Here is a 57,671-nt window from a genome sequence, read left to right on the forward strand (position 1 = left end):
GATCTCCCGGCACGCGGGCGGCGACGTCGGCTTCGACCTGCCGCCCGAGCTCACGCGGCGGGTGCGCGAGCTGGCGGCCGCCCGCGGCGCGACGCCGTTCGCCGTGCTGCTGGCCGCCCTGCAGGCGCTGGTCGGGCGGCTGACCGGCCGTGAGGACGTGCTCGTGGGCACGCCCGTCTCCGGACGGGACCGGCCCGAGACCGCCGGGCTGATCGGCATCATGGTCAACACCGTGGTGGTGCGCGGTGACTGCCGCCGCGAGGTGCCGTTCACCGAACTGCTCGCCCAGGTGCGGGCGAACCTGCTCGACGCGCTGGACAACCAGGAGGTGCCCTACGAGCGCCTGGTCGAGGAGGTACGCACCGAGGGCGCCGACGGCGAGCCGCTGCACCAGATCGTCTTCAACCTGCTGCCGCTGGCCGAGAACATCCAGCTGCGCAACGGCACCGCCAAGGTCGACCTGCTGATCGACCTCGTCGAGGAGGGCGACCGGATCAGCGGGCGGATGGAGTACGCCAAGGCCCTGTTCGACTTGGAGTGGGCCGAGAACTTCGCCGCCCGGTACCGGCTGCTGCTCGGCGGCGTGCTCGCCGATCCGGCCACTCCGGTGGGGCGGCTGCCGATCCTGCTGCCCGGGGAGGAGCCGCGGGGCCGTACCGGGGAGATGCCGGAGCGCAGGAGCGTCACGGAGGTGTTCGCCGCGCTCGTGCGCGAGCGGCCCGGCGCGGTGGCGGTCGCCGACGCGGACGGCGGCGCGCTGACCTACGGCGAGCTGGACCGGCGCTCGGGGCGGCTGGCCGCGCTCCTGGCCCCGCACGCGCGGCCGGACACGCCGATCGCGGTCCTGCTCGGCAACGAGGTGGAGCTGGCCGTCGCGGTGCTGGCCGTGCTGAAGGCGGGCGCGGCGTTCCTGCCGCTGGACGCGCGGCATCCGGTGGAGCGGGTGCGCTACCAGCTGGCCGACTCCGGGGCGACCGCGATCGTCACCGGCCGGGCGACCAGGCTGCCCGAGACGGGGCTGCCGATCCTCGACCCGGCCGACGCGCCCGGCGAGGCGGCGCCCGCGGTGGCGCGGCATCCCGGCCAGCTCGCGTACGTGATCTACACCTCCGGCTCGACCGGGCGGCCGAAGGGCGTGGGCGTCGCCGACGGCGAGCTGACCGCCTACGTCTCGGGCGTCACCGGCCTGCTCGGCCTCGCGCCCGGCCGCCGCCTGTCGATGCTGCAGCCGCTCACCTACGACTTCGCGATCACCGTCTTCTTCGGCGCGCTGCTGACCGGCGGCACGCTCCACCTGGTGCCGCGCGAGCTGGCCACCGACGCCTACTGGGTCGCCGAGCACCTGCGCCGCGAGGCCGTCGACATCTACAAGGTCACGCCGTCGCACCTGGCCGCGCTGCAGAGCGGGCTGCCCGACCCGGCCGCGCTCCTGCCCCGCCGCACGCTCGTGCTCGGCGGCGAGGCCTCACGCTGGGAGTGGGTACGCGAGCTGCGCGCCGCGGCCGGTCCCGAACGGTCGGTCGTCAACCACTACGGCCCCACCGAGACGACCGTCGGCGTGCTCGCCCTGGCCGGTGACCAGACGCCGCACGGCGCCGGAACCATCACCCCGGTCGGCCACGCGCTGCCCCACGCCACGGCCTACGTCCTGGACGCCGGCCTGCGGCCGGTGCCCGACGGGGTGCCCGGCGAGCTGTGCGTGGGCGGCGTGAGCGTGAGCCGCGGCTACCTCGGCCGCCCGGCCTCGACCGCGGCGGTCTTCGTGCCCGATCCGTTCTCCGGCGTGCCGGGCGCCCGGCTCTACCGGACCGGCGACCGGGCCAGGCGGCTGCCCGACGGCTCCGTGGAGTTCCTGGGCCGGGCCGACGACCAGGTCAAGATCCGCGGGTTCCGCGTGGAGCCCGGTGAGGTGCAGGCGGCGGTCGCCGCGTACCCGGCCGTGCGCGAGTGTGCCGTCGTGGCCCGCGACGGCGAGCTGACCGCCTACGTGGTCGGCGCGGTCGAGGCCGCCGCGCTGCGGGCGCACCTGGCCGAGCGGCTGCCCGACTACATGGTGCCCGCGCACGTCGTCTCCATGGACGGGCTGCCGCTGGCCGCGCACGGCAAGCTCGACCGCTCCCGACTGCCCGCGCCGGCCGCCGCCGCCGCGAGCGCGGGCGCGCCGCCGTCCGGCGCGAGCGAGGAACTGGTCGCCGCGTTGTTCCGGCAGTTGCTCGACTGCGGCCCGGTCGGCAGGGACGACAGCTTCCTGGAGCTCGGCGGCCACTCCCTGCTCGCGATCAAGCTGATGAGCCGGGTCAGAACCGCCTTCGGGGCCGCGCCGCCACTGCGCGCCCTGTTCGAGAACCCGACCGTCGCCGGGCTCGCCGCGAAGATCGACGCGGCCCTGAGCAGGCGGGGCGAGCGGCTGCCGCCGGTCGTGCCGGTCCCGCGCGGCACCGGCCTGCCCGCCTCCTACGGCCAGCGACGCCTGTGGTTCCTCGACCAGCTCGAACCGGCCGCCGCCGTCTACAACACGCACGTCTGCCTGCGCGTGCGCGGCGACCTCGATCCGGTACGGCTGGCGCGCGCCCTGCTCGGCGTCGCCGACCGCCACGAGGTGCTGCGAACACGGCTGGAAGAACGCGACGACGACCTGATCGTGCGGGTCGAGGACGAGCCCGAGGTGCCCTTCGCCGTCACCGAGCTGCCCGGCGGCGGACCGGCACGGGCCCTGCGGCTGCTGGAGGAGGAGGGTTCGCGGCGCTTCGACCTGACCACCGAGCCGCCGCTGCGCGCCCACCTGGTCCGTATGGCGGCCGACGACCACGTCCTGCTCGTCACGCTGCACCACGTGGTCAACGACGCCTGGTCGGCGGTGCTGTTCCAGCGCGAGCTGGCCGAGATCTACGCGGCCCTGGGCGAGGACCGGCGGCCCGGCCTGCCGGAGCTCCCGGTGCAGTACGCCGACTACGCCGCCTGGCAGCGGGCCCGGGTCGAAGGGCCGTTGCGGGAGACGCAGCTGGCGTACTGGCGTGAACGGCTGGCCGGGCGGCCCGAGCGACTGGAACTGCCCGCCGACCGGCCCCGACCGGCCCGGCGGAGCTACGCGGGGGCGAACGTGCCGATCAGCGTTCCGGCGCCGCTGGCCGAGCGGCTGCGCGGGCTGGGCGCCGAGGAGAACGCCTCGCTGTTCATGACACTGCTCGCGGCCTTCTCGGTCCTGCTGGCCCGGCACTCCGGCCAGGACGACATCCTGGTCGGCACGCCCGCGGCGAACCGGCCCAGGCCCGAGGTGGAGCCGCTGCTCGGCTTCTTCCTGAACACGCTGGCCGTCCGGGCGGACCTGTCGGCGGACCCGACCTTCCGCGAGCTGCTCAAGCAGGTCAGGACGACGTCGCTGGAGGCCTTCGCCAACGACGAGGTGCCGTTCGAGGTGCTCATCGAGGACCTGCAGCCGCGCCGTGACCTGGGCGGCACACCGCTGGTGCAGGTGATGCTCAGCCTGGAGGACGCCGAGCGGCCGCCGGTGTCGGCAGGCGGGCTGCGGTTCGAGTGGCTGCCGTCGGGGACCGCGCACGCCAAGTTCGACCTCACGCTCTATCTGCGGCGGGAGTCGGACGGGCTGCACGGCATCCTGGAGTACCGCACCGACCTGTTCGACGCGGGCACGGTCGAACGGCTGGCCGCCCGCTTCCTCGCGCTGCTGACCGCCGCGGTGGCCGATCCGGACCGGCCGGTCTCCTCGCTGCCGCTGCTCACCCCTGCCGAGAACGCGCTGATCGAGGAGTGGAACGACACCGGCTCGTTCGCGTCGTCGCCGTCGTTGCCCGAGCTGCTGGCCCGGCAGGTGGCGGCGACGCCGGAGGCGGTGGCGGTGGTGGGGCCTTCCGGTGACGCCCTGACTTACGCCGATTTTTCGGGACGGGTCCGGGGGTTGGCCGGTGCGCTTCGAGCGGCCGGGGCCGGGGCCGGGTCCGTGGTGGGGGTGTGCCTGCCGCGGAGCGTGGATCTGGTGGTGGCGGTGCACGCGGTGGTGACCGCCGGGGGCGCGTACCTGCCGCTGGAGCCCTCCCATCCCGACGAACGGCTGACCTTCCTGACCGGCGACGCGGGCGCCCACGTGATCATCACCGACGCGGCCGACCGCTTCCCCGGCCACACGACCGTGCCCCCCACCGCCTCTCTGCCGGCCACCGCCCGCCAGTCACCCACCGCATCTCGGTTGCCCACCGCATCTCTGTTGCCGAGCGCGGCGGGCGGGGACGCGGGGGGTGGTCTGCCGGAAATTTCGCCACATGCTCCGGCCTATGTGATCTACACCTCGGGTTCCACGGGCACGCCCAAGGGGGTCGTGATCTCGCATGCGGCCATCTCCAACCGGCTGCGATGGATGTCCGAGGCCTTCCCCCTCACCCCCGGCGACCGGATCCTGCACAAGACGCCGTTCACCTTCGACGTCTCGGTCTGGGAACTGTTCTGGCCGCTCATCACCGGCGCGAGCATGGTCGTGGCCGGACCCGGGGCGCACCGGGACACCGCCGAGCTGGTCCGGCTGATCGGCGAGCACCGGGTGACCACGGTCCACTTCGTGCCCTCGCTGCTGGACGCCCTGCTGGAGGAACGGCCCGCGCTGCCCTCGCTCCGGCGGGTGATCTGCTCGGGCGAGGCCCTGCCCACCTCACTGGCCGGGCGCTTCCACGCCGCCCTGCCGGACGTCGAACTCCACAATCTCTACGGCCCGACCGAAGCGGCCGTCGACGTCACCTGGCACGCCTGCGAACCGGGCGAGAGCCGTACCCCCATCGGAAGACCGATCACCGGCATCCGCGTCGAGATCCTCGACCGGAACGGCGAGCGGGTCCCGATCGGCGCGCCCGGCGAGCTGTGCATCGGCGGCGTCGGCCTGGCCCACGGGTATCTGGGGCGGCCGGGGCTGACGGCGCGGCAGTTCACGCCGTCGCCGCACGGCCGCCTCTACCGCACCGGCGACCTGGCCCGCTGGCTGCCCGACGGCGAGATCGAGTACCTGGGCCGCATCGACCACCAGGTCAAGATCCGCGGCATCCGGGTCGAACCAGGGGAGACCGAGGCGGCGCTCACCGCGCACCCCTCGGTCAGGTCCGCGGTGGTCCTCGCCCGGCGCGGCTCGCTGGTCGGCTACCTGGTCGCCGAGCCGGAGATCGACCTGCCCGCGCTCACCGCCCACCTGCGCGCCCGGCTGCCCGAGCATCTGGTCCCGGCCCAGTACGCGGTGCTGGAGGAGCTGCCGCTCACCCCGAACGGCAAGCTCGACCGCAGCGCGCTGCCCGAACCCCGTCCGGCCGCCGCGCCCGTCCACGAGCCGCCCGCCGGGCCGGAGGAGGAGGCGGTCGCACAGGTGTGGGCACAGGTGCTCGGCGTCGGGGACGTCGGCGCGCACGACAACTTCTTCGCCCTGGGCGGCGACTCCATCCAGTCGCTCAAGGTCGTGGCCAGGCTGCGGGGCCGCGGCTACCGGCTGGCCCTGGAGCGGCTGTTCACGCACCAGACCGTGCGCGAACTGGCCACCACGCTGGAGCACGGCCCCGCCGCCGAGAGCGCTACCCGCGCCGCGTTCGGCCTGCTCGGGGCCGGTGACCTGGACCGCATCAAGCGACGCTTCCAAGGAGGGCGACCATGACGGCGCTGCAGGACGCCTACCCGCTCACCGCGCTGCAGGCGGGCATGTTGTTCCACAGCTCCTACCAGGAGGGGTCGCCGACGTACCACGACGTGTTCACGCTCGTGCTGCACGGACGCTACGACGCCGCGGCGCTGCGTGCGGCGCTGCGGGAGGTCATGGCGCGGCACCCGGTGCTGCGCACGTCGTTCGACCTCACCGGCTTCGAGGAACCGCTCCAGCTCGTGTGGGACGAGGTCGAGCCGCCGCTGACCGAGGTCGCCGAGCCGATCGGGGCCTGGGGCGAGGCGGAGCGTGGCCGGGCGTTCGACTACGGGGACGCGCCGCTGTTCCGGGTGGCGGTGGAGGTCAGGGGCGCGGCGGAGTTCGGGCTCGGGCTCAGCTTCCACCACGCGATCCTGGACGGCTGGAGCGTCTCCACGCTCACCGGCGACCTGCTGCGCCGCTACTCCGCGCACCTGGCGGGGACCCCGCTGCCGGTGGAGCCGCTGGAGCCGAGCTTCCGCGACTTCGTGGCCACGGAGAAGGCGGCGATCGCCGACGAGAAGACCGCCGGGTTCTGGCGGGACCTGCTCGACGAGGCCCCCGACGGCGTCCTTCCCCGGCTGCCCGGCTACCGGGCCGGTGACACCGAGCAGGCCGTGTCCCGCCCGGTCGCCATGGACGAGCCCGTGGTCGCGGGCCTGGCGGAGGCGGCCACGCGGTTGCGGGTGCCGCTGCGCACGGTGCTGCTCGCCTGCCACCTGCGGGTCCTCGCCCTGCTCACCGGCGAGGGCGAGGCCGTAACCGGCGTGGTCACACACGGGCGGCCCGAGCACGAGGCGGCGGGCGAGGTGCTCGGGCTGTTCCTCAACACCGTTCCGTTGCGGGTACGCACCGACGTGCCCACCTGGGAGGCGCTGATCAGGGGCGTCTTCGAGACCGAGGTCGCGCTCCATCCCCACCGCCACTACCCGCTCTTCGAGATCCAGCGGCTCACCGGGCGGGCCCCGGCCTTCGACGCGCTCTTCGACTACCGGGACTTCAAGGCCTACCGCGAGCTGGGCGGGGATGGCCTGGCCGTGTCGGAGACCGAGTTCTTCGAGCAGACGAACCTCGCCTACGCCGCCAACTTCACCTGGTCGCCGCGGACGCGGCGGCTCGGGCTGACGCTGAAGTACGACCGCACGCAGTTCGCCGCCGGCCAGATCGAGCGGGCTGCCGCGTACTACCGGCGGGCCTTCGCCGACGTCGCCGCCGACCTGGCCATCGATCCGCGGGAGAGCGGCGGGTACGTGGCGGCGGACGCGGCGATGATCGCCGGGTGGAACGCCACCGGGCCGGGCGTCCCCGGCACCCTGCCCGCGCTGCTGGCGGCGCAGGCGGAACGGACGCCTGAGGCCGTGGCCGTGGTGGGACCCTCCGGCGACACCCTGACTTACGCCGATTTTTCGGGACGGGTCCGGGAGTTGGCCGGTGCGCTTCGAGCGACCGGGGCCGGGGCCGGGTCGGTGGTGGGGGTGTGCCTGCCACGGAGCGTGGACCTGCTGGTGGCGGTACACGCGGTGGTGACCGCCGGAGCCGCCTATCTACCGCTGGAGCCTGCCTATCCCGATGAACGGCTCGCCTTCCTGACCGGCGACGCCGACGTCCAAGTGATCATCACGGAGGAGGCGGGCCGCTTCCCCGGCCGCACGACCCTCTCCCCCGTGGCCGCGCAGGAGGGCGGCCCGATGCCGGAAATCTCGCCACACGCTCCGGCCTATGTGATCTACACCTCGGGCTCCACCGGCAACCCCAAGGGCGTGGTCGTCTCCCACGCGGCCATCTCCAACCGCCTCCTCTGGATGTCGGACGCCTTCCCCCTCACCCCCGGCGACCGCATCCTGCACAAGACGCCGTTCACCTTCGACGTCTCGGTCTGGGAACTGTTCTGGCCGCTCATCACCGGCGCGGGAACGATCGTGGCGGGCCCCGACGACCACCGCGACACGGCGGCCCTGACCCGCCTCATCCGCGAACACGCCGTGACCACCCTGCACTTCGTCCCGTCGATGCTGGAGGCCCTGGTCGAGGAGACCCCGGTCCTGCCGTCGCTCCGGCGGGTGATCTGCTCGGGCGAAGCCCTGCCCACCTCACTGGCCGAACGCTTCCACACCGCCTTCCCCGGCGTCGAACTCCACAACCTGTACGGCCCGACCGAAGCGGCCGTCGACGTCACCTGGCACGCCTGCGAACCGGGCGAGAGCCGTACCCCCATCGGAAGACCCATCACCGGCGTCCGCGTCGAGATCCTCGACCGGAACAACGAGCGGATCCCGATCGGCACCCCGGGCGAGCTGTGCATCGCCGGAGCCGGGCTGGCCGACGGGTACCGGGGGCGGCCGGGGCTGACCGCCGCCCAGTTCACCCCGCACCCGGACGGCGGGCGCATGTACCGGACCGGCGACCTGGCCCGCTGGCTGCCCGACGGCGAGATCGAGTACCTGGGCCGCATAGACCACCAGGTCAAGATCCGCGGCATGCGGGTCGAACCGGGCGAGGTCGAGGCCGCGATCAGCCTGCACCCGCACATCAGGAGCGCCGTCGTGGTGCCGTACAAGGGCGGGCTGGCCTGCTACGTCGTGCTCGAACCCGGCACCGTGGCCGAACTGTCCGACGTCACCGCGTTCCTGCGGGCGCGGCTGCCCGAGCACATGGTGCCGGGCGCGTTCCTGTCGCTGGAGCGGCTGCCGACCACGGCCAACGGCAAGCTCGACCGCAAAGCGCTGCCCGATCCGGCTCCGGCGCCGCGCCCGCCGTACGAGGCGCCGCGGGACGAGCTGGAGGAGCACCTCGCCACGTTGTTCGCCGACGTGCTCGGCGTGGAAGAGGTCGGGATCCGCGACGACTTCTTCGCCCTTGGCGGCCACTCCCTGCTCGCGCTGCGCCTGGCCATGCGGCTGCGCCAGGACCTCGGCCGGGAGGTGCCCGTCGCCACGATCCTGCCCGCGCCCACGGTCGCCCAGCTCGCCTCCGCGCTGCGGCACGACGCGGACACGCCGATCGGCAAGGGGTGGATCGTCCCGCTGCGCGAAGGCGGGGACCGTACCCCCGTCTTCCTCGTCCACGCGCTCGGCGGCGAGGTCTTCCGCTACCAGCCGCTCGCCACGGCGCTCGGCGAGGACCAGCCCGTCTACGCGATCCCCGCGCACGGCCTGGCCGAAGGCGAGACGCCGCACGCGACGATCGCCGAGATGGCCGAGGCCTACGCCGCCTATGTCCGTTCGGTGCGGCCGCACGGCCCGTACGTGCTCGGCGGGTTCTGCATCGGCGGCAACATCGCGCTGGAGGTGGCCAGGCGGCTGCGCTCGGACGGCGAGGAGGTTCCGGCCGTCTTCCTGGCCTGGTCCTCGGCCGACGAACCGGTCGTACGCAGGTCGCTGGAGGACGACCTGGAGCTCATGGGGCACGCGCTGGCCGGCGGGCTGACCACGGTGGACATCCAGGAGTTCAGGCACCTGGAACCGGCCGAGCAACTGCTGTCGGTCATCAACGCCGCCTCCAGCGAGGGCACACTCCGGCAGCGACCCGACGACCTCGCCTACATCCGGCGCTACCTGGACGTCTTCCGCGCCAACGCCCACGCCGTCGGCCACTACACCCACGAGCCCTACGACGGCCGCGCCGTCCTGCTCATCCCCGAGGGTGACGGCGTCTCCCTCGACGAGGACTACGGCTGGCGCGCGGTCTGCGACCGGCTCGACGCCGGTTACCTGCCCGGCGCCCGCTTCAGCTCGTTCTTCCCGCCCTACGTCGCCCGCACCGCAACCGAATGGAGGAGGTGGATGGATCATGGCACAGGAGACGACGGCCAGTGATGCGCCGCCCGAGACGCCCAGCCTGTGGAAGCACAGGGACTTCCTGAAGTTGTGGAGCGGGTTCACCGCCTCCGCCTTCGGCAACGCCGTCACCGAGGTGGCCTTCCCGCTCGTCGCGATCGTCCTGCTCAGCGCCTCGGAGGAGCAGCTCGGCTTCCTCGGCGCGATCGGGCGGGTGCCGATGCTGCTGTTCCTGTTCGCCGGGTTCTGGGCGGACCGGTTCCGCAAGCGGCCCACGATGATCGTCACGGACGTGGTGCGCGGGTTCGCGCTCATGCTCATCCCCGTGCTCTGGCTGACCGGCTCGCTCAACCTGGTCTGGCTGGGTTTGGTGTCGTTCGTACTGGTCACCATGTACGTGTTCTTCGAGGTGGCCAACATGTCGCACCTGCCGTTCCTGGTGGGGCGCGAGCAGCTCGGCGACGGCAACGCCAAGCTGCAGCTCAGCACCTCGGTCGGCAAGATCGCCGGGAACACGCTCGGATCCGCGCTGGTCACCACCGTCAGCGCCGCCGTGATCCTGGTCATCGACGTGGTCTCGTTCTTCGCCTCCGCGGTCCTGTGCGCGCTGATCAAGAAGGAGGAGCCGCGGCAGGATCCCTCCGAGGACAGGCCGGGCGTGATCTCCTCGATCAAGGAGGGGCTGGTCTGGGTCTGGCGGCAGCCTCTGGTACGGCCCGGCGTCATCGCCAGCGGCTTCTACATGTTCTTCTTCACCGGCATCCAGGTGCTGCTGCCGTTCTGGATCACCAAGAGCCTGGGCATGGAGCCGTACTGGGTGGGTGTGATGTTCGCGGTCGGCGCTCCGGGGGCGATTCTCGGGTCGCTGCTGGCCGTACCGGTGATGAAGCGGATCGGCATGGGGCCCGGCTTCTTCTGGGCGACCGTGGTCGGCAACGGCTCGCTCATCCTCATCGCGCTGGCCACCGGGCCGTTCTGGCTCGCGCTGACCATGATCGGCATCTCGCAGTTCCTGCTCGGCGTGACCGGCCCGATCGCGGGCGTCAACCACACCGTGCTCAGGCAGGGCGCCACACCCGACCGGCTTCAGGGCCGCGTGATGGCCTCGCAGCGCGCCGTCGCGCTGGCCTTCGCGCCCGTCGGCGCCGCCCTGGCCGGACTGCTGGCCGCCGGGATCGGCGTCCGGCCCACGCTGATCATCTGCGCGCTCGGGGCGCTCGTCCCCGTGGTCATCCTGGCCCTGTCCCCCGTGCCCCGTACCCGCGCGATGCCCACCCCTCAGGAGTGACCATGCCTGCCACCACCGTCGCCACGCTCGACCACGCCGACCCGGTGAAGACGGCCGAACTCCTGCTCGAGCACGGCGCCGTGCTCCTGCGCGGGCTCGGCGTCTCATCCGCCGAGGAGTTCCACACGGTGGTACGCGCGTTCGGCGAGCCGTTCACCACCTACCGGCACGGCAACTCGCCGCGCGAAGCCGTACACGAAGGCGTCTGGACCTCCACCGAGTACCCGGCCGAATACCGCATCTCCCTGCACAACGAACTCTCGCAGGCGGCGCTGTGGCCCGAGCGCCTGTTCTTCTGCTGCCTCGACGCCGCCGACACCGGCGGCGCCACCCCGATCTCGGACGGCCGCGCCCTGCTGGCCGCGCTCGACCCCGAGGTGCGCGAACGCTTCACCACCCGCGGCGTCACCTACCTCCAGAACCTCCACGGCGGTTTCGGCCTGGGCAAGTCCTGGCAGGACACCTACGAGACCGCCGACCGCGCCGAGGTCGAGTCGGTCCTGAGCGCGGCGGGCGCGCGGTTCGCCTGGAGCGACGAGGGCGATCTCCGCGTACGGCAGACGCGCCCGGCCACCAGGAAACACCCGCTGACCGGCGAGGAGGTCTGGTTCAACCAGGCCGAGCAGTGGCACGTCTCCTCCCTGCCCGCCGACGAGGCCGAGGCGCTGCTCGGCCTGGTCGAGTCGGAGGAGGAACTCCCCCTGCACGCCCTCTACGGCGACGGCGCCCCCATCCCCGCCGCCGATCTCGACCACGTGCGCGAGGTCGCCCGCGCCGGCGAATGGGCCGAGCCGTGGCGGGAGGGCGACGTCCTGGTGATCGACAACATGCTGGTCCTGCACGGCCGGCACGCCTTCACCGGCACGCGCAAGGTCCTGGTGGCGATGACGTGAGCACGCTCGTCGTCCCGGAGCACCGGGAGTTCCGCGCCGAGTGGCTGGCGGAGTCGATCCCCGCCCGCTTCCTGGCCGCCGCCCGTACCCACCCCGACCGGCCCGCGCTCGACGGCCTCACCTACGCCGAACTCGCCCGCCGCGCCGGGCGGGTGGCGTCCGCGGTGCGCGGGGCGCGGCGGGTGGCGCTGCTGCTCGACCACGGCGCGCAGACGATCGCCGCGATCCTCGGCACGCTGGGCGCGGGCGCGGCCTACGTACCGCTCGATCCGCGCTATCCGCCGGTACGGCTGCGCCGCATGGCCGCCCTGGCCGACGCGGACGTGGTGCTGACCTCGCCCGGCCACCTGGCTTCGGCGGGTGAGCTGCTGGAGGGGTGCCGCGTGGTGGACGTGACCGCCCTGGCCGGGGAGTCGTCGTCCGGCTGGGTGCCGGTGGATCCGGACTCGGCGGCGTACATCCTGTTCACCTCCGGCTCGACCGGGGAGCCCAAGGGGGTCGTGCAGACGCATCGGGGGGTGTTGTTCCAGGTCGCCGCCCACACGAACAACCTGCGGATCGGGCCGTCCGACCGGGTCAGTGTTCTGTCGTCGTTCAGCTTCGACATGGCGGTGACCGACACGTTCTCCGCCCTCCTGAACGGGGCGTGCGTGGTGCCGGTGGACGTGCGGGCGGCGGGCCTGTCGGAGCTGGCCGTCGCCGCCCGACAGATCACCATTTATCACTCCACGCCGACGGTTTTCCGTTATCTGGTGGATGCGCTCGCGGACGGTGAACGGCTGTCGCGCATGCGCGCCATCGTGCTGGGCGGCGAGGCCGTGGTGGGCGCCGACCTGGAGCGCTTCCGCCGCCACTTCGGCGGCTCCTGCGTCTTCGTCAACGGCTATGGCGCCACCGAGATCTCCTTCGCCGTCCAGAACCACCTCACCCAGGCCGACGCCGCCCTCGTACCGGCCGGAGTCGTCCCCATCGGCCGCCCCCTCCCCGGCACCCGGGTCACCCTGGAGCCGGCCGGCCCGGAGGGGCAGATCGTGATCAGAAGCCCCTACCTGGCCGGCTACTGGTGCGCGCCGGCCGGGGACGCCGCCAGGTTCGGCACGGACGCCGACGGCACCCGCTTCTACCTGACCGGCGACCTGGGCCGCCTCCTGCCCGACGGCCAGATCTCCTACCTCGGCCGCCTGGACCGCCAGGTGAAGATCCGCGGCCACCGCGTGGAACCGGGCGAGGTGGAGGCTGCCCTGTCGGCGCTCCCCCGCGTGTCGAAGGCGACCGTCGTGGCCCGAGACGAACACCTCCACGCCTACGTCATCGCCGAATCCGCGGCCGGGCTCCGCGACGCCCTGTCCGAGGTGCTGCCCGAGTACATGCTGCCCACCTCGTTCACCGCCCTCAGCGCCTTCCCCCTGACCCCGACCGGCAAGGTCGACACCGCCGCGCTCCCCGCACACCGGCCGGTCGCCACGCCGTCCACCCTCACCGCCCTGGAAGAGGTGATCGCCGCCGCCTGGCGCACCGCCCTGGACCTCCCCGAGGTGCCCAGGGACCAGAACTTCTTCGACACCGGCGGCCACTCGCTCCTGATGGCCAAGGTCCAGCTCCACCTCGAAACCGCTTTGGGCCGCCGCCTCCCCCTGACCACCCTCTACACCCACCCCACCATCGCCACCCTGGCCCACCACCTCACCCAGCGGCCGACCCCCGAACCCACCCCGTCCCCCACGGACCCAACGGACCGCATGACCCGCCGCCGCCAGTCCCGCCGCGACCGCCCCACCCCACCCTGACTCCGCGCCCACAGCCCCGCCCGCACACCCCGTGCCCAGACCCCCGAGCCCACCGCCCGGCCCGCACACCCCCAGCCGACCCACGCCCCGGTCCCCTTGAGTTACGACCGCTCACCCCACGGGCTCCTGTCCCCTCCGAACGCCGGGCGACCGCCCTGCGGTCCCGGCGGACATCCCGGCGTTCCGGCAGCGACGCCGGATCCCGGCTGGTCGAGCCGGAGATCCGGCGGGTGCCCCTGAGCACGGATCGGGCCCCGACAACCGTCCCGGAGTTCTGACCGCAATCCGGAGCCCGGCTGGTCGAGCCGGGGATCCGGCGGGCGTCCCAGATCACGGGTCGGGCCCCGGCAACCGTCCGGGGGATTCGGCGGAGTGCCGGGGGCCGGCTGGGTGTGTTGGGGATCCGGTGGTTAGCGGGGTTCAGCAGGTCGTGCCGAGGGTGGTGCCGGAATTTCGGGGGTGGGGGTTCAGGGGCGCGGGCGGGCCGGGTCAGGGGGTGAGGTGGAAGGCGGCGCTGGCTCTGACCACGCCGTTGACCATGATCTCCAGCGTGCGCGGCCCCGGAGGCTCCACGCGGGTGGTCACTGGCCGGAACGAGTGGGACCTGGTCAGGAGAAGGCCTCCCCCGCCACCCCGGCCACCCGCTCGCCCAGGTGGAACACCCGCCGCGACCCCTCACGGCACACCGCGTAGCGCAACACCACAGGTCCGGGCTCAGAGGCCGTGACCACCACGGTGAACGGCAGCTTCTCCCCCACCGCCACCTGCCCGGCCGCCAGCGTCAGCGACTCCACCGCGCCCCCGCCCGCCCGAGCCCCGACCAGCCCCAACGCCTCGGGATGCCCTTCACGCAACAACCCCCGTACGGCATGCCGCACCACCTTCTCCACATACGACCCGCCCGAAGCCCGCCACCCGGCCAGCAACGCGATCGCCGCCTCCGGATGCCCCTTCGTGAAGTCGTTGACATGGTTGGCCACGGACCGGCGCACGTACTCGCTCGGGTCGTCGCGCAGCCGGTTGAGGATCGGCAGCGTCGGCCCCGGCTCCATCAGCCAGCTCACCCGCGTGGCCCAGGGCAGTCGCGGCCGGGTGCCCTCGGAGGCCAGGCGGCGCAGGTGCTCGTCGGCCGAGTCCGCCCAGCCGTACATGATCTCCAGGGTGGCCCGCCCGTGACGTTCCAGGAAGGGGCGCACGGCGAACTCGGCGGTGGCGTGCGGCGTGATCGCGGCCAGCGTCTCCATCGCGACGTCGAGGTGGCCGAGCCCGTGGAGCGCGACGTAGTCGGTGGCGGGCCAGCCGCTCCACATGTCGAGCTTGGGCGCGCCGGCCCGCAGGGCGGCGGCCACGGAGGGGAACGGCAGGCCGGCGACCAGGCCGAGCGTGCTCGCGACGTGCCGCACGCGGTCCTTGAGCTCCAGCGGGCCGAGGCCGGAGACGGCCTCGTGGACGAAGCGCTCGCGCGCGAAGCCGGGCAGCGAGGCGGCGAGACCGTCGGCGAGGACCCCGACGGAGGCGGCGTTGACGAGCTCTTTCAGGGGTTGGGCCACAGTTCCACACCGTGCCACATGGCACCGACAGTTCTGGCTCGCTCCTGCAGGAACTCCTGCTCGGCGGCGTTGTCGCTGAGCTCCGGCGCGGCGGCCGGGCCCTCGACCGTGGCCAGGGCCACCGCCCGGTTGAGCGCGACCACGGGTGACGGCCAGATCCGCTGCAGCTCGCCGTACAGGATGAGGATCCGCGGCCAGACCGTCACGGTGCCGCCCGCCGCTGTGAGTCCTGTCTCACTGCCGCCCACACGCGGCTCGTAGTCGATCTTCCACAGCCGGCCGTCCGCGCGGACGGTGATGGCCTCCCGGACCTCTTCCGGCGAGCCCTCCAGCTCGCCCTGCCAGCGCACCTCATGGCTCTGGACATGATCGGTCTCCTTCGTCGTCCGGTGCTTTACCCATCCGACAAACGAGGCGAGCGGAAATCGACAGCTGGTCACAAAGGATTGACTTTAAGCAAGGGTAGCCTAACCTTATGCCCGTGACAGGGAAGATCTCGCTGGCCGGAGCCGATCTCCGCCTCAGCTACCACGGTACGTGCGTGGTCGAAGAGGGCCGTATCGACCTCCGCCCCGGCCAGGTGACCGCTCTGGTCGGTCCGAACGGCAGCGGCAAGTCCACGCTTCTGCGCGCGCTGGCCAGGCTGCACCGTCCCGAAGCGGGCACGGTGACGTTCGGCGACGGCGGGTCCGCACTGGACCTGTCGCCCCGCGACTTCGCCCGCCGCGTCACGCTGCTCGCGCAGAGCCGCCCCACCCCGAGCGGGGTGCAGGTCAGCGACGTGGTCGGCTACGGCCGCCACCCGTACCGGGGCCGCTGGAAGGCCGGCGACCCCGACGGCGCCGCCGCCGTCGCCCGCGCGATGACGCTCACCGGCGTCGCCGCGATGGCCGAACGCCCGGTGGACGAGCTGTCCGGCGGCGAGCTCCAGCGCGTGTGGCTGGCCACCTGCCTGGCGCAGGACACCGCCGTCCTGCTGCTGGACGAGCCCACCACGTTCCTCGACCTGCGCTACCAGGTCGAGTTGCTGGAGCTCGTCCGCGACCTGGCCGACGAGCACGACGTCGCCATCGGCATCGTGCTCCACGACCTCAACCAGGCGGCCGAGATCGCCGACCGCATCGTGCTGCTGCACGGCGGCAGGGTCCGGGCCGACGGCCCGCCCGCCGGGGTGCTCACCGAAGAGCTCCTCACCGACGCCTACGGCATCCGCATCGACGTCACGCAAGACCCCCAGACGGGCACGGTGCGCACCCGGCCGATCGGCCGGCACCTGCCCGTCGCGACCTGACAGGAAAGACATGCTCCCCCTGCGCACGGCCCTCGCGGCCCTGGCCGCGATCGCCGCTCTCAGCGCCTGCGGCACCACCGAGACCCCCGCCCCCGCCGCGTCCTCCACCTCCGGAGGTACGGCTCCCGCCACCGCCACCCCGGTCACCGTGACCGACGCGCGGGGCAAGCCGATCACCCTTGAGCGCGCGGCCAGCAGAGTCGTCAGCCTCGAATGGGGCGAGACCGAGATGCTGGCCAGCCTCGGCGTGATGCCGGTCGGCGCCGCCGACGTCAAGGGCTACGCCACCTGGGTGACCGCCGCCCCGCTCGACGCGTCGGTCAAGGACGTGGGCCTGCGTACCGAGCCGAGCGTCGACTCCATCGCCTCCCTCCAGCCCGACCTCGTCGTCATGGAGACCGACGACGAGGGCCTGGTGGCCCAGGTGGAGAAGATCGCACCGGTGCTGGTCTTCAAGGGCAGCGACGCGACGGGCAACTTCCAGCGCATGCGCGAGGAGTTCAAGACGCTCGCCACCGCGGTCGGCAAGACGGCGGAGGCGGACAAGGCGCTGTCGGACTTCGACGCCGCCCTGGCCGACGGCAAGCAGAAGCTGGCCGCCGCCGGCGTCGCGGGCAAGCCGTTCGCCATGGCCGACGGGTGGAAGGAAGGCAGCACGATCTCCGTCCGCCTGTTCGGCAAGGGCGCGCTGGTCTCCGACGTGGCCGAGGGGCTCGGGCTCAAGAACGCCTGGACCGGCAAGGTCGACAAGGTCTGGGGCCTCGGCAACACCGACGTCGAGGGCCTGACCGCGCTCAAGGACGCCGACACCCGCTTCTTCTACAGCGCCTCCGACGGCGTCGACGTCTTCGCCGACGGCCTGGCCTCGAACGCCATCTGGAAGTCGCTGCCGTTCGTGAAGAAGCAGGGCGTCACCAAGCTGCCCGACGGCATCTGGACCTTCGGTGGCCCGGCGTCGTGCAAGCAGTACGCGGAGGCGCTCGTCAAGGCCCTCACCGCTTGAGCACGCTCACGTCCGTCGAGGTCCCGATCACGCCGCTGAGGCGGGTCGGGACCGCGGGGGTCTTCCTCCTCGCGCTGGCGGCGCTCGTGCTGGTCTCGGCCGTGCACATCACCCAGGGCACCTCGTCGGTCGGCGCCATGGACGTGTTGTCCGGCGTCTTCGGCGGCAGCGACGAGGCGGTCAGGGTACTGCTGGCCTCCCGGCTGCCCCGGCTGCTCGCCGGGGTCGCGGTCGGCGTCGCGCTCGGCGCGGCGGGCTCACTGCTGCAGTCGGTCGCCCGCAACCCGATGGCCTCGCCGGACACGCTCGCCGTCAGCAACGGCGCCTACCTGACCGTCGCCACGGCGGCCGCGTTCGGCCTCTCGCTGCCGGTCGTGCTCTCCGGCGGCCTCGCCTTCTTCGGCGGGCTGGCCGCCGCCGCGCTGGTGCTGGCGTTGTCGGCGGGCGGGCGTACTGGCACCACCCGGCTCATCCTGGCCGGTTCCGCCACCGCGCTGGCGCTCGGTTCACTCACCAACCTCGTCATGATCCTCTTCCAGGAGGGCACGACCGGTCTGTACGCCTGGGGCAGCGGCTCGCTGGTCCAGAGCGACCTGGACGCGGTCACCCAGCTCGGCCCGGTCATCCTGGCCTGCCTGCTGGCCGCCATGGCCGCCGGTCCCAAGCTGGACATCCTCGGCCTGGGCGACGACACCGCCTCCGTGCTCGGCGTCAACGTGCGCAGGCTGCGCCTCGTCCTGACGTTGCTGGCCGTGGTGCTGGCGGCGGCGGCCGTGACGATCGCCGGTCCCATCGGCTTCGTCGGCCTCTGCGCGCCGGTGATCGTTCGGCTGCTGCCCAGGTCGATCCCCGGCCTGCACCGCAACCGCTCGTTGCTGCCGCTGTCCGCGCTGGCCGGGGCGCTCATCGTGCTCGGCTCCGACATCCTGCTGCGGGCCGTGCTCGGCGCGCAGGCCGGGGTGGACGTGCCGCCCGGCGTGGTCACGACGCTGCTGGGCGCGGTGGTCATGATCTGGCTGGCCCGCCGCTACCGCGACGCCGGTCCCACCCGGCAGCCGCCCGCCGTACGCACGGTCGTCGGCCGTTCCCGCGTCGCCTTCCTCGTCGTCGTCGCGATCTGCCTCGCGCTCCTGACCGGGGCCGCGGTGCTCGGCATGCTGGGCGGCGACACGTGGCTGCTCACCGGGGACGTGGCCAACTGGCTGCAGGGCCGTACCGGACGGGCCCTCACCTACGTGCTCGACCAGCGCTACCCGCGCGTGCTCGCCGCGTTGCTGGCCGGAGCGGCGCTCGCCGTGGCCGGCACCGCCGTGCAGGCGGTCTGCCGCAACCCGCTCGCCGAGCCCGGCGTGCTCGGCGTGACCACGGGCGCGGGAGTGGGCGCGATCGCCCTGCTGACGACGGTTCCGATGGCGGGCATCTGGGCGATGACGGGGGCGGCGGGCGCGGGCGCGCTGGTCGCGTTCGGCCTGGTCTACCTGCTGTCGTGGCGCGGCGGCCTGAACTCCGACCGGCTCGTCCTCATCGGCGTCGCCGTCCAGGCGGCCTGCACGGCGATGACCGTCCTGATCATCGTCAAGTCGGACCCCTGGAACACCGCGAAGGCCCTGACCTGGCTGTCCGGCTCCACCTACGGCAGGATGCCGATCCAGCTGATCCCGGTCGCGCTGGCGCTGGTGGTGTCCGTCCCGCTGATCGCCTGGCTCCGCCGCGACCTGGACCTGCTCGCGCTCAACGAGGACACGCCGCGCGTGCTCGGCGTCCCCCTTGAGCCGGTACGGCTGGCCGCCCTGGCCGCCTCCGTCGTGCTGACCGCGACGGCGGTGTCGGCCGTCGGCGTGGTCGGATTCGTCGGCCTGGTCGCCCCGCACGCCGCGCGGGCCCTGGTCGGCGCCAAGCACGCGCGTGTGCTCCCGGTCGCCGCGCTGCTGGGCGCGCTCCTGGTCAGCCTGGCCGACACCCTGGGCCGCACGGTCATCGCCCCCGCCCAGGTTCCGGCCGGGCTGGTGACGGCGCTGATCGGCACGCCGTACTTCGTCTGGCTCCTGTGGCGCTCACGCGCCCGCTAGAGCCACTCCAGGAACTGGCCGTGCGGGCCCGTGCGCGCCACGGGCTCGCCGTCCAGCGCCAGCGTGAATCCCTCCCGCCCCGGCTCCGCCTCGTTGGAGATCCAGCGCACCGGCAGCCGCCGCATCGTGCGCGCGAACCGCTCACGGTCCTCCCGCGCGAGGTACCAGAGCACGGCGCTGTGGAAGACCACCGTGGTCGCCCCTGACGGCGCCCGCGCGACGAGCTCCTCGATGTGCTCGTTGAGGTCGCCGCGCACGATCAGGGGCCGCGGCTCGGCCCGCGCCAGGTCGAGCGCGGCGCGCAGCCGCGCGAGCCGCTCGTGCTGCTCGGGCCAGACGAGCGCCTCCAGCCAGCGGGTCTGCTCTGGGTCCGTGATGTCGATCGGGTTGAGGTCGATCCCGGCCCGCCAGGCCACGTCCGGCATCCGTTGCGGAAGCGGTCCTCCGGTACGGCAGGCCAGCGTCACCGGGCTCGCGGGCCCGAAGGGCGGATGACCGGAATACTCGTATCGGTATTTATCCGGAAAAAGGCAGAGCCCTGCCGACGCCCCGACCTCGATCAGCGCCAGCGGCTGCGGCAGCCGGGCCAGCAACGGCAGCAGGCTCGCGCACCGGCCCGGCTCGTTGGTCTGGGTGCTGTGGGCCAGCATGACGGCCGCCACCTCGCCCCAGCGGGCGGCGGCCCATTCCCTCAGCCCGCCGTCGACCGGGCCGCCGAGGAAACGGATCGCGGCGAACAGCAGGTTGGGCTGCCGTTTCGGCTCGGGCAGCGCGTCCAGCAGGGCCAGGAAGGCGGTGTCCCCGGCGATCTCCTCACAGCGTGCGGCGTAGGCGGGCGAGTTCCCCTTCGCCTCCGACCGGCCGAAGCTCAGGTAGCGCTCGGCGGTCGTGGACTCCGACATTCCGATCATCCGTCATTGGTACCACTTGGCCGGTTATGGGGGCCGTTGCGGTGGTGCGTGTGTCCGACGTGAGAAGCGACCCCCACGATCGGCCCCCGCCCGCGTCGGCGGGTGGGGGTGGGGCGGCTGGGCCGTGACGTAGGGGGGATTATCGCCCGAAGCAGATCGTACGGCCGGACAGCACCGCCTCGGGTTTGTAGGAGACCTGGTCGACCAGCGCGCCCGCGCCGTCGGTGAGGACCAGCGCGTCGCCCGCGTTGCCGAGCTGGAGCGCGCCGCTCAGCGTCACCTGGTGGACGTCGCCGCCGCCCAGCGTGCCGGACAGGGCGTGGCGGCCGCCCGCGGCGTCGAGCAGCGCCCAGTCCTGCAGGTTGACCGGGCTCGGCGTCGTGTTGATCAGCGTGACGCGCTCGCGGCCTCCGTCGGGGCCCACCGGGTCGGGGAGCGCGGCCACGATGAGGACGTCGCCGATCGCCGCGGGCCTCGGGTGGACGGGCGCGCCGGGCGGGGCCGGGTCGGGGCTGATGATGAAGTCCTCGGGCCAGGCGGTGAGCTGGATCTCGTTCCCGGCCGCGCGTACGACGTCGTGCATATTGCCGTACTCGCCCTTCTGCAGCAGGAAGAGCTGGTCGTCGCGGTTGACCGGGTCTTCACGCAGCCACGCGTCGAAGCCGTCGAACGTCGTGCGGCCCGAGGCCAGATAGGGGACGAGCCGGCGAAACAGCTTGGGCCAGATCACCGCCTGCTGCAAGGCCTGGAGGTCGGCGATCTTGGCGGTGCCGTCGGGGTCGCCGGTGGCTCTGGGCCAGATGCCCGCGTTGCCGTCGCGGGCGGTACGCGAGGCCGTGGCCAGGTGCTCGCGCAGGCTCGCGGCCAGGGTGGCGTAGAAGGCCGGGTAGGCCAGGCCGTTCTTGAGCAGGGCGGCGTTGACGGAACGGTCCACACCGGCCTCGTCCAGGAACACCGCCGAGCCGTCCGCGCCCGGATGCTCGCCGGTGAAGGCGAAGGCGATCAGGCGGCCGTTGCCGTCGATGCCGTTCGACAGCACGTGGCCGCGGATCGTGTCCTGGTCGGCCGACTGGACCTTGTTCGGCAGGTCGGGGAAGTAGACGACGTTGGTGAAGCCGAGCAGGCGCAGCAGTTCGTCGCGGGCGGCGTTGGCTCCTAGCAGCTCCTGGTGGGTGTCGCCGAAGTGCGTCTCCAGGGCGTCGATCGCCTCCAGGCGGGTGGAGATGCCGCGGCCGTTGATCTTCGGGGGCGTTCCCGTGGGGCGGGGCAGGCCCTCGACCAGCGCGGGGGCGTCCGGCTTGAACTTGACCGTGTCGCCGTCCGGTTCCGGCCCCTGGCGGGGAAGATCGGGGTAGCGGATGACGAACTCGCCTTTGAGCAGGGTGTAGCTCATGGTGCCCCCTCGACGGGACTGGGTGTCTGACGGGAACGTAACCCAGCCCCGGGCCCATGTCTCGAATTATGCGAGGGTCTCGATGAATGCTGTCAGTTGTTGGACATTTCGACATTCATGCATGGGGATCACCGTGGCGTAGGAGGAGGCGATCGAGTCGCCGGTGTCCCATTGGGCCGTGGGCTCGGGATTGAGCCAGTACGCGTGGCGGGCCCTGGCGGTCAGCGCCTTCAGCGTGTCCAAGGCCGGGGGCTGGTAGTTGCTGCGGGCGTCGCCGAGGATGAGCAAGGACGTCCTGGGTCCTACGGCGTCGCCGTACCGCTCCGCGAAGCCCTCGAAGGCGTGGCCGTAGTTGGTGCGCCCGAACCTGATCATGTCGGACTCGTTGGCCAGCGTGGTCATCGCCTCGACCACGTCCGCGCCGGGGACGAAGAACCTGGTGATCTCGTCCACCCGGTCCACGAAGCCGAACGCGCGTACCTTCGTGAACTGCTCCCTCAGCGCGTAGGTGAGCAACAGCGTGAAATGTGCGAACGACGCCACCGAGTCGCTGGTGTCGCACAACACCACCAGCTCGGGGCGGTGCGGCCGGGGCGGCTTGAACACCGTGGTCAGCGGCACCCCGCCGCTCTGCAGCGAGGCCCGGACGGTCCGGCGGAAGTCCAGGCGCCCCCGGCGACCGCGCCGGTGCTTGATCGTGAGGCGCGCCGCCAGCCTGCGGGCCAGCGGATACACCTCCCTGCGCAGCCGTGCCAGGTCCGCCTTGGTGACGCGCAGGAAGTCGATCTGGTCGAGCGGCGGCTTCACGGTGGAGCGGGCGATGCGCTCGACGCCGGAGTCCTCGGCGATGCGGCGCCGGACGTCCGCCGCCACCGCGTCCTGAAATCGCGCGATATTGGCGTTCACCCGCTGCCGGGCCGTCTTCTCGGCGAGCCCGCCGCGTTCCTGACCGGCCAGGACCTCCCGGAGGATGCGCGCCATGAGCGTCTCCGGCGACAGGGCGCGCAGGACGCTGTAGCTGAACCAGTTCTGCCGCCCCGGTCCGGCGGCCTGGCGTCCGAACCGCTCGACCATGGCGCGGGCGAACTCCGCCATCTCCGCGTCGCCGGAGTCGACCAGCAGGCCGGCCAGCCGTTCGCGAGGATCGCCGTCCTGATCAGCCGGGACGTGCAGCCCGCTGATCACCGGCGGAAACCACAGGTCGAACAGCACGTCGAACCCGGCCCGATACCCCGGCTTCTTGATCAGCGTGGTCGCGTAGGCGGCCCGCAGCGCCTCCCGCTGCGACAGATCGATCACCCGCAACGCGCGCGCGGCATCCAGCCCCTCGGCCAGCGACACCGGCACCCCCGCCTCGCGCAACGCGTGCACGAACCCGACATGCCTGTCGACCAGCGACATCAGAGCCCGAGTTCCTTGACCGCCCGCACATGGTCGGAGTTGTGTTTGAGCACCACCCCGAGCGTGGCGGCGACGGTCTCCTCATCCAGTTCGTCCCGCCCGAGCGCCAGCAGCGTCCGCGCCCAGTCCACCGTCTCCGCCACCGACGGCGCCTTCTTCAGCTCCAACGCCCTCAGCGTGGCCACGGTCCGCGCCAGCTGCTCCGCCAGATCCGCCCGGATGGACGGAACCTGGCTGAGCACGATGTCCCGTTCCCGCTCCGGGGTCGGATAGGCGATGTGCAGATAGAGACACCGCCGCTTGAGCGCCTCGGACAGCTCACGCGTCGCGTTCGAGGTCAGCACCACGTACGGCCGGCGGACCGCCGCGATCGTCCCCAGCTCCGGAATCGTCACCTGAAAATCCGACAACAACTCCAGCAGCAGGCCCTCGACCTCGACATCCGCCTTGTCCATCTCATCGATGAGCAGCACCGTGGGCTCGCTCGCCCGGATCGCCCTGAGCAACGGCCGCTCCAGCAGGAACTCCTCGCCGAAGATGTCCTCATCGGTGCTGGTCGCCTGAATCCTGAGCAGCTGCTTCTTGTAGTTCCACTCGTACAGCGCCCGAGCCTCATCCAGCCCCTCGTAGCACTGCAACCTGATCAACGTCGCCCCGGTCGCCTCCGCCACGGCTTTGGCCAGCTGGGTCTTCCCCACCCCCGCCGGTCCTTCTGCGAGCAGCGGCTTGCCGAGAGCGGCGGCCAGGTAGACGGAGGTGGCTATGGAATCGTCGGAGAGGTAGCTGGCGGCGGCGAGCCGCACGGACACATCGGCGGGCGAGTCGAACATAGCGCTCCTGTCGAGGCGGGTAGGCCGAACTTTATTCTAATCGTTGAGGCCGCCCGGTATCGATTCGCGCTTGGTGGGGAGGACCGGTATATTCCTCTCTGCAAGCGCCGCTAGCTCAGTTGGTTAGAGCAGCTGACTCTTAATCAGCGGGTCCGGGGTTCGAGTCCCTGGCGGCGCACCTGCACAGAAACCCCAGCTCAGTACCCTGAGCTGGGGTTTCTCAGTTCTAGGAGAGCCTCGAACCGTCTCTGGTGAGACCGAGGCGCGGCATCGGTTGCTCGCGGGGACTCTCCGGCACGTGGCCCGGGGGCCCCGTCGTCCGGTTTGGCCCCGCACGTCAACTCAGACGCCCAGGACGGCCAAGGTATCGCCACGCCGAAAGACCTCTGCGGGCGCCCATGTCCAAGATTCGCTTGCTCGCATTCCAAGTGACGCTGAGATTGCCTGCTGAGCAGAAGCCGGTCGTTCATGGTGACTGCCGTCCTGGCCCGCATCCGGATGGCACCTGGGCTTCGCTGACGCGCACCTGCGTGCACGAGCGCGTGGTCTCTAAATGGAAACCGAAAGGTCAATATCAAGTGTGTGACGCGACCGATTGTTCTGGAAGGCTCTCAACCAGCGGCGCGGCTGCGCGCACATGTCACCGCTTGGTCATGTCGAAGCCTCTCATGTCCTCCTGCCCAAGAACCGCAGGCCTGTCATCACCCTGGAACTGCGACGAGCCTGTGGAGCGCAAATACTCGGCCTCGCATCGGGTGGCTAGGCGGAAGAACCACGAGCGGACATACTGGTCCAGGTCGCTGAAAGCACAAGGGATCAGCGCGGCGGCCTGCAATGACAGTAGAAGCTGGTTCAATCAGTCGTCGCAGAAATCTGCAGCGATCAGCGGCCACCGTCGAGGCACGCCACCGACTCGTGACTTCGGCCCTGGTCTTCACCTCCGGGAACACCGCTAATGCTTCGGGAAGTTTATGGCGGTCGTCTGGGTGGGGGGCGGGGGCTTGATGGTCAGCTTTGTGCCCCAGCCCGAGTATCGGATGTCTTCGGCGAAGCCAAACCATCCCTGCCCGTTAGTAGCGCCCTTGAGCGAGCTTTGGTCAGACTCTCGCCACGTGACCCAGGCGCGGCGTACGAGACCATCCTTGCCAATCCACAGGCGCCATTCGATCGGCCATGAGCTGCTTTCGTCTTCACGTTTCGGCCGCAGTTCCGGCCGGACTTCCCACAGCTGCCGAAACGTCATCACCCCCTGGTGGAGGGTCGTGGACACACTGTCATAGGTACCGGAGGGTCGCTCCGACGTCGCGGTGGACAGCACGGCGGCGAGCACGGCCGGCTTGTCCAGACGGAGATCGCCCGCCCCCAGACGCAGATCACACTTCCATGGATAGGTGACCCATTTCTTGCCCTTGGGGTCATTTCCCCATGGCTTGTACTGCCATATGCGTTTGCCGATGCAGATGTCGCGGACGCCTTGCATCTGATGGTCCACCAGGTCGGTCGCCATCACCTTGCCATCGCCGAACCCGACAACACCCTTGGTGGGCTTGAAACGGCGCCATCCATCGCCATTGTTGGATGTGTTGTATACGACTACCCGCACACCACGGCCTTTGACCAGCTGGTGCTGGATCGCAGCAACCGGATCGCCAACCGCAGCCACACTGGAAGCGGGTGCGCCTGGCAGGGCGAATCCGGCCAACGCGAGGGCCATGACCGGTGTCCATCGCCTCATCAGGGGACATTCTCCCTAAGGGTTGAGGGCGGCACTTCCGCCGCCTAAGCCGAAGCGACCAGCGTCGCACGGGTAGGTCACGCCGTGATCACAGCACCGCCTGGTCCTCCAGCAAGAAAAGGCAATCGCATTTGGCGTGCGCTTTCTACGGGACTACAGGCAAGGCGAGGAATTGATAGATGATAAAGATGCCCAAGACGCCTGTGAGAACATGCAGCCAAATCGACTTCGCCGAAGCCAGCACAGCACAGCACCCAGAGTTGGAACACAAGTAAGGAAGAGAACTACGTACCTTGCTGCCGTCAAACCGCGTCCGGGTCGATCGCGGCAGGATATCTGTCGATACCTGCAGGCGAGGTTGAGGCCACCAGAGCCGCGCAATCATGCCATTAGTGTGGTTACTCTTCGGCCGTCGGCACGCCGAAACCATTCGCGGCATTCTGAAAGCGACATTGATTGATGCAGCGATACAAAGGCAACATATTGAGCAACCCCAGCTCAGTACCCTGAGCTGGGGTTTCTTTGTTCATGCCGGTGGGAGCCATCGTCGCACCAGGTCACGGGGGATGGTGGCGTCGACGTGCCACAGCTTGCGGGCCGGGTCCCATTTGGCGCGTGCCCCGGCGTCTCGGGCCAGCTGTTTGAGTTCGTCCTTCTCCTGGCGGGAAACGTCGAGATAGAGGCGTCCGTCGGACACGATGCCCGGGGCGATTCGGTCGTCGTCGGGGGGCTTCGGGGTTGGTGGTGGCCAGGGGCGGGCCGGGCGCTCCATGCGGGCGCGTTCGACGATGTTCCGGACTCGCTGGCAGCAGGTCGGGTCGGTGATCCGCATCATCAGCTCCGTGGGGCCGATGTTGGCCAGGAGATTGAGGGAGCCGTGCCACAGCACGGTCTCGTCGAGGATGAGCACCTTCTCGTGCATACGCTCGCGCAGCGTCACCTGGCACCCGGCGGCGCGCAGTTCGCCGACGAGGTCGTCCCGGCGCGAATCCTGCGACTGGTCGCGGGTGTGGACGGTGACGCCGACACCGGCCTGTACGCGGGGGACGAGGTGACGCAGCCAGGTCCGGACCGGGGCCGGGTCGAGGAAGGCGCAGTAGATCTCGATGGATCGTTCGGCACGGGCGATGTCCCAGGCGACGGCGCGTGGCACCTCGTCGGCGGGGAAGAACGCGGGCCGGGCCAGCTCTTCAGCGGGTAGCCCCGCCAGGTCGGCCGCGCTGCGGAACGGCACGAGGTCGTCCACCGGCAGCCGTTGGGCGTGCCGTTCCAGGTGATCGAGCATGCGGGCGGCTTCGCCGGCCGGGTTGAGCTTGGCGTGGAGGAACCCTGTGTCGGCGACCACGACGAGGTGGTCCTGCGCCCGGCTGAGGGCGACGTTGAGCAGGCGGCAGGTGGAGGAGGAGAGGCCGAGTCCCTCGTAGAAGTAGCCGGCCTTGCTTCCCCCGCCGGCGACGGTGTCGATGATCACAAGCGGGCGCTGGCTGCCCTGGAAACGGTGGACGGTGTCGACCAGCCCGTCGTACTGCTGGCCGAAACGGTAGGTCAGGCTGGCTTGGAGCGCTTTCACCTGCGCCTTGTACGGGGCGATCACGGCCACCCGGCTCGTGGGCCGCTCGTCGGCGGACAGGTCCGTCCATTTGCGGGCCGGCAGGATCCGGTCGTACTGCAGGCCGCGGATGAGTTCGTGGATGACCGCCTCGTGCACGGAGTTGGTGGTGTGCGCGCCGGCGCGGTACTCGGGGTTGGGCAGGCGGCGGGTGGTGGTGTCGATGAGGATGAGCGGCCCGCCCAGGAGCGGGGAGTCGGGAAGGCGGCCGCGATCTGCCCGGCCGGTGCGGAGCGGTGAGTCCGGGTACGCCACGGTGTTCACGATCTCGCAGATCGGCCGGCGCATCCGGTATTGCGTGTCCAGGCAGACCATGCGGGGATCGGCGCGCTGGGCCGTACCGGAGAGGTCGACGAGCCCGGCCAGGCTGAACGGATCGCGGTCCATCCACAGCCGGGCATGCTCCTGATCGCCGGGCGCGGCGTCGCGGTCCGAGGAGGCCTTGGTGACCGCGGGCAGTTGCCGGAAGTCGCCGGCGAGGATGAGCCGGCGGGTGGCGAGCCCCGCCGCGCACCACGCCGAGGGGGTGTTGACCATCCCGGCCTCGTCGATGATGACGACGTCGATCGTGTCCATGAGTTTGCGCGACTGCACCGCCTTGGCCACGGTGGTGCCCATGATCCGGCAGTTCGCGCGGACCACGTCAGCGATCTTCCGGAGCTCCTTCTGGAGCCGCGACAGCTGCTGCTGCGCCTGGTCGACGGCGTGCTGGAGCGGGCCACGGGGCGGGATCGCGCGCAGGCGTGCGCGCAGGGCGAGCGTTTCGGTCTCGGCCCTGGCCGCCTCGGCCGCGTGGTGTTGCCGGGCGTCATGAGCGGCGCGGAGTTGCCGGTCGAGGGCGGTCAGCTCGTGCCGGGCCTCCCACAGCATCCGGCCCAGGTGGTCGAGCTTGTCCTGCTTCCGCTTGGCGAAGAGACCGGAGGGCGTGCCGAGGTTGTGGATCTCGCGGTCGATGTCGCCGATCGCGGCCTGCCGTAGCCGGATCTGCTGCTGCAGGGAGCCGGCGTGGCGATCGGCCTCGTCACGCCGGGCGCGGAGGTCCGCGAGCCGGGTCTCCGCCTCCGCCGCCTCGACGTGTACGGCGAGATCCCGGCGCGCCGCCTCAAGGCGCTCACGGATGCCGGTGATCTGCGCGGTGAGCGCGGTGGACAGCCGTTGCGTGACCCGGATCGGGTCGATCTTGTCGCCGAACGCGTCCGCCAGTGACGCCAGCTCGATCTCCCCCGCACGTTGCACGAGCCCCGCGTCGAAACCCTCCTCGCCCGACAGCAGGGCGCAGATCCGTTCCAGCGCCTGGTCGACGGCCACCTTCGTCGGCGCCACGAACAGCACCCGCAGCCCCTGCCGGTAGCAGCCTTCGGCGATACAGCCGACCACGTCGGTCTTTCCGGTGCCCGGCGGGCCCCAGATGAAGGTCAGGTCGCTGCCGAGCGCCTGCTCGACCGCTCGTCGCTGCTGGTCGTTGAGCGCGCGCTCCCGGTACCCGCGGACGAAGCGCTCAGGTGTCGCGCAGCGGTCGATCCGCGGGCGCCCCTGGCCGGTCAGCCAGCCCGTGGTGGTCAGGTTGACCGGGGAGTCGCTCCCGGCGGCCGACTCGAGCCTCTCGGCGACGGCTTCCCATCCGGCCGTCTCGTCCTCGCGTACCTGCACGTTGCCCGGCTGTTCACCGAGGTCGGCCACGGTACGGACCCTGACCCTGCCATCCGGCATACGCTGAACCTCGGCGGGCTCCCAGGCACCACGAGAACGGGACAGGCGGATCAGCTGCCGCTCCCCGGCGAATCTGTCCTTCCACGCCTTGCAGGAGAACAGGTACTCGTGCCGCTCTCCGTGCTTTCCGATCCTGCGGCCGGCCGACAGGGACAGCTTCTCCCCGTCGCCGTCTCCACGCAGCTCAGCGGCGACCTCCAGGCGTACGGCTCGCAAAAGCTCTTCCACGGGGAACGGCTTGCGCTGCGGACCTGTCATCGTGCTCCCGGGGTGAGGAGATCAAGATGGCCGTGCGGATCAGGACCTTACCCATGCCGGGCCCGGCACGCACTCGACCATATGTTCAGGGGCAGAGCGGGTCGGTGTGGGCGCCGTCCGGCACCAGCTTCTTGATCTCGTCGGACTCGGCGGCCAGCTCTCCGTACACCCGGCACAGGTGAGCCAGCTCCGCCTCGACGCCGGGCGAGGGGACCTCGACGGCCTGCGCCGCCATCGCGGCGAGCAGGTCGGCGGCGCTCCGCCCGCCCGAGGGAAGCAGGAGCCCGATCTGGTCCGCGGCGACCAGGGCGAAACCGTCGTCGCCGACCGGGAGCAGGGTCCGCCACGCCATGGGCAGGTGGAGCTGCCCGCCCCGCTGCCCGCCGGGAATCGACCAGCGCGTCACCCGCTGCGCGTCGCTCAACTGGGCGGCGAAGGCCTGCATGTCCTCCAGCGACAGGCTGCTCGGCTGGGCGACCGGGAAGTCGAGCCAGGTGTTGTGGAAGGTGGATCCGGTGGCGTCGAAGGCGGGCGAGCCGACCGACTCCGAGAGGCTCATGTCGTCCAGCCGGGCGATCTGCCGGCCCGTCCCGGTGTCCCAGATCAGGAAGGCCGGCTGCTTCTCACGCTCCTCGAACGCCGCCACCCGGCGTCCGTCCGCGCTCATCGTGACGATGGAGCTCGCCAGGCTCTCGTGCAGCACGGTGGTGGTGCCGTCGGAGGCCAGGCGGAGCAGCCGGTGGCCGGTCGCGTTCTGCTTCCCAGCCTTCGCGTCGGCGGAAAAGACCAGCTGTCCGAGTACGGCCCCGCCGGAGATGAGCCGGAAGAACGAGATCGAGTCGTTGGGGCCCACCTCCAGCGGCACCGCGGGCAGCGCCTTGCCGCCGGAGAGGTCCCAGCGCATCACGCTGCTCTTCCCCGCCCTGGCCGCGACCAGCCCGACGCTCTTTCCCCCCGGATCGACGGAGAGCGGTCCCGGCACGACGTCGCCGGGCAGGACGAGGGCGAAGGCGGTGGCCCTGCGGGCGAGGTCGGTGACCACCAGGCAGACGCGCACCACGGTGAAGGCTTCATGCGCGGTGGGCGAGTCGGGCACCTTGATCACGCATCTCCCGTCGGGCGCCCTGCCGTACGGCGTGACCGTGATTCTGGCGGTGTAGGTGGCGGCGGCGTAGCGGCCGTCGGCGCTGAGGGCGATGTGGTTCGCGCTGTCACCGCCCTCGTCGGGGAGCGTCACCGGGTACGCGGTGCCGTTGCCGAGCTGCCACAGGACGACTCTGCTGTCCGGAGAGCGGGTGAGCAGCGCCCGGCCGTCTGTACTGACTTTTCCGGACAAGCTGCCGCCGGGGCGGGCCTCCCCCTTGAAGGAGACGAGGCCGACCGAGGTGTCGGGGATGATCCGGGCCAGCGGCAGGGCGTCGCCGTACAGCTCGTGGATCTTCTTGCGGGTGTCGGGGGTGTCGCGTGTCCTGTGGGCGCGGATGGCCAGCTGGGCCGCGCCGTAGGGGTCCGTGGCGGCTCGCTGCGTGGCCCTTTCGAGCAGAGTCTGCGCGGCGTTGGCGGAGACCGCGCCGCTGAGCGGGATCCAGACGGCGAGCCCGGCCGCCACCACCACGGCCAGGCCGGCCGCGCGCCGCCGTCTGACGGATCGGCGCCGCCGTACGCTGAGGCCGATGAACTCCCGCTCCTCCTCGCTCAGATCGTCGGGCCGCTCCTTGAGGCGGCGCAACGCGTCGCCGAGGTCCGCGCCGGCGAGCAACCTGGCGGGGAGGCGGTCGTGCTGCCGCCAGAGCGCGACCCGCCGGCGCAGTGATTCCTGCCAGAGCCGGAATTCGCGGGCTTGACCGGCGAGTTCCCGCAGCCGGGTCCAGCGCGTGACCAGCGCCTCGTGGACGAGGTCCGCGCGGCGTCCCTCCTCCACGACGACCAGGCGGGAGACGGCCAGGCGTTGCGCGAGCGCCCACTGGGCCGCGTCGAGTTGCTCGCGCGGCGCGCTGCGCCGGGTGATCTCCTGGCCCTCCGGGTCCGGGCGGGTCAGCTGGATGAGCAGGCGCTCGGCGTCCCGCTGTTCGCCCGCGGTCAGTTCCCCCCAGACCTGCTCGGCGAAGCGGTTCAGGCCTTCGCGAACGCCGCCGATCTCTTCGTAGGCCTGGTGCGTCAGCTTCCCGCCCGACTGGCGTTCCCAGAGCTGGGCCAGGGTGAACTGCAGCAGCGGGAGCCGTCCCGGCCCCACCCCGAGGTCGTCCAGGAGCCGGACGGCGAGGCCCCGCTCATAGTCCACCAGCGGGATCCGCGTGATCGGTTCGAGCACCGCGTCACGCAGGCCGCTGGTGGAGAGCTCGCCCACGTTGATGGTGCGCTCCCCAGCCGCGAGCGGTGCGAGCTCCGCGTCGCGCAGGATGGGCGTCAGGTAGTCGGTCCGTAGCGCGGCCAGCACCCCGAGCGCGGAGTTCGGCCGCTCGGCGTGGAGCAGGGCTCGGGCGAAGGCCGTACGCTGCTCCTGCGGTGCGGAGAGCACCTCTTCGAGCTGGTCGACGACCAGGATGAGCCGGGACGCGCCGAGCTGGTCGAGAACCGCGCTGACCAGCTCCGGCATGGCGCCCTGCTCCAGGTGCCCGGCGAGCTCGTCGGCCCTGGTGAGGCGGTCGGCCGGGTCTCCACTGGTCAGCGCGAGGGCGAGCGCGTGCAGCGGGCTCCGTCCCTGTCCGGGCCGGAAGAGGGCGACCGCCAGGCCTTGGAGGCGCGGGATCACGCCCGCCTGGATGATCGAGGACTTGCCCACGCCGGACGGCCCGGTGACCGTCACGACCGGCCGTTCCGCGACGAGCCGGGAGATCCGGCCGACCTCGTCCGAGCGGCCGAAGAAGCTGGCGGTGTGCTCGGGCCCGAACGGCAGCAGTCCGCGGAAGGGCGTGAGCGGACGTACGGCGTCGCGTAACCCCGGCCAGGCCTCCAGCAGCCTGGCGGTGGGGATGAGGTAGCCGCTGCGCCGGCCGCCCGTCCACGCCGCGACCACCATGCCGACGACGTCGCCGCGATCGAGGTGCCAGGCGGGAGTGCCGGAGAACCCGCCTTCTATGGGGAACCGGCTGCCGTCCTCGACGTCGACCTGGAGCCAGCCTTGCGCCTGGGGGCCGCGGAGCACGCCCACGCTCCACACCCCCTGCTCCTTGCCGTCGGGAAAGCCGAGCATGGCGACCCGCTCGTCGAAGGAGGCGTGGTCGACGAGGGGCGCGGGCGCCACGTCCACGTTCCGGCCGAGGCGGAGGACGGCGACGTCGCGTTCCCCGTCCCAGAGCATGATCTCGGCATCGAGCCGGGCGCCACCGGGCAGGAAGGCCACCGGGACGCGGCCCTCCGGCGGGAGATCGACCTCGAACTCGAGACCGGCGGCGAGACTCACCACGTGGGCCGCGGTGATCAGATGCTCGCCGGTCACGGGGAAGGCCGCCCCCACCGGCCGCCCATCCCGATCCAGCACACCGGCCACGCTCGGGGCGCTCGTCCGCATGCGAACCACGCTAAGCCCAAACGGCTTGCCGTACGCTCCCTTCGTGACCTACGTGGAGATACCGCTGGACGGCGGCGGCAGACTGGTCGTCGAGGTCGAGCCCGGGGAAGCCGAGGAGATCCAGCGGGCGGGTCGCGCCGGTCGTGCCCTCCGCCAGGCCGGCAGCACCCTGCAGGCGGCGATCACCAGCGTGACCCCGGCCGTGGAGAGCATCGCGCGCAAGCTGCGCGACATCGAGAACCCGCCGGACCGGCTGGAGCTCACCTTCGGCATCAAGATCTCCGGCGAGGCCGACGTGGCCATCGCCAAGACCTCCTCAGAGGCGCAGTTCCAGGTCGTCCTCGAATGGGGACCGGCCGACTGACCCAGAAAAAACACATTGCCGCAGGTAGGCAATGAAAAGTATGGTCTTACGCTCGTGATCAGAGTAGTGGAACGGGTGCTGCCGGCCCGGCTGGGGACAGGGTTCCGATGGTTGCTCGCGTCGAGCTGGCTGACGAATCTCGGCGACGGCCTCGCCGCGGCCGCCGGTCCGCTGCTGATCGCGACGTTGACCCGCGATCCGCTGATGATCTCACTGTCGGCGCTGGTGGGCTGGGCCCCGCAACTGCTCTTCAGCCTCTACGCCGGAGTGCTGTCGGACCGGTATGACCGGCGCCGGATCGTGATCGTCGCCAACCTGGCCCGCGCGGTGGTGCTCGCGGTGCTCGTCGCGCTCCTGGCCACCGGCACGGTGACGGTGGTGACGGCGCTGATCATGCTGACGCTCAGGGCCGTCGCCGAGGTGTTCGCCGACAACGCGACCGCCACGCTGACCCCGACGATGGTCGACCGGGACGATCTCGTGGTCGCCAACGCCCGCCTGGGCACCGGGTTCATCACGCTCAACCAGCTCGCCGGGCCGCCGATCGGCGCGGCGCTGTTCGCCGTGGGCTACACCTGGCCGTTCGCCAGCCAGCTGCTGCTGGTGCTGGCGGGAGTCCTGCTGGTCAGCCGGATCAGCCTGCCGCCCCACGGCCGGCAGGCCGGAGACCCCAAGCCGGACACGATTCGGGAGCTCGTCGCCGGGTTCCGATGGACCATCGAGCACGCGGCGGTACGCACGCTGGCGCTCACCATCCTGATCTTCAACTTCACGTTCGGCGCCGCCTGGTCGGTGCTCGTCCTGTACGCCCAGGACCAGCTCGGCCTCGGCGACATCGGCTTCGGCCTGATGAGCACCATCAGCGGGATCGGCGGGCTCATCGGCACCGCGCTGTACGGCACCATCACCCGCAGGGTCAGCCTCGGCGCGCTGATGCGGATCGGGCTCATCATCGAGACCCTCACGCACCTGGGGCTGGCCCTGACCCATTCGCCGTGGGTGGCCGGGGGCATCTTCCTGGTCTTCGGCGCGCACGCCTTCATCTGGGGCACCACCTCGGTCACCATCCGCCAGCGGGCGGTCCCGCGTGAGCTGCAGGGCCGGGTGGGCGCCGTCAACACCATCTGCGTCTTCGGCGGCCTGGTGGTCGGTTCCCTGATCGGCGGCATCCTGGCCACCGGCTTCGGGGTGGCGGCGCCGTTCTGGTTCGCCTTCGCCGGCTCCGCGGTGTTCGTGGTGCTGCTGTGGCGCCAGCTCCTGCACATCGCCCACGACTAGGGCTGCCGGAGACGGGCGAGCAGATCGTCGAGGACCTCGCCGAGAGCCGCGGAGTTGGCTTCGGTGAACCAGGTGGTGCGGACGCGTTCGTTGCTCCCGTTCGGGGTCTCGTGGTCGGCCGCGAGCTGACGCAGGGAGCGGGCCTCGTCGCTCAGGCTGCGTCCGACGCCCTGGAAGAGACTGCGGACGTAGCGGTCAGCGACCTCGTCGGGCACGCCGTGGCCGACGGCCCACGACGTGAGCGTGGCGAGGTAGGAGTAGTGGGTGGTCAGCGTCCCCGTCAGGGCGGAGAAGACGTTGAAGGCCGCCTCGTCCTCGACCGGGAGCGCGCCGCCCAGTCGCTCGAACAGCGCGTCCACCTCCGGGTGCGACGGGCACGTCACCGTCACGGAGTCGCGGTCGCGTACGGGCGGCAGCGGGATGGCCCGCACCACGGGGACGTCGGTGCCGAGCATCCGGCGCAGCTCGTCGACGCCGACGCCGGCCATCAGGCTGACCACGATCGTGCCCGCGTCCACCCGCAGGCCGGCCAGCGCCTCCTGCCGGTCGTAGGGGCGTACGGCGATGACGACCAGCTCGGAGCGGTCCACCACGGCCTGGTTGTCATCGCACACGTGCACGTTGTCGTAGGCCGCCGACAGCTCCGCGGCCGTGTGTGCTCCCCGGGGAGAAAGGAACACGTCGGGAGCCCACTCGGACAGGCCCACCACGATGGCCCGGCCGATCTCGCCCACGCCGATGATCCCGATGCGCTTCATGGTGTCTTCCTTACCGGACAGGGTCGGTGAAGGACACTACCAGCGCCACGGCGGCACGTCGGTGCTGGACAGGGCCTCTCCTCCGGCGGCCACGGCGTAGAGCTGTTCCAGCACGGTGTTGGCGGCGAGCCCGGCGGCGCCGGTGATCGATCCGTTCTCCTTCAGAGTCGAGGGGACGATCGGCGGCGCCGGCCGTACCGTGCAGAGCTCGTCGACGTGGCGTCGCAGCGGCTCCAGAAAGGTGTCGCCTGCCCGTGCGTTGCCGCCGCCGACCACCACGACCTCGGGGTCGACGGCCAGCACGAGCGCGGCGATGCCGATCGCGATGACGGCGCTGAAGCGGTCGACCGCCCGCACGGCGTCCTGGTCGCCCTCGGCCGCGGCGGCGAAGACCTCTTCGCGGTTGATCCGGCGTCCGTCGGCGAGCCGTACTTCGTGCAGGTGCTCCTGGGCGTGCTCCCAGCCGAGCTGCGGGAGCGCGCCTATCTCGCCCGCGGCGCCGTTCGCGCCGCGGAAGACGGTCCCATTGAGGACGAGCCCGGCCCCGGTGCGATTGCCCGAGTGCACGTAGATCATCGAGCTCGCCTCGGTGGCACTGCCCTTCCAGGCTTCGGCGAACGCGGCCAGGTTGGAGTCGTTGTCCACCGCGATCGGGCATTCGAAGTGTGGCTCCAGGGCCGCGCGCACGCTGAAGCCGCCCCAGCCCTCGGCGCCCTTGGTGATGATGTCCCGGTACACCACAGCGGGTACGGCGACGCCGATCGCCCACACATCGGGCCGGGCCCGCCCCTGCTCGGCGAGAAGGCGGTCCACCACCCCGAGCGCGTCGGCCATCAGCGCGCCGGGCGGGTCAGCGGCGGAGGCCGCGACCGATCCGCTGGTCAGCACCTCGCCGTTGAGGTCGGCGAGTTCGGCCCTGGTGGTGTGCCGGCCGATGTCGATGCCGACCACGACCGCCGCCTCGGCTCGGAAGCGGTAGCGGGTGGCCGGGCGGCCGGCGCCGGTGGGCGCGAGCGGTTCCACCTGCCCGGCCCAGCCGAGCGTGACCAGGTTGGCCACCACGGAGTCGGCGGCGGTCTTCGACAGCCCGGTGACCTGGGCGATCGTCGGGATGGTGAGGGGCTCCTGCCGGATGGCCTCGATCACGGCCAGCGAGTTGAGCCGGCGCAGCCGGGCCAGTCCGCCGGCACGGCGCAGGGGGCTCTCCTCGCGTCCGATCAGCACACTCATACCTCTAAATCCTCCCGCACGACGTAGGCCACGGCGACCCCTTCCATTAATACACACACTGTCTTTATTATCTCACCTCATACCTGGTTCGCCGAGCCAGCACCTCCCCGAAGGGACCCAGCAATGCGCAAACGCATCCGCGTCGCGGTCGCCGCGACCGCCGCCGGCGCGCTTCTCGCCCTCACCGCATGTGGCACGAAGCTCCAGGACACCCCCGCCCCCACCTCCTCCCTGCTCTACTGGGGCAAGTGGGCCAAGGGCACCCCGCAGGCCACCCTCTTCGAGCAGGTCATCGCCGACTACGCCAAGGAGCGCGGCGTCAGGGTGGACGTGCAGTGGCTCGGCAACGGCCAGGAGGACCAGGTCGAGACGGCCATCGCGACCGGCCAGGGCCCCGATCTGTTCGACACCGCCATCGACCACACCGCCGGCTTCCGCGCCGCCGGCGCGCTCGGCGACCTGTCGGCGGTCTTCAGGACGAAGATCCCCGGGGAGAGCGCCACCATCGAGGAGGTCCTGCCCAAGAGCGTGCTGAAGGCGATCAGCGACGACAAGGGCTACGGGTTCGTGCCGCACAGCGTCTTCTCCATCGGCCTGTGGTACGACGCCGCCCGCCACCCCGGCTTCGCCACCGCACCGCCCAAGACGTTCGCCGACTTCATGGCCACCGCGCGCAAGGAGAAGGCCGCCGGCCGTCAGCCGATCGCGCTCGACGGCACGATCAACTCCTACAACGCCTTCTGGCTCTATCAGATCCTGCTCACCACCGCCGGGCCCGGCAGCCTGCGCCGGCTCGCCGAGGACCCGGCCGCCTGGGACGACCCCAAGGTGAAGAAGGCGGTGACCGAGGTGGAGTCGCTGGTCGAGGCGGGACTGTTCCAGCCCGACCACATGGCGACCAAGTTCCCGGAGGCGCAGAACGCGTGGGCGGCCGGCGAGCACACCTTCAACCTCAACGGCACCTGGCTCGGCAGCGAGACCGCCTCGCTCCGGGTCAAGGCGGTCCAGCCGCGGGTCATCTCGCTGCCGCCGGTGGATCCGGCCAAGGGCTCGATCGTCACCGTCGGCGCCCTCGGCTGGGGCGTCAACCCCGGCTCCAAGAACCAGCGGGCCGTCGCCGACTTCCTGGCCTTCGCGATGCAGCGCAAGTACATCGACCGGATCGCCACCGACGCCGCCAACATCCCCGCGCGCGCCGACTCCCCCGCGCCCGACGAGCTCACCGCCATCCAGCGCGCCATCCGCGAGGCCACCGAGATCAGCCTCGACTTCGACGGCGTGGCCACCGTGCGGCCGAAGTGGTACAACGACGTCTTCCTGCCGCTCGACGACAAACTCATCGGCGGTTCGATCGACGCCGCGACGTTCCTGTCGGAGGGCAAGTCCCGGACCGCCGCGCTGGCGAGCGACTAATGTCCGTCTCCGGCGCCCTGCACGCCGAGCGCCGCCGGCTCTACCTGCCGATGTTGCTCCCGGCACTCCTCACCTACCTGCTCTTCTTCGTACTGCCCTCGCTCTTCGGCGTGGTGCTCAGCTTCGCGGAATGGTCGGGCCTCGGCACCGCGTTCTCGTGGACCGGGCTGGGCAACTACACCGAACTGCTCACCAGCCGGATGTTCCTGACGTCGTTCCTGAACACCGTCCTGCTGACGTTGCTCGTGGGGGCGGCCCTCTTCCTCATCGCCGCCGCCGCGATGATCGTTCTGCGTACGGCACGCGCCGGGGCGTTCATCCGCTCGGCGGTCTTCCTGCCCTTCATGATCTCCCCGATCGCGGTCGGCCTCGCGGTCTCGTTCCTGTTCAACCCGAAAGGCATGGTCAACACCCTGCTCGGGCTGCTCGGCCTGTCCGCGCTGCGCCAGCCGTGGCTCGGTCCCGAGCTCATCTTCCAGGTGATCATGGCAGGGGTGGTGTGGAGCGCGGCCGGGTTCTACGTCGTGCTGGTGATGTCCGCGGTCGACGGCATACCGCCGAGTCTCTACGAGGTGGCCCGCATCGAAGGGGCGGGCCCGCTCCAGCAGTTCAGGCACGTCACTCTGCCGCTCACCCGCGACATGCTGGCCATCGCGGCGGCGCTGTGGGCGATCGCCGGCATCAAGACGTTCGAGATCGTCATCGCCTTCGTCGGTACGGCCGGCACCCCGCCGCCCGAGGCCCGCACCCTGGCCGTCGAGCAATGGCTGCGCGTCACCGGCGGCCGGGTGGGCGGCCTGGCCCAGCTCGGCGAGGCCGCCGCGATCGGCGTGGTCATGACCGCCGTCACCGCCTTGCTCATCGTGTTGTCGCGCCGCATCCAGCGGCGCGACCGGCTGGAGTGGTCGTGACCGGCTTCCCGCGCGCCGCCTTCGGGACCGCGGCGGTCGCGCTGATCAAGCTGGGCCTGTGGGTCTGGGTGCTGTTCAACGTCGGCATGGTCCTGTGGGTCATGCTGAACTCGGTCAAGTCCTCGCGGGAGATCTTCGCCAACCCGGTGGGCCTGCCAGGCACCTGGATGTGGGAGAACTTCGCGACCGCCTGGTCCGGCTCGGGCCTGGGAACCGCCACGGTCAACTCGGTCCTGCTGACGGCCGTCTCGGTCACGTTGATCATGGCGCTCAGCGTCCCGGCCGCCTACGCGGTGGCGCGGCTCGGCGCCCGGTCGAGCGGGCCGGTGGCGACGTTCTTCGCGGTCGGCATGAGCATCCCGTTCCAGGCGTTCGCGGTGCCCATGGTGCTCATCGGCATCGGCCTGTCGCGCTTCATGGTCGATTGGATCACCGGCGCCTGGGATCCGCGCGTCACCGTGGCGATCTTCTACGTCGTGCTGAGCCTGCCGTTCAGCGTCTTCGTGCTGATCGGCTACTTCCGCTCGTTGCCCGGCGAGCTGGAGGAGGCCGCCTCGCTCGACGGCGCGACGCCGTTCCGCACCTTCTGGAAGATCATGGTCCCGCTGGCGCGGCCGGGCATCACCACCGTGGCCGTGCTCAACGCGCTGAGCCTGTGGAACGAGACGGTGATCGTACTGATGCTGGTCCCGGACCAGCGCATGCAGACGCTGAACGTCGCGCTCCTCAACTTCTACTCCAACATGCAGTACACCTCGAACTGGGGTGGGCTCTTCGCCGGTGTCGTCATCGTGGTGCTCCCGATGATCGCGACCTACCTGTGGTTCGGCCGCCGCATCGTCAGCGGCATGACGCAGGGCATCGGCAAATGACGATCGACAGCGCGCGCCGCGCGCGGGAAACGGACGGTCACTCCATGCACAGAACGGTCGGACTCATCGGGGCCGGCGGCATCGCCAACGCCCACCTCCCGGCCTGGCTCGACCTCGGCTACGACGTCGTGGTCCATTCTCCCGCCGACGACGCGGAGCAGCTCGTACGCCGCCACGGCGGCGGCCGGGTGGCATCCGGGCTCGGCGAACTGCTGGCCACGGCCGCGGTCGTCGACATCTGCACCCCCACCGACACCCACTTCGACCTGGCCCTGGCCGCGTTGGAGCACCGCCTGCCGACGGTGTGCGAGAAGCCGCTGACCCGCACGCTCGGCGAGGCGGAGGAGCTCGTGGCCCGCTTCGCCGAGGCCGGGGTCCCGCTCTTCCCCGCGCACGTGGTGCGCTACTTCGCCGAGTACGCCGAGCTCAGGGCCGCGGTCGCCCGCGGCGACGTGGGCCGGGTCGCGGTGCAGCGCCACACCCGCCAGGGCCGCAGCCCGCACAGCGGCTGGTACCTCGACGCGGACCGGTCCGGCGGCGTGCTGCTCGACCTGATGATCCACGACATCGACGTCTCCCGCTGGATCGGCGGCGAGGTCGAACGGGTCTTCGCCCGCACCCACGCGGTGGACGGGAGCCAGAGCACGCAGGCGTTCCTGACCCACGCCTCAGGCGCGATCTCGGTGCTCACCGCGACCTGGACCACGGCCCCGATCGGCTTCCGCACCCACTTCGAGGTCGCGGGCTCCCACGGCGTCCTGCACGGCGACTCCGACGAGCGCCGCCCCTTCCGCTACCAGGGCGAAGCCGCCGCAGACGCGGGAATCCTGCCCGACTTCTCCCCCCTGACCAGCCCCTACCGGGCCGAGCTCGGCGACTTCCTCGACGCGATCGCGACCGGCGGCACGCCGCGCGTCACCGCGCTCGACGGCCTGCAGGCCATGCGCGTCGCCGACGCCGTGGCGCGCTCGGTCGCCGAGAGCCTGCCGATCGATCTCAAGCCCGCCACGGAAGAGGCCTCCGCCGCATGAGAATCGCCATCCTCTCCTTCGCCCACCCGCACGCCACCGAGTACGCCGCCGCGCTGCGCCGCAGCGACGGCGTCGAGGTCGCCGCCTGCGACCCCGGCCACGCCGAACGGCCGGCGGCGGAGTCGGGCGGCCGCGAACTCGCCGCATCGCTCGGCATCGCCTCCTTCGACACCGAGGACGAACTCTGGGCCTGGCGCCCCGACGGCGTGGTGATCTGCGCCGAGAACACCCGTCACCGCGACCTCGCGGCCCGAGCCGCCGCCCATGGCGCGCACGTGCTCTGCGAGAAGCCGCTGGCGACCTCGGCCGCCGACGCGGCCGCGATGATCGAGGCCGCCCGGGCCGCGGGCACCGTGCTCATGACCGCCTTCCCGGTCCGCTTCGCCCCCTCATACGCGGAACTCCGGGCGGTGGTACGGCGCGGCGACCTCGGCCGGATCGTCTCGATCGCCGCCACCAACTGCGGCGGCGTGCCCACCACGCGCTCATGGTTCGTCGACGCCGCGCTCAGCGGCGGCGGCGCACTCACCGACCATGTCGTGCATGTGGCCGACCTGCTCGCCGATCTGCTCGACGACGACCCCGTCGAGGTGTACGCCATCGCCAACACCATCCCGAACCCGGAGCTGAACCACGCCGGCAATCCGGTCGAGACCGCCGGACTGCTCTCGCTGCGCTACCGCGACGGCGTCATCGCCTCGATCGACTGCTCCTGGTCGCGCCCGCCGGGCCGGCCCAACAGCGGCGACCTGGTCACGCTCACCGTCATCGGCACCGAGGGCATGGCCGAGATCGCGCCCTTCGCCGACGTCCTGACCGGCTGGAACGACCGCGGCGTAGTCGCACGGGGATACGGCGCGCCGCTCGACGACCTGTTGATCCGCGCCTTCCTCGACGCGGTGCGCTCAGGTGAGGCCCGTCAGCCGGACGCCCATGCGGGCCACCGGACGGTCGCGCTCGTCGAGGCCGCCTACCGCTCGCTCGCAGAGTCCGCTTCCGTGCCCGTGGAGATCCGATGATCCGCCGCCTGCTCAGCGTGGCCGCCTGCGCCTTACTCGTGCTGCCCATCAGCCCGGCCGCCGCCGCGGCGGACGCCGGCCGTACCACCGTGACCTTCACCGACACCCACCAAGTCCTGCACGGCAACCCGTACACGGGCACCGCCTTCGACATCAACTCCCCCAAACCCGCGGGGCAGCGGGGCTGGGTCTTCACCGACGACCCGGCGATCACCGACTTCGTCCAGGGAACCAAGAAGATCCCGGACGACGCGGACATCGTGCGGCTGCAGATCGCCTGGGCCGACTTCGAGCCCAGGAACGACGAGTTCACCTGGGACCGGCTCGACGCCTTCATGCGGCGCATCGTCGAGCAAGGCAAGACCGTCGAGTTCCAGCTCCTGATGTCGGAGGCGCCCGACATCGAGAACGACCCGAGCGTCTTCGCCTACGAATACCCGCCTGCCTGGCTCTTCGACGAGGCGGGGGCGAGGTTCCGGCTCGCGCCGTACAACACGATCTACAAGTCGAAGCAGCCGATCTACCACGACCCGATCTACCTGGCTGAGCTCAAGGAGGCGGTCAGCGCCTTCGCCGCCCGCTACGACGCGAACCCGGGTATGGCGTGGGTGGACCTGCGGGCCTTCTCCCTGTTCGGCGAATGGTCGGGCTGGAACGACGCCATGAACTTCCCCTGGCCGGACAGCACGACCCGCACCACCACCCTGCGCAAGATCATCGATATCTACGCCGACGCCTTCACCCGCACGATGGTCATGATGCCCAACCCGGGCGCGGACGTGATCGCCAGTGACCCGGACGCCGGCTCCCAGGCCAAGCGGTACGCCGCCTTCGGCTACGAGCACGCCGCCCGCAACGAGAACTGGGGCCTGCGCTCCGACACGGTCAACAGCGCGTTCGCGTGGATGAACCACAGCACCACCAGCGAGAGCGTCTGGATCAACCGCAAGCTCCGCCGCGACATGATCCAGGTCTCGGAGGGCGCCGGCTGGGACAGCGGGATCATGCTGAACAACCCGCGGCTCGTGGTCAAGAACGCGCTGGAGGACTACCGCTCCAACCTGCAGGGCATCAACAACACCAGCTTCACGCACTGGGAAGCCATGAAGACGGCCTACGGCGAGTGGTTCACCACGCTCGCGCGCTACTCCGGCTACCGCTTCCTCATGCCGTCGGCGACGTACGACTCCCGTGTCGCGCCCGGCGGCACGTTCGCCCTCGACCACACGTGGACCAACAACGGCGTCGGCTTCAGCCCCCGGCGTTACCCGCTGGAGGTGCGTTTCACCAACCGGGCCACCGGCGAGGTGGTGTGGCGCGGCACCGACGGCTCGCTCGACCAGACCAGGTGGTTCAAGGGCGACGTTCGTGAGCTCCGCTCGACGTTCACCCTGCCGGCCGGGGTGCCCGCAGGGGCGTACGAGGTGGGCATCGCCCTGCTCGGCGAGGACGGCGAGCCGCGCGTCGAACTGGCCATGCCGGACGGGTCGGGCAAGGTCTACCCGGTCGGCACCGTCGAGGTCGCCGCCGGCGCCACCCGCCCGGCCGTCACCACGGCGCCGCTCACCCAGTTCAAGGTCGAGAACGAGGACTACACCGCCGCCCAGGGCGCCTACGGCGTCGAGGCGCCGCCCGAAGGCGGCTTCGGCGCGCTCTATCTGGACGCGGCGGGCGAGTGGGCCGAGTACGACAACGTGGTGGTGCCCGAGGGCGGGACCTACCGTGCCGAGTTCCGTGTCTCCTCCGAGGCGGGCAACCGCTTCCGCGTCGAGATCGACGGCAAGGACGCCCTGGGCCCGATCACCGTGCCCGACTCCGGCGGCTACAACGTCTACCGGACCGTCGAACGCGGCCTCACCCTGCCCGCCGGCCGCCACACCATCAAGATCATCCGCGAGGACGGTCGCTGGTTCTTCCTCAACTGGATGCGCTTCACCCGCGACCGCCCGGAATCGCGCACCATCCAGGCCGAGCGGCCGGCCGCCCAGGAAGGCGTCTGGCTCGCCGCCGCCGACGCGGCCGACGACGACGGCACACCCGGCGTCTCGGTGATCGACACCGGCGACTGGCTACGCTACGACGGCGTCGAGATCCCCTCGACCGGCGACTACCTGCTGCAGATGCGCTACTCCACCGTCAACGACGCCCCGCTGAAGTTCCGGGTCGAGGTGGACGGCACCGACGTCACCGGCGAGCTCAGCCTGCGTCCGACCGGCGGCGTCGAGCGGATGCGGACCGAGGACTTCGTCCTCCCGCTCACCAAGGGCAGCCGATCCGTCAAGGTCGTGTGGACCGCGGCGAGCTCGAACGCCGTGTGGAACTGGCTGCGCCTGGACGCGCAGCGGGCCTTCACGCAGACGATCGAGGCCGAGCACTACACCATGCAGTGGAACCTCGGCCAGGAATGGTCCTGGCAGGGCCACGACACCGGCGTCGTCGTCGGCTCGCACCCCGGCCCCGGTGGACAGGTCAAGGCGGTCGGCCGCATCAGCACGAACGACTACCTGCGCTACGAGAACGTCTTCGTCCCCCACACGGGCCTGTACAAGGTCGCCTTCACCGCCGCCTCCGACAGGTCCGCCACCTTCCGCTTCGAGGTGGACGGCGACCGCTCACAAGTGCACGTACCGGACACCGGCGGGGCGTTCAAGCCGGTCACGACCTGGGTGAAGCTCACCGCCGGGGTCCACACCCTGCGCATCGTCGCCGACGTGGACTCCGGCCTGCTGCTCGACCGCTTCTCCATGACGGCGGGCACCGCGGCGGTCAAGGCGCTGATCGCCAGCGGCGCCGCCGAACTCAAGGTGGGCCAGACCGGCAAGGTCACCACCCAGACGGTGAACGCCGACGGGAGCCGTACTCCCGTCTCCGAGGGCGTCGTCTACACCAGCTCCGATCCGATGATCGCCAAGGTGGACGCGCAGGGCGCGGTCACCGCGGCCGCCTGGGGCACCACGACGATCACGGCCATCTACGAAGGCGTGTCCGACAGCTACCAGCTCACCGTCACCGATCCCTCGGTGATCCTGACCTACGTCAACGACGACTCGCAGGTGCGCTACACCGGCCAGTGGGGCGTGGACCGCGGCCGGGGAGTCGGCGACCACAACGACGACGTGCATTACTCCACCGAGACCGGCGACCACGCCGAACTGACCTTCACCGGCACCGGCATCAGCTACCTCACAGAACGCTTCACCGACATGGGCGTCGTGGACATCTACGTCGACGGACAGCTCAAGGCCACGGTGGACTGCAACGGGCCCAGGCGGCTGGCGCAGCAGCGGGTCTTCCGGCTGGCCGGGCTCACGCCCGGCGAGCACACCATCCGCGTGGTGAACAAGCAGCGCTTCTCCGAGACCGGGCGGATCGCGCTCGTGGACGCCTTCATCGTCGAGTCACCCCGGCCCTGGGCCGAGGGCAGCGCGCTGAAGGCGGACAAGGTCAAGCGGACCTCGGTCAAGCTGTCGTGGCCCCAGGCCACGGTGGCGGCCAGGGGGTACGCGGTCTTCGACGGCGAGCGCGAGATCACACGGGTCAAGAAGGGCAAGGCCAAGATCGGCTCGTTGGTGCCCGGGTCCACGCACCGGTTCACCGTACGGGCCGTGCTGCCCGGCGGCGCGCTGCTGCCGGACGGACTGTCGGCCGAAGTGACCACCCGAAGTTAGGAGCCGAGCGGTATCCGCAGCGAGACGGCCCCGCGCAGGTCGAGCCAGGCCGCCTCCGGACCGCGGACCAGCCGCATCACCACCTCGTCACACCCGGGGCAACGGGCGACCAGCCCCGGATCGGGCCCATAGACCCGCAGACCGGCGACCGGACCGACCAGCCCGCAGGAGGCGCACGTACCCGAGGCCTCCGACAGGTCGACGGCGAAGATCTCGCTGAGCGGTCCGGCCATCGCGTTGCCGTCGAGGTGGTTCATGAGGACGCTCCAAAACGCTCGGTCTTGATACGCGCGGGGTCATGGCCGAGCCCCACGAGCAGATCGGCCGCCGCCTCGACGAACCCGGTCGGGCCGCAGACGAAACAGTCAGGCCCCGGCCCCGGCAGATCGGCGGCGGTGAGGCGGCTGTCGCGCACCCGGGTGTACACCAGCGACACCTCGACGCCGGGATCGGGTTCGCGCAGCTCGCCGGCGTAGTAGAGCTGCTCGGGCGAGCGAAGGGAGTAGATCAGGTGGAACGGCGTGGCCACGCCCGCCGTACGGCGGGTGCGGATCATCGCCATGAGCGGCACGATCCCGGCGCCACCGGCGACCAGCAGGACCGGCGCCGGATCCTCCGGCCGCCACACGAACCAGCCCCCGACGGGCCCCCGGATCTCCAGCCGGTCGTCCGGCTCCATGATCTGGGTGAGGTACAGCGAGACCTCCCCGTCCTCCAGGCGCTGCACGGTCAGCTCGACGCCTTGGGTGGTGGCCAGGGAGTAGCTGCGGCGGGCGGTGTAGCCGTCTTCGGCGGTCAGCCGCACGTCCACGTGCTGGCCCGCCAGGTGACCGGGCCAGCCGGGCACATCGAAAATCAGGGTCCGCGCGCTGGACGTCTCATCCCGCGCCTCGACCAGCCGCGCGGGCCGCCACTTAGTCATCGGCGTACCGCTGCTCACGCCAGGGATCGCCGTAGTTGTGATACCCGGCCGTCTCCCAGAAGCCAGGATGGTCCTGGTTCAGCAGGCGGATGCCGCGTACCCACTTGGCCGACTTCCAGAAGTACAGGTGCGGCACCAGCAGCCGCGCCGGCCCTCCATGCCGAGGCTCCAGTTCTTCCCCGCCGAAGCGATGGACGATCCACGCCTTCCCATCCAGCAGATCCTCCAGCGGCAGGTTGGTCGTGTAGCCCCCATAGGAATGGACCAGCGCATACTCGGCGACAGTCTCGACATCCTCGAAGAGCACATCCAGCGAGACACCCTGCCAGGTGGTGTCCAGCTTGGACCAGGTGGTCACGCAATGAATATCAACGGTGGGCGTCTCGACCGGCAGCCCCATCAATTCTGCCCAGGTCCACCGATGCACCGCTTCGGCTTCGGTGTCAATGACGAACTCCCACCCGTCCAACGGCACCCGCGGAGTGGGCCCGGCCGACAACACCGGAAAATCCTCCGTCAGATACTGACCCGGCGGAAGCCGATCATCCTGACGCCGCTTACCACGAAACCCCCGCGAAAAGACCCCCATGCCTCACCACCCACTCTCCGGAACATCGCCCCCGCTCAGTATCCCGCACCGTGGGCATCAGCCATGGTCAGGGGGCTGGAGTTCCGTCGGGCCAGATGCAGGGGGACGACGCGCCGAGAAAGATGTGGTCACCCTCAGCCCAGGTAAGGAACAGCCTGAATCCGTCAGGCTGAGACTCCCCACTCAGGTCCGGATTGCCGTTACTCCCCATGGATACGATGCGATGACCTCGAGACTGCCAGAACACTCGAATCTGCCGAGAAATAGCCAGATTTTGATCTTTCGGGACATCGCGCAGCCAGTATGCGCGGCTCACGATGATCTGATTTTTGGAGGCTCCTTCGCCCAGGCAACCACTTGGCGCGTTGAAGGACGAGATCACCTCCAGTCTGGGCCTGGGATTAATCGCTCGAACCGTCTCGCTGATCAGCTTGTCGTTGATGGCGATCGCCTGTCCCTGACTGAAAGTGGGCTTGTTCACGGTGCATCCGATCAAGAGGAGGAGAACGAAAGCAAGGAGAGCACGGAGCACATCGTCACCTGTTCGGATTGCGGGCCAGGGCGGGGTCGAACTCAGGCATGAGGAGTTGGGGCTGGCCGCTACCTGCCTGAGGCGTTGTCAGATGGTCGTATTGGCCGTTGATGAGACGGCCCATGTTGCGCAATGAGGTGGATCCGGCGTCCCAGTAGCTGCTGTGAGCGGCTGTGTAGACCTCCCGGCCGACGGGGAAGCGTTGGGCGCCGAATGACTCGTCTCCTGGATCCGCTCCGAAGCTGCCCAGTGTGGTTACCGGGTCGCCGCCGGCCTCGCCTACCCAGACGTGTTTTGGGTCGAGGCCCAGTTCGCGGGCGTGGTTGACGCCGACGCCGGGGCTGCCGACCAGGATGAGGTCGTCGGCCAGGCGGCCCGGGCGCAGGGTGGCGGCGTGGCCGCTGGTGAGGGAGCCGTAGCTGTGGCCGATGACGACGGAGCGGGCCGTACCGGATGGGTGGTGGGAGGCGCGCAGGCCGTCGGTGAAGGAGGCCAGGGCGGCGCCGCCCTTCGCGGCCGCGCCTTCGAAGGCTACGGATTTGCCGGGATCGAAGAGTCCGGGGTCGATTTGGGGTGCGTCGTAGCCCAGCCAGGTGATGGAGGCTATGGATTTTCCGCCTCCGGTCACCGCTGCCTGACGCCAGAGGGCTCGGGCGCGTTCCAGGTCGCCGTGGGCGGCGTCCAGCCCTGAAGTGAGGCCGGAGACGTTGGTCACGGTGATGTCGGCGGTGTCGGGGTCGCCCCAGGAGATGATCAGTCTGCCGTTGCCGGTCAGGTCGAAGGCGAGGAGCAGCGGGCTCGGGTAGCCGGGGCGGGGCTGGAGCTCTTCTTCGATGAGGTTCAGGCGGCGGAGCTGGTTGGCGGTCTTCTCCCAGCCGCCCAGGTCCTCAGGGCGATCGAACGACTTCTTCAGTTCTGTGGCCAGGCGGGCCTTCTCGGCGCTCAGCCAGTGGCGGTTGGCCTGGTCGCGGATGGCTGCGGGCAGGCCGTTGAGGTTGCCGAAGCCGGCGAGGGTGGTCGGCCGCGGGTCTTCGGGCAGGGCGTGCCACCAGGCGTTCACGCGGGCGGCCAGGGTGGTGTCCTGTCCGCTCTCCTGTACGGCCAGCAGCGCTGGGACCGCCCCGGCGTCTCCGGCGGCGACCCGGTGCAGGAGCTGACGGACCTGACCGGAGCCGGGCGCATGGGCGCCGAACAGGTCGTACGCCGCCAGCCCAGCGGGAAGCGTGCTCCAGGGGACGGATCGCTGGATGCGGGACAGGCGCTGCCGCAGGTCCCGGCCGCTTTCCGCGGACCAGCCGGCCACCTGGCCGAGGGTGTGGCCCGGCTGGGCGGACAGGCCGTGCCCGGCCAGTTCGGATCCCAGGCGGGAACCGGCCGACGCGAGGGTGTGGCCCGCGTGGTCGAGGACCGACACCAGCGTGCTCATCGCCTGCGGGTCGATTCCACGGAAGGCGCCTGCCGGGGCGCTCGCGCCGGTCGGTGAGGTGGTCAGGGCGGGGGTCGTGGGGTTCGGGCCGCCTTGCCGTACGACCAGGTCGCCCAGGGCGCGCATGGCGGCGGACAGCGAGGACTGGAGCCTGGTCCGGTGGCCGGTGAGATCGGTCGTGAACGCGGCGGCGCCGCCCCCGACCCAGGCGTGGGCGTGCATCAGCCGGGCGGCGGTGTCCAGCGCGGCGTGGTGTTCGATGGCCAGTGCCGTCACTCGTTGGAAGGCTGCCAGCGCCGCCGCGTACTCCGCCATGACCGGCTCAGGATGTCAGGCCGGGCGCCTCTTCTTCAGGCGGTCAGCGGCTTGCCCAGGCCTGACCCGAAAAGAGGCTGATCGGGTCAGAACAGGGTGAGCGGCGGCTCTTCGGCCACCGGCTCAGGCAGCGGGGCGAGGCGGGGGAGCTGGGCGCGTACCTCGTCGTGGAAGCGGCGGGCCAGGGTCAGTGCCTCGGCGTTGTCGGGGGTGTGGACGAAGACGGTCGGTGATCGTCCTTCGCGCAGCCAGGCCGCGGTCGTCTCCACCCAGAACCGCCAGCCTTCGACGGTCCTGGCGGTGTCGTCTCGGCCGAGGTAGCGGACGATCGGGCGTTCGGTGAGGGCGTGCGAGCGGCGGGGGACACGGGGTTTCTTGGTCCACGCGTCCCGCTCGGCGTCGCTGGTCGGCGGGGTTTCGAAGAGTGTGACGGTGTCGAACGGCACCCATTCGGCGTCCAGCTCGCCCAGCATCCTCTCCAGGTTCCCGATGGACGGGGCGTGGTCGAAGAAGGCGTGGTGCCGTACCTCGACCGCGTAGTGGTAGGCGGCGGGCATGCGGCGCAGGAACGTGGCCAGCACGCGCAGGTCGGACGGGGAGAAGGAGCCGGGCAGCTGCACCCACAGGGCGTGGGCGCGGGGGCCGAGGGGTTCGATCGCGTGCAGGAAGGCGCGGACCTGGTCGCCGACGTCACCGAGGCGGCCTTCGTGGGTGATCGTCCTGGGCAGCTTGATCACGAAGCGGAAGTCGGCCGGGGTCTGCGCCGCCCAGGTCTCGACGGTGGCGCGGGACGGCGTGGCGTAGAAGGTGGTGTTGCCTTCGACCGCGTTGCACCGGGAGGCGTAGGCGCCGAGCCGCTCGCCCTGCGGAAGCCCCCAGCGGGCATGATTCCACATCGCGCAACCCACGTGTAGATCCATATGTCCGACGTTACCGGTCCAGGTACGCTTCCAGGCCGCCGATCAGCAGGGTGACGGCGTCGTCGAAGGCGTCGGGGCGGACGCCGCCGGTCGACTCGGAGAAGATGAAGCCGCTGACGAACGAGCTGAGGATCTCGGCCGTCCGTGACAGTTCCTCCTCCGGGACGCCGGCCATGCGCAGGAGGCGGTCGAGCACCTCCCACAAGCCGCCCTGCTGTCTGCTCATCACCTCGGGGTTGTTGAACACGTACCGCCACAGCGACGGCTGCCGGTGGGCCAGTTCCCGGTAGGCGTGGCCGAGCGCCCGCATCTGGTCCTGCCACGGCGAGCCGTCGTCGGGGGGCATCGCGAGCTGGGCGGCGGTTCTGAGGCAGAGCTCGTGGATCAGGGCCGTCTTGTTCTCGACGTGGTGGTAGACCGACATGGGGTTGACGTCCAGCTCGGCGGCGAGCTTGCGCATGGACAGCCCCTCCACGCCGCCCGCGTCGATCAGCCGCCACGCCGCGGCGTAGATCTCTTCCGGAGTCAGAGGGGCACCCCTCCGCGCGCTCACTGCCATACGGCGTATGGTAGCGTCCGCCATACGGTGTATGGCTGACCCCTTGGAGTGCCCATGATCCCCTCACCGCCTGGCCTGCCCCTGCTCGGCAACATGCTTCAGGTGCCGGCGCACTCGCCGGCCGCCTACTTCGACGAGCTGGCCGCCCGCTACGAGGAGGGCCTGTTCCAGCTGAACCTGCTCGGGAACGACGTCCTGTTCGTCTACGATCCCGACCTCGTCGAGGAACTCTGCGACGAGAGCCGGTTCCACAAAGGCATCCAGCCGCCGCTGTCCTTCCTGCGCGACCTGGGCGGCGACGCCCTGTTCACCGCCCGGCACGACGAGCCCGTCTGGGGCCACGCGCACCGCATCCTGATGCCCGCCTTCAGCCAGCGCTCCATGCGCGCCTACTTCCCGCAGATGCTGGAGGTCTCCGACCAGCTGATCGACTCCTGGGCCGCCCGCCAGGGGCAGGACCTGCCCGTGTCCGACGACATGACCAGGCTGACCCTGGACACGATCTCGCTGACCGGCTTCGGCTACCGCTTCCGTTCCTTCGACCAGCCCGAGCTGCACCCGTTCCTGCGCGCGATGGGCTCGGCGCTGACCGAGGCGATGCTGCGCCTGCGCCAGCCGCCCGTGGTGACCAAGATGCTGCGCAAGCGCCAGGAGGCCTACGAGCGCGACATCCAGACGATGCGAGCCCTGGTCGAGGAGGTCATCGAGCGGCGCGCCGCGCGGCCGAGCGGCGCCTCCGACCTGCTCGGCCTCATGATGGAGGCGACCGACCCGCGCACCGGCGAGCGCCTGTCCGAGGCGAACATCCGCGACCAGGTCATCACCTTCCTCATCGCCGGGCACGAGACGACCAGCGGCCTGCTCTCCTTCGCCCTGTACAACCTGCTGCGCGACCCGCACACCCTGGCCAGGGCCTACGCCGAGGTCGACGCCCTGCTGCCCGGCGACACCCCGCCGACCTACGAGACGGTCATGAAGCTGGACGTGATCTCGCGCGTCCTGGAGGAGACGCTGCGCGTGTGGTCGCCGATCCCCGCCTTCTCGGTGTCGGCGTTCGAGGACACGGTGATCGGCGGTTCCTATCCGGTACGCGCCGGCCAGCAGGCGGTCGTCGTGCTGCCGTCGCTGCACCGCAGCTCGAAGGCCTGGGACCGGCCGGAGGAGTTCGACATCGACCGCTGGCTCCCCGAAAATCGCAAAAATCACCATAAATCCGCGTACAAGCCCTTCGGCAACGGCGAGCGCGCCTGCATCGGCCGCCAGTTCGCCCTCACCGAGGCCCGCCTCGCGCTCGCGATGGTCCTGCGCCGGTTCGCCGTCTCCGACCCCACCGCCTACAAGATCAAGACCAAGCAGACCCTCACCCTCAAGCCGGACGGCTTCACGGTCCGGGTCCGCGACCGCCGCCCCCACGAGCGCGGCGCCGCCCAGGAGCCGGTCCCCGAGCGGCACGAACGGCAGCAGGATCTCGCCGTCACCGGCACCGCCCTCACCGTGGCCTACGGCTCCAACCTCGGCACCTGCTCCGACCTCGCCGAACGCCTGGCCGAGCGGGCCGGCCGGGCCGGCTTCGCCACCACGCTGACCACGCTCGACGACCTGCGGCCGCCGGCCGAGGGCCTCCTGCTGGTCGTCGCCTCCTCCTACAACGGCCGCGCGCCCGACAACGCCCAGCGCTTCGACGCGCTGGAAGAGCTTCCCGGCCTTTCCGGCGTACGGCTGGCCGTGCTCGGCTGCGGCAACACCCAGTGGCCCACCTACCAGGACTTCCCCCGCCGGGCGTTCGACAAGCTGGTGGCGGCGGGAGCCGTACCCCTGATCGACAGGGGTGAGGCGGACGCGGACGGCGACTTCGACGGGGACGTCTCGGCGTGGACGGCGCGGTTGTGGGCGGCGCTCGCCGAGGAGTACGCGGCCTCGGCGGAGGCGGCGGGGCCGCGCTACGAGATGGAGGTCCTGACCGAGGCCGAGGTGCGGCCCGCGGTCGTGTCCGAGCGGGCGGTGCCGCTGCGGGTGGTCTCCAACGAGGAGCTGACCGGCGACCCCTCGGGGCTGTGGGACTTCTCGAAGGAGGCGCCGCGGGCGGGCGTGCGCTCGATCGTGGCCGAACTGCCGGAAGGCGTCACCTACGCCGCCGGCGACCACCTGGCGGTCTTCGCCAAGAACGACCTCGAGCTGGTGGAGTGGGCGCTGCGCGTCCTGCGCGTCCCCCGCGACCAGGTGGTACGGCTGCGCGCCCGGGGCGCCACCCATCTCCCCCTGGACGCCCCGGTCACGGCCGGCCTTCTGCTCACCGACTTCGTGGAACTGCAGCAGGTGGCCACCCGCGCCGACCTGTCCACGCTGGCCGCGCACACCGCCTGCCCCTGGACCACGCGGCAGCTCGGCGAGCTGACCGAGGGTTACACCGACGAGATCCTGGCCAAGCGCGTCTCGGTGCTGGCGCTGCTCGACCGCTTCCCCGCGATCGAGCTGCCGCTGCCCGTGTTCCTGGAGCTGGCGGGGCCGATCAAGCCGCGCTACTACTCCGCCTCGTCCTCGCCGCTGGCCGACCCCGGGCGCATCCGGATCACGGTCGGGCTGGTGGAGGGCGCGGCCTGGTCCGGGACGGGCGAGTACCGGGGGATGGCCTCGGCGTATCTGGCGGGGCTGGCGGAAGGCGAGGTGTTCTACGGCTACGTCCGCGTGCCCGCCCCGCCGTTCCGCCTGCCCGCCGACCCGGCGACACCGGTGATCATGGTCGGGCCGGGAACCGGGTTCGCCCCGCTGCGCGGCTTCCTGGAGGACCGCGCGCTGCGCGGCGCCACCGGGCCCGCCCTGGTGTTCACCGGCTGCCGCCACCCCGAGCACGACTGGCTCTACCGCGCGGACGTGGCGGCGTGGGCGCCGGACGCGCACGTCGCCTTCTCCGCGCGTGACGGCCGCCTCGTCCAGGACGCGCTGGCCGAGCAGGCCGACCGGGTGTGGGAACTGCTGGAGCGGGGCGCCCACGTGTACGTCTGCGGCGACGGGCTGCGCATGGCCCCCGCCGTACGGCAGGCCTTCCTCGCCATCCACCACGCCAAGACGGGGCGGCCGGGCGAGGAGTGGCTGGCGGCGCTCGACGCCGGGGGCCGCTACCAGCAGGACGTCTTCGCCTGAGGCGCGGCCAGGTCGCTCAGCAGCTCGGACAGGACCAGCTCCTCCTCCACGCGGACCGCCCGCCGCCGCATCTCCTCCGCCAGCGGCGGGTCCCAGGGCGTGGGCACGGCGCGTCCTGCCAGCGGGGCGTCACCGGCCGCCCGCCGGTAGGACGCGGCGTCGTACCGCCACGGCGCGAACCCCACACGCTCGTGGACGGCCGCGGCGATCGCCACGCCGCCCCAGTCGAAGTCGCCGTGGTAGGCGAACGACGATCCACCGGCGGCCAGCAGGCCGAGCAGCCGCCAGACGGCCGCGGACGGGCGGCCGTTCACGCAGACCAGAGGCGGGCAGGCGGCGCCGAGATCGTCCGCGGCGGCGGCCACCACGACCGGGTTCTCGCACAGGCGCACCAGGCCCGCGGCGATCGGCCCGGCGCGGCGGAGCTGGCGCAGCGTGCGCACGTGCGGCTCGCCCGGCGTGGGGTCGCCGGGCAGGCCGAGGCTCAGGACCAGCGACGACAGCTCGTCCAGGTGCACGCCGACCGCCGCCCATGCCGCCCGCCTGGCGTCGGCGCCGCCTTCGGCCGCGTACGGCAGACCGGCCAGGGCGCGGGCCGCCGACAGGGCCAGGGTCGCCACCGGGCGGCCGTCGTCGAGCGCGTGGGCGTCACCGCAGGTCTCGGCGGCGAGCCGGCCGATCGGCACACCCGTGGACGGCAGCCGCGCCAGCACCGCGACGAGCCGGTCCAGCAGCGATCCGGCGTCGGCGGGTTCGGGCGCGAGCCTGCGTACCAGGCCGGAGGAGTCCAGCCAGCCCCGCCACCCCGCGAGATCCTGCCCGCCCCCGACGCGCCTGGCGAGGTGCGTGTCCAAGACCGCGAACGCGGCGCGCCAGGCGGTGTCGCGGTCGGCGGCCAGGGCGGTCAGGTCGCGGATCGGGCCGCGCAGGACCGCGACCGCCTGGGCGAGGCCGTCGCAGGCGCCGCTGGCCCGCAGCACCCGGTCGACCTCCTCCAGCGACACCGACAGCGAGGCGCCGCTCCCGGCCCGGCGGCCGAGCAGCGTCTCGACCGCCCGCCGCTGGCCGTGCGTCGCACCCGTCAGCGAGACCGAGCCGGTCAGGGGCCTGCCGCGTTCCAGGCGGGTACGCGCCCGGTCGACCAGCCACGCCAGCTCGTCCCCGCCCAGGAGCCGCGCGAGCCGCTCACTCATCGGCCAGGCCTCCCGGTGAAGGGCGTTCGACCCGGCGGCGCTCCCTGCCGTCCCAGCGCCACGGCGTGACCAGGACCGCGTCGATGCCGTCGCGCCGCGACAGCTGGGCGATGGCCAGGCCGGGCACCTGCGGGTAGCAGCCCCACTCGCGCTCGCTGGTCATCACCACGTCCATGTCGAAGGTGGCCAGCAGGCCGAGGCACTTGGCCCGTGAGTCGTCGTCCACCCCGGCGAACGCCTCGTCGAGCGCCACCAGGCGCGGCGCGTACGGGTTGCCCGCCGACTTGTAGTGCGCCGACGCGGCGGCGAACAGCGGCACCGAGGCGGCCAGCACCCGCTCGCCGCCCGAGGCGGGACCGGTGGCGGGCCGCCACTGGCCCTCCTGGAGCCGCTGGATGGCGAACTCGTGCCACGCCCGGTAGTCCAGAGCCCTGGTCAGCGCCTCGCTCCAGCCGGCCGCCGGGTTGTCGGCGTGCTCCCTGGCGATGCGTTCCTGCAGGAAGGAGCCGACCGCCGCCCGGTCGTCCTGTGACCACGCGTCGACGGTCTGGCGCAGCTTGCCGCGGACGCGGTCGAGTCCTTCCGGGGCGTTCTTCGCGGTCTTCCACACCAGGCGCAGCCGCATGCCGGTGGAGGTGGGACGCGACTGGAGTTCCTCGTTCATGCCGCCGACCTCGTTCTCGGCCGCCGCGATGAGCTCGTGCAGCGTTCCTGCGACCTCGTTGAGCAGGTGATTCTCCAGCAGCTCGCGCTCCTTGGCCGACAGCAGCCGGGCGCGGCCGGCGGTCTCCTCCGCCAGCGCGCCCACCAGGTCGGGGATGTCGCGGGCCCGGCCCTGGAACGTCACGTCGACGATCATGACGCCTTCGGTGACGGTCAGCCCCGCCGAGTGGCCCTGCCTGGCCATCGCGTCGGACAGGAGCTTGTGCTCGTCGGCGACCTTGCGCTGCACGCGTTCCCACGGGCCGTCGCCGTCGTCGACCGCCTCCAGGTCGGCGTTGACCGCCCGCGCGAGGACGACCGTGGGCGTGGCCGACCAGGCGGTGGCCGGGTCCGGCACGTCGCGGCCGGGCAGCGCGACCTTGAGCAGGCCCGTCGCGGCGAACGCGCGGAAGTCGCGCACCGCCTCGTCCCTGGCGCGCGTGGCCTCGACGATCTCGCCGGCCAGCCGTTCGCGCACGCCTTCCGCCTTGCCGCGTTCGGTCGCGAGCCGCTGCTGCCTGGCGCGGGCGTCGCTCTCGGCCCGGTCCCGCCCGCGCAGCTCCTGCCGTACCTCCTCCAGGCGGCGGAACAGCTCCTCCACCGCCGCGCCCGCCGTCTCGGCGAGCGAGCGGTACACCTCGGCCGCGGCGCGCGCCCGCTCCCCCGCTTCCGCGGCCAGCTGCGCCGCCTCGGCCAGCCGCTCGGCCGCGAGCGCGACCTCCTGCGCGGCCTCACGTTCGCTCTCGCGGGCCGTGCTCAGCGCGTGTACGGCCGGCCACAACCTGGCCAGCTCCAGCCGGTACTCGGCCAGCGCCGCCCTGATCTCCCCCAGCGGCCCGCGCTCGGCCGGCAGGCCGACGTCACCGGCGAACTCGGCCGCCCGCACCTGGGCCGCGTCGAGCTCGGCCTGCCGGGTGTTCATGAGGCCGACGGCGCGCTGGTGGCGTTCGTGGATCGTTCTGCGGCGCTCGTGGGCTCCGGCCAGCTTCACGTGGGCCTCGCGGACCGGGGCGTCGGAGGGCAGGGCGCGGTGCTCGGTGGCCAGGACGGCCTGCCGTACCGCGAGATCCTGCTTGTCGCGGTCGAGGTCGTCGGCCCGCAGCGTGGCGTCGGCGAGTTCCTGGGCGAGCGCGGCCAGGCGAGCGCGGCGGGCGGACTCGCGCGCGCCCTCGCCGATGTGGTCGGCGGCGGCCTTGTGCCAGGCGCCGGCCAGCAGGCCGTTGACCCAGCGGCCGTCGGTGGCGATCCAGGTCGGCGAGCCGGGCCCGAGTCCGATGCCGGCCAGCACGGAGAGCACGATGGCGTCGTCGAGCGCGGCGGCCTGCGGGTCGGCGCGGTCGATCGCGGGGCGCAGCACGTTGGCGCAGGACGGCCCGCTGACCCTGCCGCGCAGGATCACCGTGTCGCCGGCTATCAGCTCGGCCTGCGGGGTCAGCCACGCGTCCAGCAGGCCCGCGGCCTCCAGGGCGGCCTCAAGACCGGCGCGGTGATCGGCGGGCACCCCGTCGGCGAAGTCCACGACCTTCCACAGCGGCGCCCCCGGCCGGGTGTCGCCGCGCGGGGCGCGCGTGTGCGGGGCGGGCGGCGCGTCGTGGCCGCCCGCCTCCAGCCGGGCGATCTCCACGGCCAGCTCGTCGGCGGCCAGCCGGGCGGCGGCGAGCTCGGCGTCCAGCTCGGTCTCGCGCCGGGCGAGCGCCGCCGTGGCCTGTCTCAGCGCGTCGTCGACGGCGGTGGCCGCGGGGTTGGGTCCCGCCGCGTTCTCGCTCCAGTCCCGGAGTACGGCCAGCACGCCGTCCCGGTCGGCCACCCGCAGCTCGCTCAGCCCGGTGAGGTATCCGGCGAAGGAGTCCAGCAGCTCGGCGGCCCGCTCGCCGGCCACCTGCCCGGCCAGCGCGATCGCCTCCGCGGCCTCGGTGAGCTCGCCGGTCAGCCGGTCGACCTCGGCCCTGGCCGTCGCGACCCCGGCGGCGGCGTCGGCCACCGCCTGCAGCAGGCGCTCAAGCTGGGCGATCGCGTGCTCCTGGCGGACGACGGCGTTCTCGGCCTCGCGCCGGGACTCGGAAAGCCCGACCCCGGCCCGGCCCGCGGCGTCCTCGGCCGCGTGGTGGATCGCGTCGTGCTCCTCCTGCGCCCGCGCGGCCTTCTCGC

Annotated in this window: 37 protein-coding genes and 1 tRNA gene (2 of these 38 only partly in view); 18 read left to right on the forward strand and 20 right to left on the reverse strand. The window is 71.5% G+C overall.

Annotated elements, in window-relative coordinates:
* The 5 genes in view from ACIBI5_RS08545 to ACIBI5_RS08565 are tightly spaced (at most 2 nt apart) and all read left to right on the forward strand, a layout consistent with a single transcriptional unit that may run on beyond the window.
* Nucleotides 1-5,641, forward strand: the 3' portion of a protein-coding gene (locus tag ACIBI5_RS08545) for an amino acid adenylation domain-containing protein (protein ID WP_397244601.1). It extends 647 nt beyond the left edge of the window; the window shows 5,641 of its 6,288 coding nt (coding positions 648-6,288); its start codon lies off the left edge, out of view; the stop codon is at nucleotides 5,639-5,641.
* Nucleotides 5,638-9,480, forward strand: coding sequence for an amino acid adenylation domain-containing protein (locus ACIBI5_RS08550; protein ID WP_397244603.1), 3,843 nt, complete (start codon nucleotides 5,638-5,640; stop codon nucleotides 9,478-9,480). The genes ACIBI5_RS08545 and ACIBI5_RS08550 overlap by 4 nt, the downstream gene beginning before the upstream one ends.
* The gene (locus ACIBI5_RS08555) at nucleotides 9,455-10,729 is read left to right on the forward strand and encodes an MFS transporter (RefSeq protein ID WP_397244605.1); all 1,275 of its coding nucleotides are present in this window, start codon (nucleotides 9,455-9,457) and stop codon (nucleotides 10,727-10,729) included. The genes ACIBI5_RS08550 and ACIBI5_RS08555 overlap by 26 nt, the downstream gene beginning before the upstream one ends.
* A 2-nt stretch (nucleotides 10,730-10,731) precedes the next feature.
* Nucleotides 10,732-11,622, forward strand: coding sequence for a TauD/TfdA family dioxygenase (locus ACIBI5_RS08560; RefSeq protein WP_397244607.1), 891 nt, complete (start codon nucleotides 10,732-10,734; stop codon nucleotides 11,620-11,622).
* A complete protein-coding gene (locus ACIBI5_RS08565; protein ID WP_397244609.1) occupies nucleotides 11,619-13,409 on the forward strand; it encodes an amino acid adenylation domain-containing protein in 1,791 nt (596 codons plus the stop codon). Before ACIBI5_RS08560 ends, ACIBI5_RS08565 begins: the two co-directional genes overlap by 4 nt.
* A gap of 608 nt (nucleotides 13,410-14,017) precedes the next feature.
* Here ACIBI5_RS08565 and ACIBI5_RS08570 read toward each other — a convergent pair.
* Together ACIBI5_RS08570 and ACIBI5_RS08575 are read right to left on the reverse strand one after the other, a co-directional pair.
* Nucleotides 14,018-14,959 (reverse strand): hypothetical protein, encoded by a 942-nt coding sequence (locus ACIBI5_RS08570; protein ID WP_397244611.1) that lies wholly within the window; start codon nucleotides 14,957-14,959, stop codon nucleotides 14,018-14,020.
* Nucleotides 14,944-15,309, reverse strand: coding sequence for a hypothetical protein (locus ACIBI5_RS08575; protein WP_397244613.1), 366 nt, complete (start codon nucleotides 15,307-15,309; stop codon nucleotides 14,944-14,946). The genes ACIBI5_RS08570 and ACIBI5_RS08575 overlap by 16 nt, the downstream gene beginning before the upstream one ends.
* Nucleotides 15,310-15,440: 131 nt before the next feature.
* Between ACIBI5_RS08575 and ACIBI5_RS08580 the strand changes: the two genes are divergently transcribed.
* From ACIBI5_RS08580 to ACIBI5_RS08590, 3 genes are read left to right on the forward strand one after another with little or no spacing between them, the layout of a single operon-like run.
* Entirely contained in the window at nucleotides 15,441-16,250 is an 810-nt protein-coding gene (locus ACIBI5_RS08580) for an ABC transporter ATP-binding protein (protein WP_397244615.1), read from the forward strand.
* A 10-nt stretch (nucleotides 16,251-16,260) separates the two neighbouring features.
* Nucleotides 16,261-17,253: an ABC transporter substrate-binding protein gene (locus ACIBI5_RS08585; RefSeq protein WP_397244617.1), complete on the forward strand. Its 993-nt coding sequence runs from the start codon at nucleotides 16,261-16,263 to the stop codon at nucleotides 17,251-17,253.
* Nucleotides 17,250-19,322, forward strand: coding sequence for an iron ABC transporter permease (locus ACIBI5_RS08590; RefSeq protein WP_397244619.1), 2,073 nt, complete (start codon nucleotides 17,250-17,252; stop codon nucleotides 19,320-19,322). Before ACIBI5_RS08585 ends, ACIBI5_RS08590 begins: the two co-directional genes overlap by 4 nt.
* Here the strand turns inward: ACIBI5_RS08590 and ACIBI5_RS08595 are convergent.
* The 4 genes from ACIBI5_RS08595 to ACIBI5_RS08610 form a co-directional block, all read right to left on the reverse strand.
* Nucleotides 19,319-20,233, reverse strand: coding sequence for a DUF2332 domain-containing protein (locus ACIBI5_RS08595; protein ID WP_397244621.1), 915 nt, complete (start codon nucleotides 20,231-20,233; stop codon nucleotides 19,319-19,321). The genes ACIBI5_RS08590 and ACIBI5_RS08595 overlap by 4 nt on opposite strands.
* A 139-nt stretch (nucleotides 20,234-20,372) precedes the next feature.
* Nucleotides 20,373-21,626, reverse strand: a complete 1,254-nt coding sequence (locus ACIBI5_RS08600; protein ID WP_397244623.1) for a lamin tail domain-containing protein — start codon at nucleotides 21,624-21,626, stop codon at nucleotides 20,373-20,375.
* A 66-nt stretch (nucleotides 21,627-21,692) separates the two neighbouring features.
* Entirely contained in the window at nucleotides 21,693-23,027 is a 1,335-nt protein-coding gene (locus tag ACIBI5_RS08605; RefSeq protein ID WP_397244625.1) for a VWA domain-containing protein, read from the reverse strand.
* A complete protein-coding gene (locus ACIBI5_RS08610; RefSeq protein WP_397244627.1) occupies nucleotides 23,027-23,857 on the reverse strand; it encodes an AAA family ATPase in 831 nt (276 codons plus the stop codon). The genes ACIBI5_RS08605 and ACIBI5_RS08610 overlap by 1 nt, the downstream gene beginning before the upstream one ends.
* Nucleotides 23,858-23,961: 104 nt before the next feature.
* Here ACIBI5_RS08610 and ACIBI5_RS08615 point away from each other — a divergent pair.
* Nucleotides 23,962-24,035, forward strand: a tRNA-Lys gene (locus ACIBI5_RS08615).
* Between the two features lie 774 nt (nucleotides 24,036-24,809).
* On the opposite strand, the gene ACIBI5_RS08620 is transcribed toward ACIBI5_RS08615, so the two are convergent.
* The 3 genes from ACIBI5_RS08620 to ACIBI5_RS08630 all read right to left on the reverse strand — a co-directional run bounded on the left by ACIBI5_RS08620 (nucleotide 24,810) and on the right by ACIBI5_RS08630 (nucleotide 32,680).
* A complete protein-coding gene (locus tag ACIBI5_RS08620; RefSeq protein ID WP_397244629.1) occupies nucleotides 24,810-25,571 on the reverse strand; it encodes a hypothetical protein in 762 nt (253 codons plus the stop codon).
* A 547-nt stretch (nucleotides 25,572-26,118) separates the two neighbouring features.
* The gene (locus ACIBI5_RS08625; RefSeq protein ID WP_397244631.1) at nucleotides 26,119-29,169 is read right to left on the reverse strand and encodes an AAA domain-containing protein; all 3,051 of its coding nucleotides are present in this window, start codon (nucleotides 29,167-29,169) and stop codon (nucleotides 26,119-26,121) included.
* An 85-nt stretch (nucleotides 29,170-29,254) separates the two neighbouring features.
* The gene (locus ACIBI5_RS08630) at nucleotides 29,255-32,680 is read right to left on the reverse strand and encodes a trypsin-like peptidase domain-containing protein (protein WP_397244633.1); all 3,426 of its coding nucleotides are present in this window, start codon (nucleotides 32,678-32,680) and stop codon (nucleotides 29,255-29,257) included.
* 43 nt (nucleotides 32,681-32,723) lie between these two features.
* Between ACIBI5_RS08630 and ACIBI5_RS08635 the strand changes: the two genes are divergently transcribed.
* Together ACIBI5_RS08635 and ACIBI5_RS08640 are read left to right on the forward strand one after the other, a co-directional pair.
* Nucleotides 32,724-33,044, forward strand: a complete 321-nt coding sequence (locus tag ACIBI5_RS08635; protein ID WP_397244635.1) for a CU044_2847 family protein — start codon at nucleotides 32,724-32,726, stop codon at nucleotides 33,042-33,044.
* A 54-nt stretch (nucleotides 33,045-33,098) separates the two neighbouring features.
* On the forward strand, nucleotides 33,099-34,322 hold the full coding sequence (locus ACIBI5_RS08640) for an MFS transporter (RefSeq protein ID WP_397244637.1): 1,224 nt from the start codon (nucleotides 33,099-33,101) through the stop codon (nucleotides 34,320-34,322).
* Here ACIBI5_RS08640 and ACIBI5_RS08645 read toward each other — a convergent pair.
* Together ACIBI5_RS08645 and ACIBI5_RS08650 are read right to left on the reverse strand one after the other, a co-directional pair.
* A complete protein-coding gene (locus ACIBI5_RS08645; protein ID WP_397244639.1) occupies nucleotides 34,319-35,080 on the reverse strand; it encodes an NAD(P)-binding domain-containing protein in 762 nt (253 codons plus the stop codon). The genes ACIBI5_RS08640 and ACIBI5_RS08645 overlap by 4 nt on opposite strands.
* A gap of 36 nt (nucleotides 35,081-35,116) precedes the next feature.
* Nucleotides 35,117-36,310, reverse strand: a complete 1,194-nt coding sequence (locus tag ACIBI5_RS08650) for an ROK family protein (protein ID WP_397244641.1) — start codon at nucleotides 36,308-36,310, stop codon at nucleotides 35,117-35,119.
* 123 nt (nucleotides 36,311-36,433) lie between these two features.
* Here ACIBI5_RS08650 and ACIBI5_RS08655 point away from each other — a divergent pair, with 123 nt between their 5' ends.
* Genes ACIBI5_RS08655 through ACIBI5_RS08680 form a run of 6 tightly spaced genes read left to right on the forward strand, consistent with a single transcriptional unit; the run spans nucleotide 36,434 to nucleotide 45,224 of the window.
* Nucleotides 36,434-37,723 (forward strand): ABC transporter substrate-binding protein, encoded by a 1,290-nt coding sequence (locus tag ACIBI5_RS08655; protein ID WP_397244643.1) that lies wholly within the window; start codon nucleotides 36,434-36,436, stop codon nucleotides 37,721-37,723.
* Nucleotides 37,723-38,634: a carbohydrate ABC transporter permease gene (locus tag ACIBI5_RS08660; RefSeq protein WP_397244645.1), complete on the forward strand. Its 912-nt coding sequence runs from the start codon at nucleotides 37,723-37,725 to the stop codon at nucleotides 38,632-38,634. Before ACIBI5_RS08655 ends, ACIBI5_RS08660 begins: the two co-directional genes overlap by 1 nt.
* On the forward strand, nucleotides 38,631-39,506 hold the full coding sequence (locus ACIBI5_RS08665) for a carbohydrate ABC transporter permease (protein ID WP_397244647.1): 876 nt from the start codon (nucleotides 38,631-38,633) through the stop codon (nucleotides 39,504-39,506). Before ACIBI5_RS08660 ends, ACIBI5_RS08665 begins: the two co-directional genes overlap by 4 nt.
* A 44-nt stretch (nucleotides 39,507-39,550) precedes the next feature.
* The gene (locus tag ACIBI5_RS08670) at nucleotides 39,551-40,537 is read left to right on the forward strand and encodes a Gfo/Idh/MocA family protein (protein ID WP_397244649.1); all 987 of its coding nucleotides are present in this window, start codon (nucleotides 39,551-39,553) and stop codon (nucleotides 40,535-40,537) included.
* The gene (locus ACIBI5_RS08675) at nucleotides 40,534-41,556 is read left to right on the forward strand and encodes a Gfo/Idh/MocA family protein (protein WP_397244651.1); all 1,023 of its coding nucleotides are present in this window, start codon (nucleotides 40,534-40,536) and stop codon (nucleotides 41,554-41,556) included. Before ACIBI5_RS08670 ends, ACIBI5_RS08675 begins: the two co-directional genes overlap by 4 nt.
* Nucleotides 41,553-45,224: a carbohydrate-binding protein gene (locus ACIBI5_RS08680; RefSeq protein ID WP_397244653.1), complete on the forward strand. Its 3,672-nt coding sequence runs from the start codon at nucleotides 41,553-41,555 to the stop codon at nucleotides 45,222-45,224. Before ACIBI5_RS08675 ends, ACIBI5_RS08680 begins: the two co-directional genes overlap by 4 nt.
* Here ACIBI5_RS08680 and ACIBI5_RS08685 read toward each other — a convergent pair.
* The 7 genes from ACIBI5_RS08685 to ACIBI5_RS08715 form a co-directional block, all read right to left on the reverse strand.
* Nucleotides 45,221-45,481 carry a DUF6510 family protein gene (locus ACIBI5_RS08685; protein ID WP_397244655.1) on the reverse strand — a complete coding sequence of 87 codons (261 nt, stop codon included), beginning with the start codon at nucleotides 45,479-45,481 and terminating at the stop codon, nucleotides 45,221-45,223. The two genes, ACIBI5_RS08680 and ACIBI5_RS08685, sit on opposite strands and share 4 nt — an antisense overlap.
* Entirely contained in the window at nucleotides 45,478-46,146 is a 669-nt protein-coding gene (locus ACIBI5_RS08690) for a ferredoxin reductase (protein ID WP_397244657.1), read from the reverse strand. Before ACIBI5_RS08690 ends, ACIBI5_RS08685 begins: the two co-directional genes overlap by 4 nt.
* Nucleotides 46,139-46,735 (reverse strand): sulfite oxidase-like oxidoreductase, encoded by a 597-nt coding sequence (locus tag ACIBI5_RS08695; RefSeq protein WP_397244659.1) that lies wholly within the window; start codon nucleotides 46,733-46,735, stop codon nucleotides 46,139-46,141. Before ACIBI5_RS08695 ends, ACIBI5_RS08690 begins: the two co-directional genes overlap by 8 nt.
* A gap of 67 nt (nucleotides 46,736-46,802) precedes the next feature.
* Nucleotides 46,803-47,216 carry a hypothetical protein gene (locus tag ACIBI5_RS08700; protein ID WP_397244662.1) on the reverse strand — a complete coding sequence of 138 codons (414 nt, stop codon included), beginning with the start codon at nucleotides 47,214-47,216 and terminating at the stop codon, nucleotides 46,803-46,805.
* Nucleotides 47,217-47,271: 55 nt separating this feature from the next.
* A complete protein-coding gene (locus ACIBI5_RS08705; RefSeq protein ID WP_397244664.1) occupies nucleotides 47,272-49,008 on the reverse strand; it encodes an alpha/beta hydrolase in 1,737 nt (578 codons plus the stop codon).
* A gap of 86 nt (nucleotides 49,009-49,094) precedes the next feature.
* A complete protein-coding gene (locus ACIBI5_RS08710; RefSeq protein ID WP_397244666.1) occupies nucleotides 49,095-49,928 on the reverse strand; it encodes a DUF72 domain-containing protein in 834 nt (277 codons plus the stop codon).
* Nucleotides 49,929-49,938: 10 nt separating this feature from the next.
* Nucleotides 49,939-50,487, reverse strand: a complete 549-nt coding sequence (locus ACIBI5_RS08715) for a TetR/AcrR family transcriptional regulator (RefSeq protein ID WP_397244668.1) — start codon at nucleotides 50,485-50,487, stop codon at nucleotides 49,939-49,941.
* Between the two features lie 54 nt (nucleotides 50,488-50,541).
* On the opposite strand from ACIBI5_RS08715, the gene ACIBI5_RS08720 reads away from it, so the two are divergent.
* Nucleotides 50,542-53,628 carry a bifunctional cytochrome P450/NADPH--P450 reductase gene (locus ACIBI5_RS08720; protein WP_397244670.1) on the forward strand — a complete coding sequence of 1,029 codons (3,087 nt, stop codon included), beginning with the start codon at nucleotides 50,542-50,544 and terminating at the stop codon, nucleotides 53,626-53,628.
* Here ACIBI5_RS08720 and ACIBI5_RS08725 read toward each other — a convergent pair.
* Complete coding sequence (locus tag ACIBI5_RS08725) at nucleotides 53,604-54,821, reverse strand: TIGR02679 family protein (RefSeq protein WP_397244672.1); 1,218 nt, start codon at nucleotides 54,819-54,821, stop codon at nucleotides 53,604-53,606. The two genes, ACIBI5_RS08720 and ACIBI5_RS08725, sit on opposite strands and share 25 nt — an antisense overlap.
* Nucleotides 54,814-57,671 carry the 3' portion of a TIGR02680 family protein gene (locus tag ACIBI5_RS08730; protein WP_397244674.1) on the reverse strand. 1,141 nt of this gene lie beyond the right edge of the window, so the window shows 2,858 of its 3,999 coding nt (coding positions 1,142-3,999); its start codon lies beyond the right edge, outside the window; the stop codon is at nucleotides 54,814-54,816. Before ACIBI5_RS08730 ends, ACIBI5_RS08725 begins: the two co-directional genes overlap by 8 nt.

The sequence above is a fragment of the Nonomuraea sp. NPDC050540 genome (assembly GCF_044457485.1).
In the GTDB taxonomy this organism is placed as follows: Bacteria; Actinomycetota; Actinomycetes; order Streptosporangiales; family Streptosporangiaceae; genus Nonomuraea.

Bases quoted from the DNA above. Each gene is read 5' to 3' on its own strand.
- ACIBI5_RS08550 (WP_397244603.1), top strand. From the start codon at position 5,638: ATGACGGCGCTGCAGGACGCCTACCCGCTCACCGCGCTGCAGGCGGGC.
- ACIBI5_RS08555 (WP_397244605.1), top strand. From the start codon at position 9,455: ATGGCACAGGAGACGACGGCCAGTGATGCGCCGCCCGAGACGCCCAGC.
- ACIBI5_RS08560 (WP_397244607.1), top strand. From the start codon at position 10,732: ATGCCTGCCACCACCGTCGCCACGCTCGACCACGCCGACCCGGTGAAG.
- ACIBI5_RS08585 (WP_397244617.1), top strand. From the start codon at position 16,261: ATGCTCCCCCTGCGCACGGCCCTCGCGGCCCTGGCCGCGATCGCCGCT.
- ACIBI5_RS08595 (WP_397244621.1), bottom strand. From the start codon at position 20,233: ATGATCGGAATGTCGGAGTCCACGACCGCCGAGCGCTACCTGAGCTTC.
- ACIBI5_RS08600 (WP_397244623.1), bottom strand. From the start codon at position 21,626: ATGAGCTACACCCTGCTCAAAGGCGAGTTCGTCATCCGCTACCCCGAT.
- ACIBI5_RS08605 (WP_397244625.1), bottom strand. From the start codon at position 23,027: ATGTCGCTGGTCGACAGGCATGTCGGGTTCGTGCACGCGTTGCGCGAG.
- ACIBI5_RS08610 (WP_397244627.1), bottom strand. From the start codon at position 23,857: ATGTTCGACTCGCCCGCCGATGTGTCCGTGCGGCTCGCCGCCGCCAGC.
- ACIBI5_RS08620 (WP_397244629.1), bottom strand. From the start codon at position 25,571: ATGGCCCTCGCGTTGGCCGGATTCGCCCTGCCAGGCGCACCCGCTTCC.
- ACIBI5_RS08625 (WP_397244631.1), bottom strand. From the start codon at position 29,169: ATGACAGGTCCGCAGCGCAAGCCGTTCCCCGTGGAAGAGCTTTTGCGA.
- ACIBI5_RS08630 (WP_397244633.1), bottom strand. From the start codon at position 32,680: ATGCGGACGAGCGCCCCGAGCGTGGCCGGTGTGCTGGATCGGGATGGG.
- ACIBI5_RS08645 (WP_397244639.1), bottom strand. From the start codon at position 35,080: ATGAAGCGCATCGGGATCATCGGCGTGGGCGAGATCGGCCGGGCCATC.
- ACIBI5_RS08650 (WP_397244641.1), bottom strand. From the start codon at position 36,310: ATGAGTGTGCTGATCGGACGCGAGGAGAGCCCCCTGCGCCGTGCCGGC.
- ACIBI5_RS08655 (WP_397244643.1), top strand. From the start codon at position 36,434: ATGCGCAAACGCATCCGCGTCGCGGTCGCCGCGACCGCCGCCGGCGCG.
- ACIBI5_RS08660 (WP_397244645.1), top strand. From the start codon at position 37,723: ATGTCCGTCTCCGGCGCCCTGCACGCCGAGCGCCGCCGGCTCTACCTG.
- ACIBI5_RS08670 (WP_397244649.1), top strand. From the start codon at position 39,551: ATGCACAGAACGGTCGGACTCATCGGGGCCGGCGGCATCGCCAACGCC.
- ACIBI5_RS08675 (WP_397244651.1), top strand. From the start codon at position 40,534: ATGAGAATCGCCATCCTCTCCTTCGCCCACCCGCACGCCACCGAGTAC.
- ACIBI5_RS08680 (WP_397244653.1), top strand. From the start codon at position 41,553: ATGATCCGCCGCCTGCTCAGCGTGGCCGCCTGCGCCTTACTCGTGCTG.
- ACIBI5_RS08685 (WP_397244655.1), bottom strand. From the start codon at position 45,481: ATGAACCACCTCGACGGCAACGCGATGGCCGGACCGCTCAGCGAGATC.
- ACIBI5_RS08690 (WP_397244657.1), bottom strand. From the start codon at position 46,146: ATGACTAAGTGGCGGCCCGCGCGGCTGGTCGAGGCGCGGGATGAGACG.
- ACIBI5_RS08695 (WP_397244659.1), bottom strand. From the start codon at position 46,735: ATGGGGGTCTTTTCGCGGGGGTTTCGTGGTAAGCGGCGTCAGGATGAT.
- ACIBI5_RS08705 (WP_397244664.1), bottom strand. From the start codon at position 49,008: ATGGCGGAGTACGCGGCGGCGCTGGCAGCCTTCCAACGAGTGACGGCA.
- ACIBI5_RS08710 (WP_397244666.1), bottom strand. From the start codon at position 49,928: ATGGATCTACACGTGGGTTGCGCGATGTGGAATCATGCCCGCTGGGGG.
- ACIBI5_RS08715 (WP_397244668.1), bottom strand. From the start codon at position 50,487: ATGGCAGTGAGCGCGCGGAGGGGTGCCCCTCTGACTCCGGAAGAGATC.
- ACIBI5_RS08720 (WP_397244670.1), top strand. From the start codon at position 50,542: ATGATCCCCTCACCGCCTGGCCTGCCCCTGCTCGGCAACATGCTTCAG.
- ACIBI5_RS08725 (WP_397244672.1), bottom strand. From the start codon at position 54,821: ATGAGTGAGCGGCTCGCGCGGCTCCTGGGCGGGGACGAGCTGGCGTGG.